45 protein-coding genes and 3 tRNA genes (2 of these 48 cut by a window edge) are annotated in these 57,241 nt (G+C 68.6%); 17 read left to right on the top strand and 31 right to left on the bottom strand.

Going from position 1 to position 57,241, the window contains the following annotated elements; translation table 11 throughout:
- The 10 genes from VPA02S_RS24555 to VPA02S_RS24510 form a co-directional block, all read right to left on the bottom strand.
- Positions 1-6,520, bottom strand: partial view of a non-ribosomal peptide synthetase gene (locus tag VPA02S_RS24555; protein WP_062366154.1) — the 5' portion only. It extends 1,352 nt beyond the left edge of the window; 6,520 of the gene's 7,872 nt are visible here — the first part of the coding sequence; the start codon lies at positions 6,518-6,520; its stop codon lies beyond the left edge, outside the window.
- Positions 6,520-9,852, bottom strand: coding sequence for a non-ribosomal peptide synthetase (locus VPA02S_RS24550; RefSeq protein ID WP_062366152.1), 3,333 nt, complete (start codon positions 9,850-9,852; stop codon positions 6,520-6,522). Before VPA02S_RS24550 ends, VPA02S_RS24555 begins: the two co-directional genes overlap by 1 nt.
- Complete coding sequence (locus VPA02S_RS24545) at positions 9,849-14,411, bottom strand: type I polyketide synthase (RefSeq protein ID WP_062366150.1); 4,563 nt, start codon at positions 14,409-14,411, stop codon at positions 9,849-9,851. The genes VPA02S_RS24550 and VPA02S_RS24545 overlap by 4 nt, the downstream gene beginning before the upstream one ends.
- A complete protein-coding gene (locus VPA02S_RS24540; protein WP_062366149.1) occupies positions 14,411-19,729 on the bottom strand; it encodes a non-ribosomal peptide synthetase in 5,319 nt (1,772 codons plus the stop codon). Before VPA02S_RS24540 ends, VPA02S_RS24545 begins: the two co-directional genes overlap by 1 nt.
- Before the next feature lie 20 nt (positions 19,730-19,749).
- Positions 19,750-20,742 (bottom strand): TauD/TfdA family dioxygenase, encoded by a 993-nt coding sequence (locus VPA02S_RS24535; RefSeq protein WP_062366147.1) that lies wholly within the window; start codon positions 20,740-20,742, stop codon positions 19,750-19,752.
- Positions 20,739-21,428 (bottom strand): 4'-phosphopantetheinyl transferase family protein, encoded by a 690-nt coding sequence (locus tag VPA02S_RS24530; protein ID WP_062366146.1) that lies wholly within the window; start codon positions 21,426-21,428, stop codon positions 20,739-20,741. The genes VPA02S_RS24535 and VPA02S_RS24530 overlap by 4 nt, the downstream gene beginning before the upstream one ends.
- On the bottom strand, positions 21,406-22,146 hold the full coding sequence (locus tag VPA02S_RS24525) for a thioesterase II family protein (RefSeq protein WP_015866527.1): 741 nt from the start codon (positions 22,144-22,146) through the stop codon (positions 21,406-21,408). The genes VPA02S_RS24530 and VPA02S_RS24525 overlap by 23 nt, the downstream gene beginning before the upstream one ends.
- Positions 22,147-22,151: 5 nt before the next feature.
- Positions 22,152-22,409 (bottom strand): MbtH family protein, encoded by a 258-nt coding sequence (locus VPA02S_RS24520; protein WP_018905475.1) that lies wholly within the window; start codon positions 22,407-22,409, stop codon positions 22,152-22,154.
- A 104-nt stretch (positions 22,410-22,513) separates the two neighbouring features.
- Positions 22,514-22,717 carry a hypothetical protein gene (locus VPA02S_RS24515; RefSeq protein WP_062366144.1) on the bottom strand — a complete coding sequence of 68 codons (204 nt, stop codon included), beginning with the start codon at positions 22,715-22,717 and terminating at the stop codon, positions 22,514-22,516.
- Between the two features lie 96 nt (positions 22,718-22,813).
- The gene (locus VPA02S_RS24510) at positions 22,814-23,359 is read right to left on the bottom strand and encodes a sigma-70 family RNA polymerase sigma factor (protein WP_062366142.1); all 546 of its coding nucleotides are present in this window, start codon (positions 23,357-23,359) and stop codon (positions 22,814-22,816) included.
- A 304-nt stretch (positions 23,360-23,663) separates the two neighbouring features.
- On the opposite strand from VPA02S_RS24510, the gene VPA02S_RS24505 reads away from it, so the two are divergent.
- Positions 23,664-24,530, top strand: coding sequence for a ParB N-terminal domain-containing protein (locus VPA02S_RS24505; RefSeq protein WP_062366141.1), 867 nt, complete (start codon positions 23,664-23,666; stop codon positions 24,528-24,530).
- On the opposite strand, the gene VPA02S_RS24500 is transcribed toward VPA02S_RS24505, so the two are convergent.
- Positions 24,511-25,095 (bottom strand): BPSL1445 family SYLF domain-containing lipoprotein, encoded by a 585-nt coding sequence (locus VPA02S_RS24500; RefSeq protein WP_015866532.1) that lies wholly within the window; start codon positions 25,093-25,095, stop codon positions 24,511-24,513. The genes VPA02S_RS24505 and VPA02S_RS24500 overlap by 20 nt on opposite strands.
- Positions 25,096-25,389: 294 nt before the next feature.
- On the opposite strand from VPA02S_RS24500, the gene VPA02S_RS24495 reads away from it, so the two are divergent.
- Together VPA02S_RS24495 and VPA02S_RS24490 are read left to right on the top strand one after the other, a co-directional pair.
- A complete protein-coding gene (locus VPA02S_RS24495; protein WP_062366139.1) occupies positions 25,390-26,685 on the top strand; it encodes an ArgE/DapE family deacylase in 1,296 nt (431 codons plus the stop codon).
- Positions 26,686-26,803: 118 nt separating this feature from the next.
- Positions 26,804-28,045 carry a phosphatase PAP2 family protein gene (locus VPA02S_RS24490; RefSeq protein WP_062366137.1) on the top strand — a complete coding sequence of 414 codons (1,242 nt, stop codon included), beginning with the start codon at positions 26,804-26,806 and terminating at the stop codon, positions 28,043-28,045.
- A 64-nt stretch (positions 28,046-28,109) separates the two neighbouring features.
- On the opposite strand, the gene VPA02S_RS24485 is transcribed toward VPA02S_RS24490, so the two are convergent.
- The 9 genes from VPA02S_RS24485 to folC form a co-directional block, all read right to left on the bottom strand.
- A tRNA-Asp gene (locus tag VPA02S_RS24485) sits at positions 28,110-28,186 on the bottom strand.
- Between the two features lie 69 nt (positions 28,187-28,255).
- Positions 28,256-28,331 (bottom strand) — tRNA-Glu (locus VPA02S_RS24480).
- A gap of 51 nt (positions 28,332-28,382) precedes the next feature.
- Positions 28,383-28,458 (bottom strand) — tRNA-Ala (locus VPA02S_RS24475).
- Between the two features lie 72 nt (positions 28,459-28,530).
- Positions 28,531-29,919: a glutamate--tRNA ligase gene (gene gltX, locus VPA02S_RS24470; RefSeq protein ID WP_062366136.1), complete on the bottom strand. Its 1,389-nt coding sequence runs from the start codon at positions 29,917-29,919 to the stop codon at positions 28,531-28,533.
- A 7-nt stretch (positions 29,920-29,926) separates the two neighbouring features.
- Positions 29,927-31,147 (bottom strand): O-succinylhomoserine sulfhydrylase, encoded by a 1,221-nt coding sequence (locus VPA02S_RS24465; RefSeq protein WP_062366415.1) that lies wholly within the window; start codon positions 31,145-31,147, stop codon positions 29,927-29,929.
- Positions 31,148-31,158: 11 nt separating this feature from the next.
- Entirely contained in the window at positions 31,159-32,661 is a 1,503-nt protein-coding gene (gene purF / locus VPA02S_RS24460; protein ID WP_015866537.1) for an amidophosphoribosyltransferase, read from the bottom strand.
- A 12-nt stretch (positions 32,662-32,673) separates the two neighbouring features.
- A complete protein-coding gene (locus VPA02S_RS24455; protein ID WP_015866538.1) occupies positions 32,674-33,159 on the bottom strand; it encodes a CvpA family protein in 486 nt (161 codons plus the stop codon).
- An 18-nt stretch (positions 33,160-33,177) separates the two neighbouring features.
- Positions 33,178-34,050, bottom strand: a complete 873-nt coding sequence (locus tag VPA02S_RS24450) for an SPOR domain-containing protein (protein ID WP_062366134.1) — start codon at positions 34,048-34,050, stop codon at positions 33,178-33,180.
- Positions 34,051-34,112: 62 nt separating this feature from the next.
- Entirely contained in the window at positions 34,113-35,420 is a 1,308-nt protein-coding gene (gene folC, locus VPA02S_RS24445; RefSeq protein ID WP_062366132.1) for a bifunctional tetrahydrofolate synthase/dihydrofolate synthase, read from the bottom strand.
- Between the two features lie 57 nt (positions 35,421-35,477).
- Between folC and VPA02S_RS24440 the strand changes: the two genes are divergently transcribed.
- The 4 genes from VPA02S_RS24440 (at position 35,478) to argG (ending at position 38,330) form a co-directional block, all read left to right on the top strand.
- Entirely contained in the window at positions 35,478-35,843 is a 366-nt protein-coding gene (locus VPA02S_RS24440) for an ArsC family reductase (protein ID WP_081247629.1), read from the top strand.
- 58 nt (positions 35,844-35,901) lie between these two features.
- Positions 35,902-36,507, top strand: a complete 606-nt coding sequence (locus VPA02S_RS24435; RefSeq protein ID WP_062366129.1) for a hypothetical protein — start codon at positions 35,902-35,904, stop codon at positions 36,505-36,507.
- A 135-nt stretch (positions 36,508-36,642) separates the two neighbouring features.
- A complete protein-coding gene (gene ppnP / locus VPA02S_RS24430) occupies positions 36,643-36,969 on the top strand; it encodes a pyrimidine/purine nucleoside phosphorylase (RefSeq protein ID WP_062366127.1) in 327 nt (108 codons plus the stop codon).
- A 20-nt stretch (positions 36,970-36,989) separates the two neighbouring features.
- Positions 36,990-38,330: an argininosuccinate synthase gene (argG, locus tag VPA02S_RS24425; RefSeq protein WP_015866544.1), complete on the top strand. Its 1,341-nt coding sequence runs from the start codon at positions 36,990-36,992 to the stop codon at positions 38,328-38,330.
- An 85-nt stretch (positions 38,331-38,415) separates the two neighbouring features.
- Here the strand turns inward: argG and VPA02S_RS24420 are convergent, their stop codons facing one another.
- Positions 38,416-39,255 (bottom strand): glycine-rich domain-containing protein, encoded by an 840-nt coding sequence (locus VPA02S_RS24420; protein ID WP_015866545.1) that lies wholly within the window; start codon positions 39,253-39,255, stop codon positions 38,416-38,418.
- A gap of 4 nt (positions 39,256-39,259) precedes the next feature.
- Positions 39,260-40,312, bottom strand: coding sequence for a UDP-N-acetylmuramate dehydrogenase (gene murB / locus VPA02S_RS24415; protein ID WP_062366125.1), 1,053 nt, complete (start codon positions 40,310-40,312; stop codon positions 39,260-39,262).
- A 44-nt stretch (positions 40,313-40,356) separates the two neighbouring features.
- Between murB and VPA02S_RS24410 the strand changes: the two genes are divergently transcribed.
- Positions 40,357-40,842, top strand: coding sequence for a YajQ family cyclic di-GMP-binding protein (locus VPA02S_RS24410; RefSeq protein WP_015866547.1), 486 nt, complete (start codon positions 40,357-40,359; stop codon positions 40,840-40,842).
- A 7-nt stretch (positions 40,843-40,849) separates the two neighbouring features.
- Positions 40,850-41,491, top strand: coding sequence for a retropepsin-like aspartic protease family protein (locus VPA02S_RS24405; RefSeq protein WP_062366123.1), 642 nt, complete (start codon positions 40,850-40,852; stop codon positions 41,489-41,491).
- A gap of 9 nt (positions 41,492-41,500) precedes the next feature.
- On the opposite strand, the gene VPA02S_RS24400 is transcribed toward VPA02S_RS24405, so the two are convergent.
- The 4 genes from VPA02S_RS24400 to VPA02S_RS24385 are packed head-to-tail and all read right to left on the bottom strand — an operon-like array spanning position 41,501 to position 44,102.
- The gene (locus VPA02S_RS24400; protein WP_015866549.1) at positions 41,501-41,854 is read right to left on the bottom strand and encodes a RidA family protein; all 354 of its coding nucleotides are present in this window, start codon (positions 41,852-41,854) and stop codon (positions 41,501-41,503) included.
- An 8-nt stretch (positions 41,855-41,862) separates the two neighbouring features.
- Positions 41,863-42,498, bottom strand: a complete 636-nt coding sequence (plsY, locus tag VPA02S_RS24395) for a glycerol-3-phosphate 1-O-acyltransferase PlsY (RefSeq protein WP_015866550.1) — start codon at positions 42,496-42,498, stop codon at positions 41,863-41,865.
- Positions 42,499-42,546: 48 nt separating this feature from the next.
- The gene (locus VPA02S_RS24390) at positions 42,547-43,044 is read right to left on the bottom strand and encodes an aminoacyl-tRNA deacylase (protein ID WP_027729835.1); all 498 of its coding nucleotides are present in this window, start codon (positions 43,042-43,044) and stop codon (positions 42,547-42,549) included.
- Positions 43,041-44,102, bottom strand: a complete 1,062-nt coding sequence (locus tag VPA02S_RS24385; RefSeq protein ID WP_018905457.1) for an aldo/keto reductase — start codon at positions 44,100-44,102, stop codon at positions 43,041-43,043. Before VPA02S_RS24385 ends, VPA02S_RS24390 begins: the two co-directional genes overlap by 4 nt.
- 115 nt (positions 44,103-44,217) lie before the next feature.
- On the opposite strand from VPA02S_RS24385, the gene VPA02S_RS24380 reads away from it, so the two are divergent.
- Positions 44,218-45,147 carry an alpha/beta fold hydrolase gene (locus VPA02S_RS24380; RefSeq protein WP_062366121.1) on the top strand — a complete coding sequence of 310 codons (930 nt, stop codon included), beginning with the start codon at positions 44,218-44,220 and terminating at the stop codon, positions 45,145-45,147.
- A gap of 13 nt (positions 45,148-45,160) precedes the next feature.
- On the opposite strand, the gene VPA02S_RS24375 is transcribed toward VPA02S_RS24380, so the two are convergent.
- A complete protein-coding gene (locus VPA02S_RS24375) occupies positions 45,161-45,853 on the bottom strand; it encodes an aspartate/glutamate racemase family protein (RefSeq protein ID WP_015866554.1) in 693 nt (230 codons plus the stop codon).
- Between the two features lie 248 nt (positions 45,854-46,101).
- On the opposite strand from VPA02S_RS24375, the gene VPA02S_RS24370 reads away from it, so the two are divergent.
- The 7 genes from VPA02S_RS24370 to VPA02S_RS24340 all read left to right on the top strand — a co-directional run bounded on the left by VPA02S_RS24370 (position 46,102) and on the right by VPA02S_RS24340 (position 54,588).
- Positions 46,102-48,492, top strand: coding sequence for a type VI secretion system Vgr family protein (locus VPA02S_RS24370; protein ID WP_062366119.1), 2,391 nt, complete (start codon positions 46,102-46,104; stop codon positions 48,490-48,492).
- A gap of 13 nt (positions 48,493-48,505) precedes the next feature.
- A complete protein-coding gene (locus VPA02S_RS24365) occupies positions 48,506-48,970 on the top strand; it encodes a hypothetical protein (RefSeq protein WP_062366118.1) in 465 nt (154 codons plus the stop codon).
- Positions 48,967-51,567 (top strand): DUF2169 family type VI secretion system accessory protein, encoded by a 2,601-nt coding sequence (locus VPA02S_RS24360; RefSeq protein ID WP_062366116.1) that lies wholly within the window; start codon positions 48,967-48,969, stop codon positions 51,565-51,567. Before VPA02S_RS24365 ends, VPA02S_RS24360 begins: the two co-directional genes overlap by 4 nt.
- Complete coding sequence (locus VPA02S_RS24355) at positions 51,564-52,613, top strand: pentapeptide repeat-containing protein (protein ID WP_062366115.1); 1,050 nt, start codon at positions 51,564-51,566, stop codon at positions 52,611-52,613. Before VPA02S_RS24360 ends, VPA02S_RS24355 begins: the two co-directional genes overlap by 4 nt.
- Before the next feature lie 61 nt (positions 52,614-52,674).
- Positions 52,675-53,313 (top strand): DUF3540 domain-containing protein, encoded by a 639-nt coding sequence (locus tag VPA02S_RS24350; protein ID WP_062366112.1) that lies wholly within the window; start codon positions 52,675-52,677, stop codon positions 53,311-53,313.
- A 28-nt stretch (positions 53,314-53,341) separates the two neighbouring features.
- The gene (locus tag VPA02S_RS24345) at positions 53,342-53,734 is read left to right on the top strand and encodes a DUF4150 domain-containing protein (protein ID WP_018905449.1); all 393 of its coding nucleotides are present in this window, start codon (positions 53,342-53,344) and stop codon (positions 53,732-53,734) included.
- Positions 53,735-53,775: 41 nt separating this feature from the next.
- Positions 53,776-54,588, top strand: coding sequence for a methyltransferase domain-containing protein (locus tag VPA02S_RS24340; RefSeq protein WP_062366111.1), 813 nt, complete (start codon positions 53,776-53,778; stop codon positions 54,586-54,588).
- Between the two features lie 41 nt (positions 54,589-54,629).
- On the opposite strand, the gene VPA02S_RS24335 is transcribed toward VPA02S_RS24340, so the two are convergent.
- The 4 genes in view from VPA02S_RS24335 to VPA02S_RS24320 are tightly spaced (at most 36 nt apart) and all read right to left on the bottom strand, a layout consistent with a single transcriptional unit that may run on beyond the window.
- Entirely contained in the window at positions 54,630-54,989 is a 360-nt protein-coding gene (locus VPA02S_RS24335; RefSeq protein ID WP_018905447.1) for a cupin domain-containing protein, read from the bottom strand.
- Between the two features lie 26 nt (positions 54,990-55,015).
- A complete protein-coding gene (locus VPA02S_RS24330; RefSeq protein WP_062366109.1) occupies positions 55,016-55,837 on the bottom strand; it encodes a MetQ/NlpA family ABC transporter substrate-binding protein in 822 nt (273 codons plus the stop codon).
- Positions 55,838-55,873: 36 nt separating this feature from the next.
- Positions 55,874-56,536 carry a methionine ABC transporter permease gene (locus tag VPA02S_RS24325; RefSeq protein ID WP_015866564.1) on the bottom strand — a complete coding sequence of 221 codons (663 nt, stop codon included), beginning with the start codon at positions 56,534-56,536 and terminating at the stop codon, positions 55,874-55,876.
- A protein-coding gene (locus VPA02S_RS24320; protein WP_062366107.1) for a methionine ABC transporter ATP-binding protein crosses the window boundary here: on the bottom strand, positions 56,529-57,241 show its 3' portion. 160 nt of this gene lie beyond the right edge of the window; 713 of the gene's 873 nt are visible here — the last part of the coding sequence; its start codon lies off the right edge, out of view — the gene reads right to left on this strand; the stop codon is at positions 56,529-56,531. The genes VPA02S_RS24325 and VPA02S_RS24320 overlap by 8 nt, the downstream gene beginning before the upstream one ends.

The raw sequence follows: 57,241 nt of genomic DNA, 5'->3' as shown, positions 1-57,241 counted from the left end.
TGCGATGCGTGAGCTGCGTGCCCTTGGGGCGGCCGGTCGAGCCCGAGGTGTAGATCACGTAGACGAGGTGGTCGGCGTGTACCGTCACCTCGGGTGCGTGCGCCGGCTCGCCGCGCAGGTCGAGCGTGTCGAGCGCCAGCACCTGCAGGGCATCGCCCAGCGGGAGCTTCGCCTTCACATGGCTTTGCGTGAGCAGCAGGCCGATCGCGCTGTCCTCGATCATCCAGGCCAGGCGGTCGGCGGGGTACTCGGGGTCCAGCGGCACATAGGCGCCGCCGGCCTTCAGGATGGCGAGCAGGCCCACCACCATCTCGATGGAGCGCTCGACCGCGATGCCGACCTTCACTTCGGGCTTCACGCCTAGCGCGACCAGCCGGTGCGCCAGGCGGTTGGCACGGGCGTCGAGCTCGCCGTAGCCGAGCGCCTCGTCGCCGAGCACGAGCGCGATGGCTTGGGGGTTCGCCCTGGCCTGGCGCTCGATCCAGCGGTGCACGGGCTCGGCGTCGTTGTACATATTGCGCATGGCCTCGCCCGGCGGCGGCAGCTTGTCCGCCAGCCCCACATCCCCCAGCCGCGCGTCCGGCGCGTGGGCCAGCAGGCCGAGCAGCCTGTCCATGTGCACGGCCAATGCATGCACCGCCGCTTCGTCGAATTGGCTGCGCGCGTGGCTGTAGCTCAGCACCAGCGTGTCGCCCTGGTGCACGGAAAGGGTCAGCGGATAGTTCGTTTCCTCGCGGTTGCGCACCTCGCCGAAGCGCAGGCCGCCGGGCGCCTGCTGCTTCAGTGCCTGGTCGAGCGGATAGTTCTCGAACACCACCAGGCTGTCGAACAGGTCCTGCCCGCCCTGCCCGGCCCAGCGCTGCACTTCGTAGAGCGGCGTGTGCTCGTGGTCCTGCGCCACGAGGTTGCGCGCCTGCAGCGCGCGCAGCCAATCGCCCACGCGCTGGTCCGGCTGCAGCGTGGCGATCACCGGCAGCGTGTTGATGAACAGGCCCAGCATCTGCTGCGCGCCGGGAAGATCCACCGGCCGGCCCGCCACGGTGGCACCGAAGCTCACGCTGCGCTGCCCCGTGTGGCGCGCCAGCAGCAGCGCCCACGCGGCCTGCACCAGCGTGTTGAGGGTCACGCGTTCGCGCCGGGCCGCTTCGAGCAGCGCGCGCGTGCGCGGCGCGTCGATCTCGTGGCGGTGCATGCCGTGCCCGCCCTGTTCGACTGCTGGCTTGGGCAAGGTGTTGGCCAGCCAGGTCGGACCGTCGAGGCGGGCGAGTTCCTGGCGCCAGTGGTGCTCGTCGGCAGCGACGTCGCGCCCTTGCAGCCACGCGATGTAGTCGGCATAGCGTCCGCCGGGGGCCGCGGGTGCCTCGCCCGCGTAGTGCCGCAGCACCTCGCCCATGAGCTGCGACGTGCTCCAGCCGTCGAGCAGCAGGTGGTGCATGGTCCAGACGAAGTGGTACCGGTCATCGCGAACGCGCACCAGCATGAGCCGCATCAGCGGCGGCTGCGCAAGGTCGAAACCCTGCGCAAGCTGCTCGCCGGCCAGTGCGTCCAGGGCCTCGGGCGCATCGGCGCACCCCCGCCAGTCGTGTTCGGCCAGCGGCACCTCGACCTGCCGCGCCACCCATTGCCACGCGGCTTCGCCCTGGACGAACCCGGTGCGCAGCACCTCGTGCCGCTGCAGCGCCGCGCGCCAGGCCGCCTTGAAGCGTTCGGCATCGAGCCCGTCGATGTCCACGCGCAACTGGTTCAGGTAAGCGCTGCCGCCGGGCGCGAGCAGGCTGTGGAACAGCATGCCGGCCTGCATCGGCGAGAGCGGGTACAGGTCCGCGAGGTTCGCCACCGGCAGTGCCAGCGCGTCGAGCTGCGGCTGGCCGATGGCGGCCAGCGGAAAATCCGCCGGCGTCACCCCTTCGGCACCGCCGGTGCAATGCCGCACCAGCGCTTCGAGTTCCTCGCGGAAGCGCTGCATCCAGCCCTCGACCGCGGCACGGTCGTGGCGTGCGCGGCTGTAGCTTGCGCGCAGCGAAAGCTCGCCGCCGTAGACCTGGCCGTTGATCGAGAACTCGTGCGTGAGCGGCGCGCCGCCATCCACCGGCGCGCCGCTGGGCTCCTGCGCAAGGCTCCATTGCGCCTGCGCATCGGCACCGCTGTTGTCGAACTGGCCGAGGTAGTTGAAGACCACCTGCGCCCTGGGCAGTGCGCGCAGCGCCTCGCGCTGCGCGGCATCGCCCAGGTGCTTGAAGACTCCATGCCCCACGCCCTTGCGCGGAACGCGGCGCAGGTCTTCTTTCACGCGCTTGAGTGCCTCGCCGTGCGCGCCGAGCGGATCGAGCGCCACCGGGAACAGCGTGGTGAACCAGCCGACGGTGCGCGACAGGTCGATGTGCGCGAACAGGTCTTCGCGGCCATGGCCTTCCAGGTCGACCAGCAGCCTGTCGTGCCCGCTCCATGCGCACAGCGCGCGGCCCAGCGCCGTCAGCAACAGGTCGTTGGCCTGTGTGCGGTAGGCCGAGGGCGCATCTTTCAGGAACGCTTCCGTGGTGGCCTTGTCGAGCCGCAACTCGACGCTCTCCTGGTCGGCCGCGGTGTTCGATCCATGCGGACGCGCGCATGGCAGCGCGGCCGGCACATCGGCCAGCGACTGCCAGTGGGCGAGCTCGTCGCCATGGGCCCGGGCATAGCCCTGCAATGCGACAGCCCAGTCCTTGCAGCTGCTGCTCGTGGCAGGCAGCGCGACGGGCTGGTCCGCGAGGCTCTGCCGGTACGCGGCCTGCAGGTCTTCGAGCAGGATGCGCCACGACACGCCATCGACCACCAGATGGTGAACGACCAGCAGCAGCCGCGAGTCGCCGTCCGGCAACTCGATGGCGAGCGCGCGGACCAGCGGGCCGTGCGCAAGATCCAGGCTGCGCTGCACCTCTTCGCACAGCGGCGCCACCTGCGCGGCATCCGCCGCGCGCCGCACCCACACCAGCTCCGCGAACTGGTCTTCGGGCACGCTCCCATAGGTTTGGCGCCACGGCCCGCCAGCGTCCTGCCGGTAGCGCAGGCGCAGGCTGTCGTGCTGCCGCACCAGTGCGCGCAGTGCCTGCCTGAAGGCCGGCAGTTGCAGCGGCTCGCGGTTCTTCAGCAGCACTGCCTGGTTCCAGTGCGCGCGCACCGGCATGTTCATCTCGAAGAATTCATGCTGGAACGGCAGCAGCGGCGCTTCACCCTGCACATCGCCCACCGCCGCAAGCAACGCATCGGCCGGTGCCATGACGGCCGCGAGTTGCGCCACCGTCTGCCGCTCGAAGATCTGCCTGGGCGCGACTTTCCAGCCGGCCAGGCGAAGGCGCGCCACGATCTGCAGGCTCAGGATCGAATCGCCGCCGAGCTCGAAGAAGTTGTCGCCCCGGCCCACGCGCGCGAGACCCAACACATCGGTCCATACCGCCGCAATGGCTTCTTCGGCCGCGCCGCGCGGCGGCTCGAAGGCCTTGCCGTGTTCGGCGGCCGGCTCCGGCAGCGCCTTGCGATCGACCTTGCCGCTCGGGGCGAGCGGCAGCGCATCGACCACCACCAGCGTGCCCGGCACCATGTAGTCGGGCAGCGCGCGGGCGAGCCGCTCCTTCAGCTCGGCGGCATCGGCGAGCTGGCCGGCTTGCGGCGACACATAGCCCACCAGCCGCGCACCGCTCGGCCCTGGCCTTGCGACCACCACCGCTTCGCGCACTTCGGGCTGGGCCAGCAGCTGCGCCTCGATCTCGCCAAGCTCGATGCGAAAGCCCCGGATCTTCACCTGGTGGTCGATGCGCCCCAGGTATTCGAGCTGCCCGTCGTCGCGCCATCGCACCCAGTCGCCGGTGCGGTAGAGACGCCCGCCTCCGGCATCGAAGGGGTCCGCCACGAAGCGCTCGGCCGTGAGCGGCGCGCGATGCAGATAGCCGCGCGCCAAGCCCTCGCCGCCGAGGTACAGCTCGCCGGCCACGTTGCGCGGCACCCGGTTCAGGTCCGCATCGAGCACGTAGGCGCTGCGGTTGCCCACGGGCCGGCCAATGGGCGCATAGCCCTCGGAGAATGCCGCGGTGTTTGCAACCTTCCACAGCATCGGCGTGACGACCGCCTCGGTCGGGCCGTAGCCGTTGATCAGCAGCGCAGGCTTCAGGTGCCGGCGCACGGCGTCGAAGCCTTCGCGCGACATCGCCTCGCCGCCGAAGGAGTACAGGTGCACCGGCGGGCAGCGGCCGGTGTCGCGCGCCCAGTTGGCCAGCTGCCGCAGGTAGGCCGGCGGGAAGCCGGCGTTGGTCACGCCGTGGCGCTGCATGGCGTCGAGCGTCTGCTCGGCGGTCCAGAGCGAGGCATCGCGCAACAGCAGCGAGGCGCCGCAGCACAGCGCGGTGAAGAGGCGCTCGTGCGCCCCGTCGAACGAGAACGACAGGAAGTGCAGCTCGCGCGACTGCCGCCCCATCTCGTAGAGCACCGCGGTCTCGACGCAGTGCGCGGCGAACGGGCCGTGCGAGACCATCACGCCCTTGGGCATGCCGGTCGAGCCCGAGGTGTAGATGATGTAGGCGAGGTTGCCCGCATGCACGGACACATGGGCCGCGTCGTCGGGCTCGCCGGCCAGGTCGGCGGTGTCCAGCTGCAGCACGCGCAGGCCGTCCCGCAGCGGCAGGCCGGCCATCACATGGCTCTGCGTGAGGAGCAGTGCGATGCCGCTGTCCTCCACCATGTAGGCCAGGCGGTCCGCGGGGTACTCCGGATCGAGCGGCACATAGGCGCCGCCGGCCTTCAGGATGCCAAGCAGGCCGACCACGATATCGAACGAGCGCTCCACCGCGATGCCGACGCGCGTCTCGGGTTTCACGCCCATCGCGATCAGCCGGTGCGCCAGGCGATTGGCGCGCCGGTCGAGTTCGCCATAGCTCAGCACCTCGTCGCCGAAGAGCAGCGCGGGCGCATCCGGGTTGGCCTTCGCGTGCCGGGCCATCAGGCGATGCACGGGCTCGGTGCTGCGACCACCGGAGTCGTTCACGCCCCATGCCGCGAGCCGCTCCTTCTCGCCCGCGGTGAGCAGGTCGATGTCTCCCACCGCCTGTTCGGGCCGTTCGGCGAGTGCGCGCAGCACGCCCAGGTAGTGCGCGGCCATGCGGGCGATGCTCTCGGGGCCGAACAGCTCCTGCGCCACATGGAAACTCGCTTGAACGTGGCCTTGCGCGTCTTCGACGGTGCTCAGCGTCAACTCGAACTGGGCCGTCTGCGTGCCGATCTCGTAGTCCTGCAGCGTGAGGCCGGGCAGCTTGGCGAGCGCGGCCTGGTCGCGGCGCTGGTGGTTGAACATCACCTGGAACAGCGGCGCCGTGCCCAGGCTGCGTTCGGGCTGCAGGGCCTCGACCAACTGCTCGAACGGAAGGTCTTGATGAGCCTGCGCGCCGAGTGCCGCCTCGCGGGTTTGCTGCAGTGCCTGACGCAGGCTGGTGCGGCTGCCCAGCACATTGCGCAGCACCTGCGTGTTGACGAAGAAGCCGATGACGCGCTCCGACTCCACCCGGTGGCGGTTGGCCACGGGCACGCCGACGCGGATGTCCTGCTGCGCGGTGTAGCGGTGCAGCAGCACCTGCAGCGCGGTGAGCAGCACCATGAAGAGCGTGCAGCCCTCGGCCTGCGCGCGCCGGTGCAGCGCATCGACGACGGACTGGGGCAGCGCCATCTCGTGGCGGGCGACGCGGTACTTGCCGTCGCCGCGCCGCGCGTGGTCCGTGGGCAGCTGCAGCACCGGGTGCTCGGCGCCCAGCTGGGCCTTCCAGTAGTCGAGCTGGCGCTCCTTCTCGCCCGCTTCGAGCCAGTGGCGCTGCCACAGCGCGTAGTCGGCGTACTGGATCGGCAGGGGCGCGAGCCGCGGCGTTTGCCCGGCGGCGCGCGCGTGGTATTGCGCGGCGAATTCGTCGACCAGGACCTGCATCGACCAGCCGTCCGACACGATGTGATGCATCACGACGACCAGCAGGTGCTCGCCTTCGGCCAGGCGGATGAGCGCCACGCGCAGCAGCGGCCCGGCCGTGAGATCGAACGGTGTTTCGGCAAGGCGAACGGCCGCCTCCCGCGCGCGGGCCTCGCGCACTTCGGCATCGATGCCCGAGAGATCGGTGAACGGAATCTCCAGCGCCATGCGCTCGCGAACCAGTTGCTCGACATGCCCTTCGGCATCGGCCTGGAACACCGTGCGCAGCGACTCATGGCGTTCGAGCAGGGCGTCGAAGCTGGCCTGCAGCGCTTGGCGGTCGAGCAGCCCCCCGAGCTTCAGCCCGCCCGAGATGTGGTAGGCCGAACTGCCGGGCTCCAGCTGCCACAGGAACCATTGGCGCAGCTGCGCATACGAGGCGGGGCACCGCGCCTGCGCCGCCGCATCGCGCGCAAGGATCGGGAACTGCCCGATGGCCAGGCCCTCCGCGCGGATCTTCTGGTAGACCGCGCGGCGCTGCGCCGGATCGAGGCCCGAGAAGCGCTTGCCGATGTGAAGGTGGGTTGCCGTGATTTCCATCAAGCGATCTCCAGACTGTCGATGAAGGAATCAATGTCCGAAAGGGATTGGGCGACGGGCTTTCTGGCCGCCGCCGCGGCAACGAGGCCCGCCATGGCGGCGAGCACCGGGTGCTGGAAGACGTCCTTCACCGAGAGCTCCGCGTGCATCGCGCCCTGCACGCGGGCCACCACCTGCACCGACATCAGCGAATGGCCGCCGAGCTCGAAGAAGTTGTCGTGGCGGCCGACGCGCGCCACGCCGAGCACTTCGGCCCAGATGGCGGCGAGCGCTTCTTCCACCTTGCCCTGCGGTGCTTCGTAGACGCGCGCGCTCGCCAGCCCGGGCGGCGGCAGCGCCTTGCGGTCCACCTTGCCGTTCGGGTTGAGCGGCAAGCTGTCCAGCGCGACGACGAGGGCCGGCACCATGTAGTCCGGCAGCACGCGGCCAAGGCGTTCGCGCAGCTGCGCGGCGTCGACGGCCCGGCCCGCCTGCGGCGAGACATACGCCACGAGCTGCGCGCCAGCCGTTCCCTCGCTGGCAACGACGACCGCCTCGCGCACTTCAGGCTGCGCGAGCAGTTGGGCCTCGATCTCGCCGAGTTCGATACGAAAACCGCGGATCTTCACCTGGTGGTCGATGCGCCCCAGGTAGTCGAGCTGCCCTTCGCTGTTCCATCGCACGAGGTCGCCCGTGCAGTAGAGGCGCGCGCCCTCGGCCATGCCGAAGGGGTCGGCCACGAAGCGCTCGGCGGTGAGCCCCGCGCGCTCCACATAGCCGCGTGCAAGCGCGATGCCGCCCAGGTAGAGCTCGCCCGCCACTCCGGGGGCCGCGAGGTTCAGGTCGGCATCGAGCACGAAGGCCTGCGTGCCGGCAATGGGCCGGCCGATCGGCACCTGACCGCGGCCGTCGCTGCGGCAGGTCCAGTGCGTGACATCGATGGCCGCCTCGGTGGGGCCGTAGAGGTTGTGCAGCGCCGCTTGCGGCAGCCGCTGGAAGACACCCAGCTGCGCCTCGGCGGGCAATGCCTCGCCGCTGCAGACGATCTGCCGCAGGCTGGTGCAGGCCTCGATGCCATCGTGCGCCAGGAAGGCCTGCAGCATCGAGGGCACGAAGTGCAGCGTGCTCACGCCGTGGCGCTGGATCAGATGTGCGAGGCGTGCGGGCTCGCGGTGATCGCCCGGTGCCGCCACGGCCAGCCGCGCACCGGCCATGAGCGGCCAGAAGAATTCCCACACCGACACGTCGAAGCTGAACGGCGTTTTCTGCAGCACGGTGTCCGCGCCATCGATGGGGTAGGCCGCCTGCATCCAGGCCAGCCGGTTGTGCAATGCGGCGTGCCGGTTGGCCGCGCCCTTGGGGCGGCCGGTCGAGCCCGAGGTGTAGATCACGTAGGCGAGGTTTTCGCCGCTGAGTGCGACTGCCGGGTCGGCCTGCGCCATGCCACCGAGGTCCAGCGTGTCGAGCGCGAGCGCCGGGACGCCGGCCGGCAGCGCAAGGCGATCGGCCAGGCTGCTGTGCGTGAGCACGAGGCCGAGCTTGCTGTCTTCGACCATGTAGGCGATGCGCTCGGCCGGATACTCGGGATCCAGCGGCACGTAGGCGCCGCCGGCCTTCAGGACCGCGAGCAGGCCGGCCACCAGTTCCAGGCTGCGCTCCAGCGCAACGCCCACCTTGACCTCGGGGCCCACGCCCTCGGCGATCAACCGGTGCGCGAGCCGGTTGGCGCGGCGGTTGAGTTCGCCGTAGCTGAGCGATGCATCGCCGAAGAGCACCGCGACCGCATCCGGATGCCGGGCCGCCTGCTGTTCGATGAGGCGGTGCACCGGCATGGCGTCGCCGTGGCTGTGCGTGTTGACGCTCCACTGGCCAAGCTGCGCTTTTTCTTCGGGGCCCAGCAGGTCGAGCTCGTTGAGCGTCGATGCGGGCCGCGCGGCCAATGCTTCGAGCACGCGGCCGTAGTGGCCTGCAAGCCGCTCGATGGTCTGCGGCTCGAACAGCTCGGCCGCATAGCGGAAGTCGGCCTGGATGCTGCCGTCCGCGCGCTCGATGGTTTCCAGCGTGAGCTCGAACGGTGCGGCGCGCTGGGCGAGGTCGATCCGGCGCACGCGCAGTCCGGGCCAGCCCTGCAACGGCCGGTCGCCCTGGCCAAGATGGTTGAACATCACCTGGAACAGCGGCGAGCCCGCATGCCCGCGCTCGGGCCGCAGGGCCTGCACCAGCCGCTCGAACGGCAGGTCCTGGTGCGCCTGTCCCTCGAGCGACACATCACGCACCTGCAGCAGCAGGTCGGCCAGGCGCATCTGCCCGTGCATGCGCGCATCGAGCACCACGGTGTTGATGAAGGCGCCGATGACGCCCGAGGTCTCCGGCCGGCCGCGCCCCGCCACCGGCACGCCGACGCGGATCGCCTGCTGCCCGGTGTGGCGGAACAGCAGGGCATGGAACGCAGTGAGCAAGGCCATGAACAGCGTGCCGCCCTGCTCGCGGGATTGGCGCTTCAGCGCCTCGACGAGCGCTGCCGGCACATCCAGCGTGTGCTGCGCCGCGCTGTAGTCCGCGTCGGCGGAGCGCGGCCGGTCGGTGGCGAGCGCGAGCACCGGGTGGCTGTCGCCGAGCCGGCCGCGCCAGTAGGCGAGCTGGCGCTCGCCTTCGCCGTCGTCCAGCCACTTGCGCTGCCAGCGGGCGAAGTCGACATAGCGGATCTCCGGCTGCGGCAGCGATGCCGGCAAGCCTTGAACGCGCATCGCATAAAGCTGCGCCAGCTCGTCGAGCATCAGCTCGACCGACCAGGCATCGGAAACGATGTGATGCATCATCAGGAGCAACTGGTGCTCGCCGTCCGCCATCTTCAACAGCGTGCCGCGCAGCAAGGGGCCTGCCCTCAGGTCGAAGGGTGTGCGGCAGGCGTCCGCCACCACCTCGGCATGGCGCGATTCACGCGCCGCTGCGTCGAGCGCGGCCAGGTCGATGAAGGGAATCCCGATCTCGACCGCCGCCTGGACGCACTGCTCGGGCAACCCACCCTCCCCCGGCCGGAAGACGGTGCGCAGCGCCTCGTGCCGCGCCACGAGCGCCTGCATGGCTTCCCGCAAGGCAGCGATGTCGAGCGGCCCCGAGAAGCCGAGCCCGCCGCCGACGTGATAGGCGGTGTTGCCCGGGTTCAACTGCCACAGGAACCACTGCCCTTGCTGCGCGAAGGACACGGGCGCGGCACCCTCGTCCTGGCCGCGCACGATCGCCGCGCGCGCCGGCGCCGGCGCCGCGTCGCGCTTCAGGCGCTGCTGCAGCAGGCTCAGTTGCGCGGGCGTCAGCCTGGCGCGTCGTTCGGAAAGGTTCGGTATCTCGCTCATGGTGCGCTGTCTTCGGTGGTTTCTGCGGTTTCGGCTTCGCGTTCGATGTCCTCGATCAGGCGCAGCTCGACCAGGGTCGCCAGCTCGGCGATGGTCGGCGCCTTGAAGAATGCGGCGGGATGCAGTTCCACCCCGTAGGCCTTGCGCACGCGGGCCAGCAGGCGGATGGCGAGCAGCGAATCGCCGCCCAGCTCGAACAGGTTGTCGTGCACGCCCACGGGCACGATGCCCAGCGCATCGCTCCAGAAGCCGGCAAGCGCTTCTTCCAGCTCGCCTTCAGGGGCGGCATACGGCGTCTGCAGCACGGGGCGCGAATGGCCGGTGCGCACCTCGGCCGCAGGCGCGTCGTCGAGTGAATCGAACAGGTCGTCGAGCGGCTTGAGGCGCGGCGCCAGCGGCGAGACGGACACGATGGTCTGCGGCAGGTCGGGGCCGTTGGCGATGCGCTCGAAAGCGAGCACGCCGGTGCGTTCGTCCAGGCCCACGCCCTCGGGCAGGTCCATGTCGAGCGCCACGCCAACGTCGCGCCACGCATCCCAGTTGACCGAGAACAGCGGCAGCGGCGAGCTGCGGCGGCTGGCCGTGGCCAGTGCGTCCAGGTAGGCATTGGCGGCGGCGTAGTCGCTGCGGCCGAGGCCGCCGATGAGCACCGAGATCGACGAGCAGAACAGCACGAAGTCCAGCGGCTCGGCACGCAGCGCATCGAGCAGCGCGAGCGTGCCCGCGATCTTGGGCGCGAAGGCCGCTTCGACCAGCGCCGGCGTGCGCTGGGCGATCATGCCGCGGTCGGGGTGCACGACGGCATGCACCACGCCGTGGACCGCACCGAAGCGCGCATGCACGGCGGCGAGGGCCGCGCGCAGTTGCGCGGCATCGTTGACGTCGGCCGCCACCGGCAGCACCTGGGCGCCGTCCGCTTCGAGATCGATCAGCTGCTGCAGCTTGCGCCGCAGCACCACGGGCTGGCCGGCGTCCGCAACGAGGCGCTCCCAATCGCCGCGCCCAGGCAGGAGCGTGCGGCCAAGCAGCACGAGCTTCGCTTTCCAGGTGCGGCTCAGGTAGCGCGCCATCGCCAAGCCGACGCCGCCCATGCCACCGGTGATGAGGTAGACGCCGCCTTCGCGCAGGCGCTGCCTTGCGGCGGGCGCGGGCACATCGGACAGCGGCGCATAGCGCTTCCGCCAGCGATGCGGCCCGCGGTAGGCCACCAGGAATTCGTCCGGTGGCGCTGCCGCCTCGTCGGCCACGCGGCGCGCAAGCTCGGCCTCGGCTGCACTCTCGGGCGCGGGCAGCACCACGTCCACGACGCGGCAGGCGATCGACGGGTACTCCTGGCCCAGGATCTTCGCGAGGCCGAGCAGCGTGGCCTTCTCGGGTGCGAGCGGCTCGGTGCCGGCAACGTCTTCGACGCGATCGGTGACGACGGTGAGTGCGATGGTCTCGCGGCCCGCTGCGCCCGCCGCATCGAGCGCTTGCGCGAGCGCGAGCAGGCTGAAGTAGCCGGCCTCGAAGACCTGCGCGTGCGATGCCGCGGGCCGGTCGCCGTCCAGGCTCCACAGGTGATGCAGGCGCAGCACCGGCCCGGCTTCGGCTTCGACCTCGCGCAGCAGCGCTTCGTGGTCGGAGCGCTCGCCCGCGCGCAGGGCGTACTGGCCCGGCGCGATGCGGGCAAAGCGCGGTCCGCGCAAGGCCAGCACCACCTTTTCGCCGCGCTCGCGCAGGGTGCGCGCGAGCCGGTCGGTGAAGCTGTTCGCATCGCCGAGCACCAGCGTGCAACCTGCGCGCTCGCCCTGCTTTTCAGCGGGCGAAAGTGGCGCGCTGCGTTCCCAGAGGGGCGCGTAGAAGAGGTTCGGCGCCGTGCTTTTCGCAGGCTGCGCGGCCTGGCCCGCCTCGATCCAGAAGCGCTTGCGCTGGAAGGCATAGGTCGGCAGCGGCACGCGGCGCTGGCTTGCGCCTTTCGCGCGGCAGGCCGCCCAGTCGATGTCGACGCCCGCGGTCCACAGTCCCGCCACCGCAACGGCCAGCTGCTGGGCGTTGCGCGCCGTTTGCTGCGGGTGCGCCTGGCTCGCCCAGATGCCCGCGGCCTCGCGGCTTTGCGCATGCTGGCGCGCCAGGCCCGCGAGCGTTTCGCCGGGGCCGACTTCGAGCAGCACGCGGCCCGGCGCGGCGAAGATCTCGCGCAGGCCGTCGGCAAAGCGCACGGTGCCGCGCAGGTGGCGGCCCCAGTACGCAGGGCTGGTTGCCTCTGCTTCGGTGATCGGCTGGCCGGTCGCATTCGACAGGAAGGGAATGCGCGGCGCATGGCGCGGCAGCGAGGCGATCAGCTGCTCCAGCTCGGCCACGATGGGGTCGACCAGGCTCGAATGCGAGGCGATGGCCACATGCAGGCGGCGCGGCAGCTGCTGGCGCGCGCGCAGCGCTTCCTCGGCGCGCTCGATAGCGTCCAACGGGCCGGCCAGCACGCAGAGCTGCTCGCCGTTCACCGCCGCCAGGTCGCAGCCGTCGCCAAGGAATTCGGCCAGCGCCGATTCGGGCAGCGACACCGCCGTCATGGCGCCCGCCGCGAGTGTCTGCATAAGGCGGCCGCGCGCGGCGACGATGCGCAGCGCGTCTTCGAGCGAGAACACGCCCGACAGGCAGGCCGCCACGTATTCGCCGAGGCTGTGGCCAAGCATCAGCGCGGGCCGCACGCCGCAGCTCATCCACCAGCGCGCCATCGCGTACTCGACGGCGAACAGCGCGGGCTGCGCGTATTCCATGCGGAACAGCCGTTCGTTCGCCGCGGCTTCATCGCCGCCGGCCGGGAACACCAGCGCGAGCAGGTCGATGCCGCTGCCGGCCTCCAGCAGTTCGGCGCAGCGGTCGAGCTCTTCGCGGAACACGGCGCTGCCTTGATAGAGCGCCTCGCCCATGCGCGCATGCTGCGTGCCGCCGCCGGGAAACAGGAACACCACCTCGGGCGCGGCGGCGGGTGCGCGCGACGACGGGGTCATCGGCGAAGCCAGCATCTCCGAGGCCATCGCCGGCTGGTTGGCCACCACGGCACTGCGCCAGGCAAAGGAGCGGCGTCCGCTTTGCAGCGTGTGAGCCACGTCACCCAGCGCCAGCTCCGGATGGTCCTGCAGATGCGCTGCGAGTTGCGAGCGGCCCTGCGCCAGCGCGGCTTCGTCCTTTGCCGACACGGGCAGCACCTGCCAGCCGGAAGCAGGCTGTGCCGCGGCAACGGCCGGCGCCTCTTCGAGCACCACGTGCACGTTGGTGCCGCCGATGCCGAACGAGCTCACGCCTGCGCGGCGCGGCGCCTTGCCTTCAGGCCATGCACGCAATTGCGCATTGACGTAGAACGGGCTGGACGCGAAATCGATCTGCGGGTTCGGATTCTCGTAGTGCAGGCTGGGCGGCAGCATGCGGTGCTTGAGCGCCATCGCCGTCTTGATCAGCCCGGCCACGCCGGCCGCGGCATCCAGGTGGCCGATGTTGGTCTTCACCGAGCCCACGGCGCAGAAGCCGCGGCGCGCGGTCTCGGCGCGAAAGGCCTGCGTGAGCGCGGCGAGTTCGATGGGGTCGCCCAGCGTGGTCGCGGTGCCGTGCGCCTCGATGTAGCCGATGGTGTCCGCCGGCACGCCCGCGATGAGCTGGGCCGCGCGGATCACCTCGGCCTGGCCGTCCACGCTGGGCGCCGTGAAGCCGACCTTGGCGGCGCCGTCGTTGTTGGCCGCGCTGCCCTTGATGACCGCATGGATGGTGTCGCCGTCGCGCAGCGCGTCGTCCAGCCGCTTGAGCACCACGATGCCCGCGCCGCTGCCGATGACGGTGCCGGCCGCCTTCGCGTCGAAGGCGCGGCAGTGCCCGTCGGGCGAGAGGATGGCGCCGGCCTGGTAGCGGTAGCCGCCCTCCTGCAGCAGGTTGAGCCACACGCCGCCGGCCAGCGCCATGTCGCAGTCGTGGCTCAACAGCGCCTGGCAGGCCGTGTGGACCGCGGTGAGCGACGTGGAGCAGGCGGTCTGCACCGTCACCGCGGGACCGCGCAGATCGAGCTTGTACGACACGCGGGTGCACAGCGAGCCGCCCGAGTTGCCGCTCATGAGGCCCAGCAGGTCGGCAATGCCGCTCCCCGCGCCAAGGCCGAACGAGGGCAGCAGATTGCGGATGAGGTACACGTTGGCGCCCTCGCCCGCATACACGCCGACCTTGCCCGGCCAACGGGTGGCGTCGCAGCCCGCGTGCTCCAGCGAGGCCCAGGCGCATTCCAGGAAGATGCGCTGCTGCGGGTCGAGGGTTTCGGCCTCGCGCGGCGAGTAGCCGAAGAAGCCGGCATCGAACTTGTCGAAGCCCTCGAACATCACGCCGGCCTTCACGTAGTCGGGATCGTCCAGCAGCGACTGCGGCACGCCTTGCGCGCGCAGCTGCTCGTCGCTGAAGCGGGAGACCGAGGCCACGCCGTCCCGGATGTTGCGCCAGAAGGCGTCCACGTCGCCCGCGCCGGGAAAGCGCCCGGCCATGCCGACGATGGCGATCTCGATGCCGCTCGGCTCGGAGGATTCGAAGGGGTGGGACATCAGTTGACTCTCTCTGCCGCTTTGCGGCGTTGAAGCATGGCGGCGCGCTGGCGCAGCGCCCGGTCGTCGCTCGCCGTGGCCGCGCTGGCCGATGCGGCGGCACGCGCGGGCGCCTGCTCCAGCCACTGGACCAGCGATTGGACGGTGGGGTACTTGAAGAGATTGACCACGGGGATGGTGGTGTGCAGCCGGCCTTCCAGCAGCCGGTGCGCGCGGATCAGCAGCAGCGAGTGGCCGCCAAGGTCGAAGAAGTTGTCGTGCAGGCCGACCTGCGCGACCTGAAGCACCTCGGACCACACCGCGGCCACCGTCTGCGCAACATGGCCCTGCGGCGCCTCGTAGGCCTGGCCGCCGGCAAGGGCCGGCTCGGGCAGTGCCTTGCGGTCCACCTTGCCGTTGGCGTTCAGCGGCAGTGCATCGAGCAGCTCGAAGGCGCGCGGGACCATGTAGTCGGGCAGCACCTGCGCAAGCCGCTCTTTCAGCGCCGCGGTGTCGATGGTCTCGCCCGCATGCGGCGCGAGGTAGCCGACGAGCCGCGCGCCGGCCGGGCCTTCCCTGGCCACCACGACGGCTTCGCGCACGGCGGGCTGCGCAAGCAGTTCCGCCTCGATCTCGCCGAGCTCGATGCGAAAGCCCCGGATCTTCACCTGGTGGTCGATGCGGCCCAGGTACTCCAGTTGTCCTTCGCCGTTCCAGCGCACGAGATCGCCGGTGCGGTAGAGCCGCCCGCCGCCAGCGCTGTCGAACGGGTCGGCCACGAAGCGCTCGGCGCTCAGGCCGGCGCGCTTCAGGTAGCCGCGCGCGAGGCTGATGCCGCCCAGGTATAGCTCGCCCGCCACGCCCTGCGGCACGAGGTTGAGCTCGGCATCCAGCACGTGGGTGCTGGTGTGGCTGATCGGCTTGCCGATGGGCACCTGGCTCCGGCCATCGTTGCGGCAGGCCCAGTGCGTGACGTGGATGGTGGTCTCGGTGGGGCCGTAGAGGTTCTGCAGGCCCGCGCCGTGCAGGCGCTCGAGCGTTTCCTTCTGCGTCTCGGCCGGCATTGCCTCGCCGCCGCAGATGATGTGGCGCAGGCGCGTGCTGGCCTCGATGCCCTTGTGCGCGAGAAAGGCCTGCAGCATCGAGGGCACGAAATTGAGCGTGGTGACCTGGTGGCGCTGGATCAGCTCGACCAGGCGCGCCGGGTCGCGGTGATCGCCGGGGTTGGCCACCACCAGCCGCGCGCCCGAGCTCATCGGCCAGAACAGCTCCCACACCGACACGTCGAAGCCGAACGGCGCCTTGTGCAGCACGGTGTCGGCGTGCGTGAGCTTGTAGATGCCCTGCATCCACGCCATGCAGCTGTGCAGCGCGCTGTGGCGGATGGCCGCGCCCTTGGGCTTGCCGGTCGAGCCCGATGTGTAGATCACGTAGGCGAGGTTCTCGATGTGCAGGCCGACCTGCGGATCGCTCTCGGGCTCGGCGCTGAAATCGGCGGCATCGACTTCGAGCACCATGAGCGCGCGGCGGTCGGGCACGCAATCGGCCAGGCTGCGCTGCGTGAGCAGCAGGCCGATGCCGCTGTCCTGCACCATGTAGGCCAGGCGCTCGGCGGGGTATTCGGGGTCCAGCGGCACATAGGCGCCGCCCGCCTTCAGCACGCCCAGGATGGCGACCACCATCTCGACGGAGCGCTCCATCGCGATGCCCACGAGCACCTCGGGCTTCACGCCCAGCGCCATGAGCCGGTGCGCCACGCGGTTGGCGCGGCGGTTCAGTTCCGCGAAGCCGAGCGACTCGTCGGCAAAGAGCAGCGCGATGGCGTCGGGCTGCATGCGGGCCTGCCGCTCGATCATGCGGTGCACCGGCTCGGGCTGCGGCTCGCGGTGCCTATTCACGCCCCACTGCGCGAGTTGGGCCTGCTCCGGCGCGCCGAGCAACTCGATGTCGCCGATGGGTTGATGAGGACGATCGACCAGCGCCTGCAGGATCGCGACATAGTGGCCGGCCATGCGCGCCATGGTGTCGGGCTCGAACAGCTCGGCCGCGTAAATCAGGGCGAGCGATAGCTGGCCGCCCGGCCGCTCGCGCGCTTCGAGCGTGAGCTCGAACTGCGCCGCGAGATCGGGCAGCACGTGGTCTTGCGCGGCGATGCCGGGCAACTGGCCGAGCGAGCGGTAGTCCTCGAACAGGTGGTTGAACATCACCTGGAACAGCGGCGTGCGGCTCAGGCTGCGCTCGGGCTGCAGCATCTGCACGAGTTGCTCGAAGGGCACATCCTGGTGCGCCTGTGCGCCCAGCACCGCGTCCCGCGCCTGCGCCAGCACGCGCGATGCACCGAGGCGGCCATCGATCGGATTGCGCAGCACCAGCGTGTTGACGAACAGGCCGACCACGCCTTCGGCTTCCACGCGATTGCGGTTGGCAAACGGTGCGCCGATGCGGATGTCTTCCTGGCCCGTGTAGCGGTGCAGCAGCGCCTGGAAGCCGGCCAACAGCACCATGAAGAGCGTGGCGCCACCGCCGTCCGCGGCCTTGCGCAACTGCGCGAGCAGGCTTGCCGGAAGCTCGAAGGCGTGACGCGCAGCGCCGTAGCCGGCTTGCGGCTTGCGCGGGTGGTCGGTGCGCAGGTCGAGCACGGTGTGCATGTCGCCGAGCTGCGTGCGCCACCAGGCCAGCTGCCGCTCGCCCTCGCCCGCCGCCAGCCACTCGCGCTGCCAGAGCGCATGGTCGGCGTACTGGATGCGCGGCGCGGGCAGGCGCACGGTGTCGCCCTTCAGCTGCGCGGCGTAGCCTGCGGCCAGTTCGTCGATCAGCAACTGCATCGAGGCACCGTCGGACACGATGTGATGCATCACCACGGCGAGCACATGCACCTCGTTGGCGGTGCGGATCAGCGCGGCGCGCAGCAGCGGGCCCTGCGTGAGGTCGAAGGGCTCGGCCTTAAGACGCCGCGTGGCTTCGTCCAATCGGGCATCGGCTTCGGCTTCGGCGCCGCGCAGGTCGACCAGCGCCAGCGGCACGGAGCCGCCCGGCCTGATCCATTGCTCCACGCTGCCATCGGCACCGGCGCTGAAGACCGTGCGCAGCGACTCGTGGCGCGCCACCAGATCGTCGAGCGCTGCTTGCAGGGCATCGACCCGCAACGCGCCGGCCAGGCGCAGCGCGCCGCTCACGTGGTAGGCCGCGCTCTCGGGATCGATCTGCCAGAGGAACCACTGGCGCTCCTGCGCGTGCGAGAGCGGCAATGGCAACAGCCGCCGCTCCGCGGAGAGCACGGCGATTGGCGCGGGCTGCGGGCGCACGCCCTGCCGCTGCAGTTCGCGGATGACCGACGCGCAGTCGCGAAGGCGCGGTTGCTCGAAGAGCCTGCGCGCGGGAAAGTCGATCTGCCAGCGCGCGCCGATGCGCGCGGCCGCGTGCGTGGCGGTGAGGGAGCTGCCGCCGCGGTTGAAGAAGTGGGCATCGCGACCGAGCGGGCGGTCGTCGCCGTGTTTGCAGACCTCGCGCCAGATGGCGGCGACGGCCTGTTCGACTTCGTCGAGCGGCGCCTCGGCAACAGCCTCGACCGGGCCTCCGCGCACGAAGGCACCGTGCTGGTAGACGGCATACGCGTCGGCACTGCCGTCGAGCCATCCCGCGCGGCAGGCACTGCGCTGCAGCTTGCCGCTGGTGGTCTTGGGCATGCCGCCGGGGTTGAGCAGCAGCACGGCCGACAAGGTCTCGCCGAACACTTCGCTCACAGCGGCGCCCAGCGCATCGACCAGCACCGCGGCCGGCACCAGCTTCTGCATGCTGCGCGACACCTCGGCGGCCACGCCGATGCCTTCGCCGCCCGGCCCCTGCGTGGCGAAGACCGCGACGCGGCCCTTGCGCACCGCATCGACCTCGGCCTCGATGAGCCGCTCGATGTCCTGCGGGTAGATGTTGTGGCCGCGAACGATGATCAGGTCCTTGATGCGGCCGGTGACGTAGAGCTGGCCTTCGTGCATGAAGCCGAGGTCGCCGGTGCGCAGCCAGCGCTGGCCGTCCCGCTCGACGAAGGTCTCACGGGTTTCGCGCTCCTTGCCCCAGTAGCCGTGGCCGATGCTCGGGCCGCAGGCCCAGATCTCGCCGATCTTTCCGGGGGCCGCGGCCGATAGCGATTCGGCATCGACGATCTCGACGCGATGGCCGGGCGCGACGTCGCCGCAGCCGACCAGCGCCGTGCCCTCGTCCGCAGGCGTTCCCGTGCCGCTGGCGAGGCCGGCGGCGGAAAACGTGGGCGCGACCAGGCCGCCACCCCGGCGGCCGCCGGTGACGAAGAGCGTCGCCTCGGCGAGGCCGTAGCAGGGATAGACGGCTGCCGCATCGAAACCCGCCGATGCGAAGCGCGAGATGAATTCGATTTCGGTGTCGGCGCGCACGGGTTCGGCGCCGGTGTAGGCCACGCGCCAGCTCGACAGGTCGAGCGGGGCCAGCTGCGCATCCTTCACCCGTTCCAGGCACAGGCGGTAGGCAAAGTCGGGGCCGCCGCTGAGCGTCGCGCGATGGCGCGAGATCAGTTCGAGCCAGCGCACCGGGCGCTCCAGGAAGTAGCCCGGAGAGGTGAGCACCAGCGGAATGCCGCTGTAGAGCGGCTGCAGCAATCCGCCGATCAGGCCCATGTCGTGATAGAGCGGCGCCCACGAAACGAAGCTGTCGCCCGGGCCGACACCCATGCTGCGCTGGATCGCCTCCTCGTTGGCCATCAGGTTGCCGTGCGTCACGATCACGCCCTTGGGCGCCGAGGTGGAGCCCGAGGTGTATTGCAGGAAGGCGACGTCGCCGCCAGCCGGCTCGAAGGGCGTCCATGCATCGGCGAGCGAGATGTCCACGCTGTCGACGGCAACGATGTCCGCTTCGCCGAACTGGCGCAGGCCGGCGCTCGTTTCATTCATCGCGCGCGCCATGGCCTCGGAAGTCAGCACGCAACGCGCCTGCGAATCGGCGGCAATGCCGGTCAGCCGTGCAAGGTGCTGCGGGCGCGCCGATTCCGGCGGGAACACCGGCACCGCGATCACGCCCGCGTAGAAGCAGGCCAGCATGCTCACCGCATAGTGGTCGCCGTTGTCCAGCATGACGAGCGCGCGCTCGCCTTTTTTGGCGAACTGCTGCTGCAGCCGGGCCGCGAGCGCGCGCACGCGGCGCTCGAAGGTGCCGTAGCTGATCGGCTCTGCGCGGTCCGTGCCATCCACCGCGCTCACGACGGTGAGCCAGATGTCGTCGCGCCGCGCGTCGGCCAGCGCGCGAAGGTGCGCCACGAAATTCGTTGGGCGCGGCGAGATCGGCGCCTGCTGCGCCTGTGTGTTCTTTTCCATCCTGCGGACTCCCTGCGGTTCTAGAAGCGGCCCAGATTGCCGTGCGGCTCGGCCATGGCCACGATCACCTTGCGCGGCCCCTTGAATGGCGAGCGCGCATGCGCCACCAGCATGTTGTCAAGCATCAGCACGTCGCCCTCCTCCCACGGGAAGGCCACCGTCTCCGCATCGAGAACTGCGCGCACCTCGGCGAAGATTTCGTCGCTGATGGTCGAGCCGTCGGCAAAGAAGGTGTTGCGCGGCACGTTCTCGATGCCGTAGATTTCTTCGAGCACTTCGCGCTCCTCGGCCTCGCGCGCAGAGATGTGGAACAGGTGGGCCTGGTTGAACCACAACTGCTCGCCGGTCGCGGGATGCGTCTCCACGGCCTGGCAAAGCTGTTTGGTGCGCAGGCCGTCGTCGTCCTTCCATTCCCACGCAATGCCCGAGCGCTCGCAGAAGGCCTGGACTTCGGCGCGGCTTTCGGTGTTGAACACCTTCTGCCATGGCACGTCCATCTCGCCGAAGTTGCGCACGTACAGGATGCCGGGCTCGAAGCGCTTGCGGATGTGCCCGGGCATGCGGCGGTAGACCGCGCGGCTGTCGGCAATGGGCGTCTCGCCGCCTTCGAGCGAGGCGGTCACGCAGTGGAACCAGATCTTCATGGGCCACTCGCGCGTGTAGGCCTGCTCGTTGTGCAGCGGAATGCTCTGGTGCGCCGGGTATTCGGTCGAGGTGTAGACACCTGCGCCGGTGGAGGCCGACACCGCGGAGCGCGGCGTGGAGGCGAACTCGTACTTCAGCAGCGGATGGCCGAACGACGAGGCGAACTGCTGGAAGGTCTCCACTGCCGGCACCGAGAAGCCGCGCAGCAGCACGCCGCCCGCAAGCAGCAGCGCCTCCTCGATCTGCGGACGCAGGCGCTGCACGGCCGAGAGCAGGTCTTCGCCGGCATGCGCGGGCGTCATGAGGACGGGCAAGTCGGAGCCGGCGGGCGCCTTGCTGCGCACGAAGCGGGTGAGCGTTTCATTCATGTCGATTCCTTGGCACGCCACGCGAGCGCGGCGGCATAGCCCGTGGGCGCATCGAGCGCCACGGCGTGAAGGCCGGACCATTCGGGAACGGCGCATTCAAGGACGTATCGCCCCTGCGCACCGGGATGGATGCCGATGGATTGAAGGTGCTCGGCCACGCCGACGCCGACGGCTTTCAGCACCGCCTCCTTGCCCACCCAGCGGCTGTAGAGGGCCTGCAGCGGGTCGCCGGCTTCCTGCAGCGCGCGGCGTTCGCTGCCGGTGAAGGCGAGCGAAGCGACGGCCTCGATATCGACGTCGCTCCTGCAGGCCTCGATGTCGATGCCCACGGCGCTCACCACGCGGGGATCGGCGAGCGCGATGAGCGCATGGGCGCCCGAGTGCGAGACGTTGAAGAGCGGCGCATCACCACCGGCCACGTCGAGGAAGGGCTTGCGGTGCGGGCCCATTGCGAACCGCACATCGGCCGGCTGGCAGCCCACGCGTCGGGCAAGCAGGCCGCGAAGGGCCGCGCGCGTGGCGGTGAAGCGCACGCGGTCGGCGCTGCGCGCATACCTGTCGGCCTGCGCGCGCTCGTCGAGTGCCAGCAGCTGGCGCTCGGCCGAGACATCGGCGTCCAGGTCGAGGTCGAGGCGGTGGACCTCGATGCCTGCGGGGAGCGGGTCAGGCCAGGACACGAGGCGCATGGCGCTCTCCTGCAACGGCCTGGCCAAGCCGCTCGATGAGTGCGGCCAGGAATGCTGTTTCGTGCTGCCGGATGAAGAAGTGGCCGCCGTCGAACCAGTCGAGCGTGAAGACACCGCCCGCCTCGGCCGACCATGCATGGACGGATGCCGCGTCGATGTCGTCCTCGCGCCCGGCAAAGACATGCACGGGCATGGGCAGCGGCGCTTCTTCTTCGCGGTATCGGAAGCTCTCGCACACGCGGTAGTCGGCACCGAGCATGTCGAGCGTGATGCGCATGAGTTCCGCGCTTGCGAAGGCTTCTTCGGGCGTTCCGCCCTGCTTGCGCAACTCGGCCGCGAGCGATGCGTCATCGGTCTTGCCGGCGAAGCGCGCGGGATCGCGCCGCGAAGGTGCGCAGCTGCCGGAGGCCAGCAGCGCAAGCGGCAACGGGCGCCCCATCGACCGCAGCCGGCGGGTGATGCCGTAGGCCAGCAACGATCCCATGCTGTGGCCGAAGATCGCGAACTCGCCGCGCAGCGCCTCGACCTGCTCCGCGCAGACCTGCGCGACGAGCTCATCGAAGTTCCGGACCAGCCGCTCGGACAGCCGGCCACCGCGGCCGGGCAGCTCCACGGGCACGATGTGGACCCAGCGCGGCAGCAGCCGCCGCCAGCGCAGGTACATCGTTGCGCTGGCGCCCGCACAAGGCAGGCACAGCAGCGAGACGCTCGCGTCCATGCGCGTCAGCCAGCCGTGGTTCGGGCTGCAGTTCCGGTCGCCGGGTTCTGCTGCGCCATCCATTCGCGCAGCGAGCGGGGACGCATGTCGGTCCAGTTCTGCTCGACGTGGGCCAGCACGGTCTTCTTGTCGCCCTTGACGCCCTCGACCGCTGTCCAGCCCTTCGGCACGGCCTTCCAGTGGGGCCAGATGGAGTACTGGTCTTCGTGGTTGACCAGAACGATGAAGGTCTCGTCTTCGCGATCGAAGCAGCTCGTCGACATGGGTGCGTCCTTGTGCGGTTGAACAGGGTGAAAGGCGATCAGGTGGCCAGGCGGCCATCTCATCGCTCCTGATCAACAAGACGTTTCAGGACGCGATCTGTTCACTACTCCTTGGCGGCCGGTGGCACCAGTCCGGCCAGCAGCCACAGCCGGGCGGCTCTGTCGTAGGCCTTGCGGTGCAGCGGATCGGCAAGAAGCCAGGCCGTCATCTCGGCGCGCGCCGGGGCATCGAAGCGCTCGTGGTCGTGCTCGCGCTGCACCCACTGCCATGCGGTGCTCCAGATGGGATCGTCCTGTTCTTGTGTCATGCGTGAAGGGTGTGATGCATCACGCGACAGTACATCGGCACGCCGCGCGGGAGTTAAGGCTTTTACCCTACACCAATCCCGCAGGCGTGCGAAGGCTCAGTCGTCCTCGAGCAGGCGGCCGCATTCCTTGATCGCCAGCGCCGCCTCGGCAATCAGGCCGTTCACCAGTCCGAGCGCGCATCCCAGGCGCTGCGCAATCTCGCGCTGGGTGAGGCCCTCGAGCCGGTAGAGCTCGAACACCAGGCGCGTGCGCGCAGGCAGCCCCGCGAGCACCTTGTCGATGGCCTGGATCGCCTGGCGTTCGCGCATCAGGCGATCGGGCGAAGGCGGGCCGGCCACGTCGAGCGCTTCGACATCGACATCGAAGCTGCGGTAGTTGGCCTCGACGGTGTGGCGCCGGCAGCAGTCGAGCGCGACATTGCGCACCACCTGGCAGCAATAGCCGATCGGCCGGTCGGCCTTGCGCACGCAAGGGCCGTCGGTGATCTTGAGGTAGGCGTCCTGCACCACATCGTCGGCCAGCTCCGCGGTGCGAACGATCCTTCGCGCCACGCGCAGGAGCTGGGCACGGTTCGCGATGAAGACCTCCGCGAGCGTGGGCTCCGAAAGATGCAGCGCGCTGTCGACCGGCTCTCGCATCATGCGAGGCGGGGCGCGGACCGCCCGGGAGAAGGTCGGGGAGGATGCAGACACATCAACATGAAGGCGGTGCTCCTGAAGTTTTCAATACAAATGAGAATTATTACTACTTGTGGCTACAAAAAAACCCGATGTCCCGACCTCTTCTTGCTCCATATCCATTAGACGTTCGAGCACGCAAAAGCGAGACAGGCGGGCGCCGGAAATCGGCCGGTCCGCTCATCGATGGTGGAGCGCTTGCATGACGGCAGGATGATCGGGCCCACCCTGCATCTAGAATTCCGCCCCTCTCTCCGATCCCGTCCCCATGAACATCGTCGTCAACGAAGAACTCAAAGCCTATATCGATCCATTGACTCCGGAGGAGCACGAAGCGCTGGAACGCAGCATCCTCACCGAAGGCTGCCGCGACGCGCTGGTGCTGTGGGGCGATGTGCTGGTGGACGGCCACAACCGCTACGGCATCTGCCAGAAGCACGGGCTGCCGTTCCAGACGGTGCAGAACACGCGCTTCAAGACCATCGAGGACGTGCACCTGTGGATGATCGACCAGCACCTCGGCCGGCGCAGCATCTCGGACTTCCTGCGCGGCGTGCTGGCGCTCAGAAAGAAGGACATCGTCGACGAGCGCCGTGCGCGTGCGCTGGCCGAGACGGCGCAGCCCGACGACGGCGCGCCCTTCGACGCCGACACGCCCGCTGCCGAATCGCCCGCCGAATCGCCCGCCGAGAGCGCCGCGGCCCTGCCCTCGCCCGCTCCCTTGAGCAGCCGCGAAGCCATCGCGAGGGCCGCGCGCCTGAGCAGCAACCAGGTCGTGATGATCGAGAAGATCCAGAAGCAGGCCGCACCCGAACTGGTGGCGGCCGTGAAGTCTGGCGTGATCTCCATCAACACGGCGGCGGCCGTGGCCAGCCTGCCTGCCGAAGAGCAGGTCTCGGCGGCGAACGCGGGCAAGGACGAACTCAGGCAGGCCGCCAAGCGGGTGCGCGAGGCCAGGCGCAAGCCGCGCGAGGCATCGGCCGAATCGGACACGGCCGACCAGCTCGCAGGGCAGCAGCTCGACGCCGTTCAAATGCTGGAACGGCGCGTGGCCGAACTGACGGCCGAGAACGACGGCTTGCGCAGGCAAGTCGCCGAACTGCGGGCGCAGTTGGCTACAGCCGGATCTCCGTGATCTTCGCGCCCGACAGCGAAACGCCCGCCTCGAGCCCCACGTTGGTCAAGACGAAGCCGACCACCGGCTGGCGCAGCGTGTTGGTGTCGATGCTGCCGTTCGCGCCGATGGTTGCGGCGGCCACGGTGGCATCGGCGCCCGCCGTCCATCCCTTGCTGTTGCGGAACTTGTCGAGCGCGGCCTGCGTGGTGAACACATAGATCACGGCCTTCGACTGCGCGCCGGCCTGGAAGCCGATCGAGCCCGCGGTGGTGCTGTAGTAGGCCTGGGTGCGCCCGTTCACGCGCAGCGCGCCCCGGCCGTATTCGGCACCGATGCCCATGCTGGCGCCGACCACGGCAGGAAACACCAGCACGCCGCTGGACGAGGAGACGACCTCGCGCGAGCCCTTGACCGAGTCGTACAACTTGGACAGTGCGGCGTCGACCTGGGCATCGATCGATGCACGCGATGAAGCGGTGCTGGCATGGTCCTGGGGCCGCGTGGTGGTGCAGCCCACCACTGCGGCGCCGCCCACTGCAACGGCACACGCGAGCGCAAGGTTTCTGAACTGGATGGATCGCATGACGCTCTCCTTTACTGGCTGGAACGATGGAAAGGCCGAGGCGCTTTCTTCTTTCGCGGCCCTCGGCAGCCTGTTCGAACAGCCATGCTAAGACGGCAAAATACCGCTGGAGCCGACTTGGGAAAACGGCCTACGCGAAGTCGAGCCATTGGCGAACGAGGGCCCGACGTGGGGAAACTACCTTGTCGGCATGGCACCTGCAGCCCGGCCACCCGCGGCTGCGGCGGCGCCTGCGCGGCGTGGAAGAATGAAGCTCCTTCTTCCAGCGCCGCCAACGCAGGCGGCCCCGACCCCATGCCCCAGCCCACTGAAGACCGGATCACCGAAGCCGCCATCGTGGAGGCCGCCCACGCGCTGCGCGCGCCGGCCGTTCGAATGCTCGAGCAGCTCGTTGCGCATCCTTCGCTGCTGGGACACGAGCAAGGCGCGCAAGCCTTCATGGCCGAGACCTTCACGAAGCTGGGCCTGCGCGTGCACCAGTTCGAGATCGACGAGCAGAAGATCCGCCAGCATCCGGGCTACTCGCCCTCCATCGTGCCGTACGAAGGGCGCACCAACGTCGTGGGCATTCACCGACCCCGCGGGCGGCAGAAGGGCCGATCGCTGATCTTCAATGGCCACATCGACGTGGTGCCGACCGGCGCCGAGCTGCTCTGGAAGCACCCGCCCTTCCAACCCGTGATCGAGGGAGACCGGCTCTACGGCCGCGGCGCGGCCGACATGAAGGCCGGCGTCGCGGCCTACACGATGGCGTATGCGGCGCTGCAGTCGCTCGGGCTCGAACCGGCATCGCCGGTGTTTTTTCAGTCGGTGGTGGAAGAGGAGTGCACGGGCAACGGCGCACTGGCCTGCCTGGTCGAGGGCTATCGCGCCGACGCGGCCATCATCCCCGAGCCGCTCGGCGGCGTGATGACCTGCCAGATGGGCGTGCTGTGGTTCGCGCTCGAGGTGCTGGGCAAGCCGGTGCATGCTTCGGTGGCCCAGACCGGCGTCGGCGCGATCGACTTCTCGCTGTATCTTTTCTCTGAACTCAAGAAGCTCGAGCAGCGCTGGAACGAGCCCGCCAACCGCTATCGCAGCTACGCGCACCATGCGCATCCGATCAACTTCAACCTCGGAAAGATCCAGGGCGGCGAGTGGGCTTCGTCGGTGCCCTCGGCCTGCCGCAGCGACATTCGCATCGGCTTCTATCCCGACATGAACGTGGCCCGCGCCAAGGCCGAGGTCGAGGCCGTGCTGGCCGCCGCCTACGCTGCGCATCCGGCCCGCGAGAGCCTGCGCTACCGGCTGATCTACGAAGGCTTCCAGGCCGACGGCTTCGACCTCGGCCTGGATTCGCCGATCGTCACCGAGCTCTCGAAGTGCCACCAGGACATCGTCGGGCAGCCGCTCGAACCCACGGCCTTCACGGGCACGACGGACGCGAAGTTCTTCAACATCTATGGGCAGACGCCCGCGGTCTGCTACGGCCCCACGGGCTCCAGCATCCACGGCATCGACGAGTGGGTTTCCATCGACAGCCTGGTGCAGGTGAGCGCCGTGCTGGCGGTGTTCATGGCGCGCTGGTGCGGCGTCGAGCGCGTCGATTGATCGATCGAGACCGAAGAAGAAGCGTCGTGTCACACCCGCGCGGCGAAGCTCGTTTTACGATGCAGCCACGCCGTTCGCGTGGACGGCCCGAACCCGCAAGGAAAGTGAATCAAAAAGGATGCATCCGCTGAATCTCGCGCTCTTCGATGCACTTGCGGCGGGCTTTTCTCCCTCGCCCGCGGTGCTCCAGCTGGCATCGGCCATCGCGCTGGGTTCGTCGTGGGCGTGTGCAGCAGTTCTGGCCTGGGCCGCGTGGCGGCGAGTTGCGCAGCGGCCTTGCGTGCTGGCGGTGCTGGCCGCCGGAGGAGCGGCTTCCCTGGTCTCGCAGGAGATCGCTGCCTCCGTGGGCATGCCCCGTCCCTTCATGATGGGGCTGAGCCCTGCGCACGTTCCCCACGGCCTGCGCGCGGGACTGCCCAGCACGCATGCTTCTGTGATGTTCACCATGGCCTTCGTGCTGCTGCTGCGGCGCCCGATGCGCGACGTCGGGCTCGTCATTCTTGCCGCCGCCCTGGCCACGGGCTGGGCTCGCATCCATGTCGGCATTCATTTTCCGTTCGATGTCGCGGCTGGCGCGCTGCTGGGTGCGGCCATTGCCGCAGCGCTGTTTGCGATGCAGGCGATTGCGCCGAGGCTCGCGCCCCAGGCTGCGGCAACCCTGGCGCGGCCGTTGCGCGCCCTGGCCGACGGCAGGGCCGGGCCATGCCTGGTGATGGTGTTCGTGCTCGTTGCCGCGTGGGTCGGCTCGAATACACCCGGCATGGTCGGGCCGGGCATGCTGGAAGAAGACGGGCCGGTCGAGAAAGGCACGGTGCTCTTGTACCTGGCCGCGGTGCTTTGCCTGCCGATGGTTCGTATGGCCTCTCTCTCGCGCCTGGACCGCACGGCCATCGGCGTCCTGCTTCTTGCCTTTGCAGCGCGCGAGGCCGATTGGCACCTGGCGCATTTCGGCGCCGCCGGACTGCTCGACGCACCCCTTCCGCGGGTGCTTGCTGGTGCGGCCATCCTCACGCTCATTGCCACCGCAGCCGGATGGCTGGCCAGGCGCGCATGGTCGGCCAGCCGCGCGATGCGCTCCTGGCGCCAATGGCGCCCGGAAGCCGCCACCTCGCTGACCTTCGTTGCGGTGATCGGGGCCGCGGTCATCCTCGACCAGTTGCCCGCTTCGCTCGCCGGACAGCAGCCGGACCTGCTCGCCGTGGGTTCTTCTTCCGCGGCCTTTCGCAGCTACCTGATGCACAGCTTCGAGGAAATCCTGGAGCTGGCCCTGCCGGTGCTGGCGCTGCTGGCCATCCTGCAGGCGAGACTGGGCGGAAGCCAGGATCCGGCTCCCGGCGGCATCGAGCGCTCGTACGCATAGCGCGCGTGCGTACAGCCCAAAGAAAAACGGGTTGCACCATTTCTGATGCAACCCGTTCTTTGACTGGCGGAGTGGACGGGACTCGAACCCGCGACCCCCGGCGTGACAGGCCGGTATTCTAACCAACTGAACTACCACTCCTGGTAGACAACGTTCACTCCTTGCGGAGCCAAGTGCTGACGACTTGTGCCTGCTTCACTTGCGCGAAACTGGCGACCCTACGGGGATTCGAACCCCGGTAGCCACCGTGAAAGGGTGGTGTCCTAGGCCTCTAGACGATAGGGTCAAAACCTTAGGAACCGTGCTGCGATCAGCACTTATCTTCTCGACACTTTGATGGTGGAGGTAAACGGGATCGAACCGATGACCTCTTGCATGCCATGCAAGCGCTCTCCCAGCTGAGCTATACCCCCATTTGACTTTCAGGCTTTTCTTTTCAGAATTACCCTGCGTCGCTGTCGAGCCTCAAATTATAGACCGAAAAATCAGGCCCTTTTCAAACGCTCGATAACTTTTTCACGAGAAAAGATGGCGAGCACCGAATCGAGGGATGGCGTCTGCGGTGTTCCCATCAGGAGGACGCGAACCGGCATCGCCAACACAGGCATTTTCACCGAATGCGCGGCCAGGACTTCCTTGATGGCCGCGGCGATCGAAACTTTTTCCCATGCCACGCCCGCGAGCTTCTCGGCGAGCGTTGCGATGACGGGCTTCACTGCATCGGTCACGTGCTGCGCGAGGTCGGCTTCGCTCGGCGCCACGTCCGCGTAGAACGCGGCGGCCCAGTCGGCCAGCGCGACCGTGGTTTCGCAGCGGTCCTTGAAGAGCGCGCAAATGGCGGGCAGCCGATCGTCGGCCTCGATGCCGCGCTTTTTCAGCTGCGCGGCCACGAGCGGTGCAAGCTCCGCGTCGGCCTTGGCCTTGATGTACTGCGCGTTGACCCACGCGAGCTTCGCGGCATCCCATTGCGCGGGGCTCTTCGAAAGGTGCGAGCCGTCGAACCAGCTCACCATCTGCTCGCGCGTGAAGAGCTCGTCGTCGCCATGGCTCCAGCCCAGGCGCGCCAGGTAGTTGAGCATGGCTTCGGGCAGGTAGCCGTTCTCTTCATAGGCGGTGACGCTCACCGCGCCGCGGCGCTTCGAGAGCTTCTGCCCGTCGTCGCCCAGGATCACCGGCACATGGCCGAACGCAGGCAGCGGCGCACCGAGCGCGTGGAAGATGTTGATCTGCCACGGCGTGTTGTTGATGTGCTCGTCGCCGCGGAACACGTGCGTGATGGCCATGTCCCAGTCGTCGACCACCACCGCGAAGTTGTAGGTGGGCACACCGTCGGGACGCAGGATGATGAGGTCGTCGATCTCGCGGTTGTTGATGGTGATCTCGCCCTTGACGAGGTCGTTCCAGCTCACGTCGCCTTCGGGCGGATTGCAAAAGCGCACCACCGGCGGCACGCCTTCGGGCACGGGCGGCAGCGTCTTGCCGGGCTCGGGGCGCCAGCGGCGGTCGTACAGCGTCTTCTCGCCGCGCGCGCGCTGCGCCTCGCGCATTTCATCGAGCTCGGCCGGCGTGCAGTAGCAGTGGTAGGCCGTGCCGGCCGCAAGCATCTGTGCGATGACTTCGCGGTAGCGCTCCAGGCGCTGCATCTGATAAATGGGGCCCTCGTCGTAGTCCAGGCCGAGCCAGTGCATCGAAGCCAGGATCTGGTCGGTCGAGTCCTGCGTGGAGCGGGCCACGTCGGTGTCCTCGATGCGCAGCACGAACTCGCCGCCGTGATGGCGTGCATAGGCCCACGAGTAGAGCGCGGTGCGGGCCGTGCCCAGGTGAAGGAAGCCGGTGGGAGACGGAGCGATGCGGGTGCGAACTTTGCCGGTCATGGATCAATCAGGATTTCAGGGTGCCCAGGCCACGCAGCAGGTCGGCCTTGATGTCGTCGATGTGCTCCAGGCCGACCGCGAGGCGGATGAGCCCCTGGCTGATGCCGGCGGCCTGGCGCTGTGCTTCGGTCAGGCGGCCATGCGAGGTGGTGCCGGGGTGCGTGATGATGGTCTTGGTGTCGCCCAGGTTGGTGGCGATGCTCACCACGCGCGTGCTGTTGATCACGTGGAAGGCATTGGCGCGCGCCACCTCGGGCGTGTCGCCGACCACGTCGAACGACAGCACCGCCCCGCCCTTCCCCGACTGCTGGCGCATGGCCAGTTCGTGCTGGGCATGCGAGGCCAGGCCGGGGTAGTAGACGCGTGCGATGCCGGGCTGCGTTTCGAGCCACTGCGCGACGGCCAATGCATTGGCGCACTGCGCCTGCATGCGGATGCCGAGCGTTTCCAGGCCCTTGAGCACCACCCACGCATTGAACGGCGAGAGCGCCATGCCGGCGGTGCGCACCACCGGGCCGAACACGTCGACGATGAGCTTGGAGGGGCCGCAGATCGCACCAGCCATCACGCGGCCCTGGCCGTCGAGGTACTTGGTGCCCGAATGGATGATGAGGTCGGCCCCCAGTTCGGCCGGGCGCTGCAGCGCGGGCGTGCAGAAGCAGTTGTCGACCGCGAGCAGCGCACCGGCGCCGTGCGCCAGGTCGGCCAGCGCCCGGATGTCGCAGACCTCGGTCAGCGGATTGGTCGGCGTTTCGGCGAACAGCAGCCTGGTGTTGGGCTTCAGGGCCGCGCGCCATTCGGCCACGTCGGTCTGCGAGACGAAGGTGGTCTCGACGCCGAACTTGGCAAACTCCTTGCCGAACAGGTTGAGCGTGGAGCCGAACACCGAGCGCGAGCAGACCACGTGGTCGCCGGCCTTGAGCAGGCCCATGCACATCATGAGGATCGCGCCCATGCCGGTGGAGGCGCCGATGGCGGCTTCCGTGCCTTCGAGCGCGGCCAGGCGCTGCTCGAAGCTGGTGACGGTGGGGTTGGAAGTGCGCGAGTAGGTAAAGCCCTGCTCGGTGCCGGCAAAGCGGCGCGCCGAGGTCTCGGCATCGGGCTGCACGAAGCCGCTGGTCAGGAACAGCGCTTCGGAGTGCTCGCCGTGCTGGCTCGGCGCCAGGCCGGTGCGCAGCGCGAGCGTGTCGCGGTGCAGCCCGGGCGGCAGGGTTCGTTCGTCGGTCACTTCTTCGGCTCTCACTCGCTGTGGTTGGGAAGCGCCAGGCGCGAAGAATCTTCTTCGGTCTCCTCGACGCGCGGACGGTTGCCGTTCATGCGCGAGATGGCTTCGGTGTCGATGTCGCCGGTCACGTACACGCCGTCGAAGCAGGAGGCATCGAAGCCGTCGAGCTTGGGGTTGAGCGAGCCGATGGCGCGCTTCATGGCGTCGACGTCCTGGTAGATCAGCGCGTCGCAGCCGATCAGCTCGCGGATCTGCTCGACGGTGCGGTCGTGCGCGACCAGCTCGTCCTTGGTGGGCATGTCGATGCCGTAGACGTTGGGGTAGCGCACGGGCGGCGCCGCGCTGGCCAGGTAGACCTTGCGCGCACCGGCGTCGCGCGCCATCTGGACGATCTCGCGGCTGGTGGTGCCGCGCACGATGGAGTCGTCGACCAGCAGCACGTTGCGGCCCTTGAACTCGCTGGCAATCACGTTGAGCTTCTGGCGCACCGACTTCTTGCGCACGCCCTGCCCCGGCATGATGAAGGTGCGGCCCACGTAGCGGTTCTTCACGAAGCCTTCGCGGTACGGCACGCCGAGCAGGTGCGCGAGCTGCGTGGCGCTCGGCCGGCTCGATTCGGGGATGGGAATGATCACGTCGATCTGGTTCGGCGGCACCGTGGACACCACGCGCTTGGCCAGCGTTTCGCCCAGGTTGAGCCGCGCCTGGTAGACCGAAATGCCGTCGAGCACCGAGTCGGGCCTTGCCAGGTAGACGAATTCGAAGATGCACGGGTTGAGCGTCGCCCCTTCGGCGCACTGCATCGAGTGCACGTTGCCTTCGAGGTCGATGAACACCGCTTCGCCCGGCTCGATGTTGCGCTCGAACACGTGGCCCGAGCCTTCGAGCGCCACCGATTCGCTCGCCACCATCACGGTGCCGTCGGCACTGCGGCCCATGCACAGCGGACGGATGCCGTAGGGGTCACGGAAGGCCAGCAGGCCGTGGCCGGCGATCAGCGAGACCACGGCGTACGAGCCGCGCAGGCGCTTGTAGACGTTCTTGACAGCGGCAAACACCTCGGCCGGATGCAACGGCACGCCGCGCGAGGAACGCTCGATCTCGTGAGCCAGCACGTTGAGCAGCACTTCGGAGTCGCTCTCGGTGTTGGTGTGGCGATGGTCGGTGGAGAACAGCTCCGAGCGCAGCGCATGCGCGTTGGTCAGGTTGCCGTTGTGCACCAGCACGATGCCGAAGGGCGCGTTCACGTAGAAGGGCTGCGCCTCTTCCTCGCTGTAGGCGTTGCCCGCGGTCGGGTAGCGCACCTGGCCCAGGCCCACGCTGCCCGGCAGCGCCCGCATGTTGCGCGTGCGGAACACGTCGCGCACCATGCCCTTGGCCTTGTGCATGAAGAACTTGCGCTCCAGCAGGGTGACGATGCCGGCCGCATCCTGGCCGCGGTGCTGCAGCAGCAGCAAGGCGTCATAGAGCAGCTGATTGACGGGTGCGTTGCTGACAACGCCGACGATTCCACACATGAACGATTCCTCTCAGGGCAGGTAGCTTGCCAACTTTTCAGGCAGCGCGGGTTTCAGGCCCTGCAATGCCGCATCGAGAACATTGGCGCTGTGCGATTCGTGCCACCAGGCACTGTCGCTCAACGCCAGCAAATGAACAATGACCGCCAGCACGAGCAGGGCAACCACACCCCGCGCCGCCCCGAAGGCCCCACCCAATATCCGGTCCACCGGCCTGAGGCCGACAGCAGCAATCAGCTTTCGCGTCAGCGCCGCCACCAGGCCCACGCCGAACGCCACCCCGACGAACACCAGCACGAAGGCCAGCGGATAGCGCCAGGTGGCCTGCGGGTCGCCGAAGGGCAGCCAGGCCGCCACATCCGACGCCAGCCACTGGGCGGCAATGAATGCAGCCACCCAGCCCACCAGCGAAATCACCTCGAACACCAGGCCGCGCACCAGGCCGAACAGCATCGACACGACGACGAGCGTGACGGCGATCCAGTCGAGCAGGGCCACGGCGGCGGGCGATGGCTACTACAACGTGAGGATGGCAGCCGACAAAGACAAGCCCTTGACCTTCTCGGCGGCCTTGTCCGCCTCGGCACGCGAGCCGAACGGGCCGACACGCACACGCGTGCGCTCGCCATCGGCCGTCTTGGCCACGTGCACATAGGTCTTGAGGCCGGCCTTCTCGAGTTTCTGCCGCACCTCGCGGGCCTTGTCGGCATCGGCAAAGGCGCCGACCTGCACCACGAAGCGGCCGCCGTCTTCGGACGCAGCGGGCTTGGTGCTGGTGTTGGACGGCTTGCCTTCGAGCAAGGCGCGCGCGCGGTTGCCGTCGTCGGCCGAGGCCGGCTTGGGGGCGGCGGGCTTGGGTTCGGGTTTGGCTTCCGGCTTGGCTTCGGGCTTGGGCTTCGGCTCGGGTTTGTGTTCCGGCTTGGGCTCGGGCTTGGGTTCTGGCTTGCGCTCCGGCTTGGCCTCGGCCGCGGGCCGGGTCTCGGCCGCAGGCGTGCTGGCCGCCGGCTTGCCGGGATCGGTTATCTCGGTGCCGTCGGCGCTCTCGGTGATCATGCCGCCGCTGCCCGACGGTGCAGCGGCCACGCGGGCGCCGGGATCGGCCGCGCCGGTCGCCGGTGCGGCGGGTGCCGGCGTGGCGGGCACGGGCAGCGGCTTGACCTTGTTGCGGTCGGGAATCTCGATCGGAATGTCGACCGCGACCGGGCGCGGCTGGGTGTCGAACAGCAGCGGGAATCCGATCACGCCAAGCAGTACCAGGACCGCCGCGCCCACCAGCCGGTGGCGCGCACGGCGCCGCATGGTTTCGACACTTTCCGCGGGGACGGCGGCCGGTGCGCTGCGTCCTTCGTTGCCTTGCTGGCCGCGCGTGCGGAACTTGAAAAACGCCATGAAGTTCGATCCCTGAAGGAGTGCAGCGAGGTGTGTGCCAGATGGTGCGGACGGGCCGGCGATCAGCCGCCGGGCAGCAGGTGTTTGGCTTGCAGCCGCGGAGTGCCATGCTCCAGCACGCCACCCACGGTGAAGAACGATCCGAAGACCACGATTCTATCAGCGGGGTCCGCGCGCTCGATGGCTGCGCGCAGCGCCTCCATCGGGTTCGCATGCACGCTGCCGGACACGTCGGTGCGCGTGTTCTGCGCCTGCCAGCTCGCGAGCAGATCTGCGGCCTTGGCGGCGCGCTGGGTCGGCAGGTCGGTGAAGTACCAGCGGTCGATCATCGGGCCGATGCGCGCGAGGATCGGGGCCAGGTCCTTGTCGGCCATGACGCCGAACACGCCATGCGTGGTGGGGTAGAAACCCATCGCGTCGAGGTTCTCCGCCAGCGCCGCGACCGCGTGGGCGTTGTGCGCCACGTCGAGCACCAGCGTGGGCTCGCCCGGCACGATCTGGAAGCGGCCGGGCAGCTCGACCATCGCGAGCCCCGTGCGCACCGCCTGCGCAGTGATCGGCAGCCGGGGCCGCAGCGCCTCGAGCGCCGCGAGCACGCCGGCGGCATTGAGCAGCTGGTTGGCGCCGCGCAGCGCGGGATAGGCCAGCCCGCTGTAGCGCCGCCCGCGGCCCGACCAGCCCCACTGCTGCTTGTCGCCCGACACATTGAAGTCGTGCCCGAAGCGCCAGAGGTCGGCGCCGATGGCCGCCGCATGGTCGATCACGCTTTGCGGCGGCATCGGATCGCTCACGATGGCCGGCTTGCCCGCGCGCATGATGCCGGCCTTCTCGAAGCCGATGCTTTCGCGGTCGGGCCCGAGATAGTCCATGTGGTCGAGGTCGATGCTGGTGATGACCGCGCAATCGGTGTCGATGATGTTGACCGCATCGAGCCGGCCGCCGAGGCCGACTTCCAGGATGGCCACATCCGGCTTTTCCTCGATCATGCAGCGCAGGATGCCCAGCGTGGTGAATTCGAAGTACGTCAGGGGCATGTCGCCCCGGGCCGTTTCCACCGCCTCGAAGTTTGCTATCAGTTTGGAAGCATCGACCGCTTCGCCCGCCAGCCGCAGCCGCTCCTCGAAGCGCACCAGGTGCGGCGACGTGAACACCGCCGTGCGGTAGCCGGCGTGCGTGAGGATCGATTCGAGCATGGCGCAGGTCGAACCCTTGCCGTTGGTGCCGGCCACGGTGATCACCGGGCAGTCGAAGCGCAGGCCCATCCGGGAGGCCATTTCCTTGGCGCGGTCGAGGCCGAGCTCGATGTTCTTGGGATGGAGTTGCTCGGCGCGCGCGAGCCAGTCGTTAAGGGTTTCCATGGAGCCCGGCATTGTCGCCGACCCGCAAAGCGCCCGGCGCGGCGCGTTTTATCGGCATCATTGGCGTCCATGACAACCCTCTACGGCATTCCGAACTGCGACACCGTCAAGCGCGCCCGCACCTGGCTCGACGACCACGGCGTGGCCTACACCTTCCATGACTTCAAGAAACAGGCCGTGCCCGAGGCCGAGCTCGACCAGTGGCTCAGGAAGCCCGGCTGGGAGGCGCTGGTCAACCGCCGCGGCACCACCTGGCGCAAGCTCGACGAAACCACCCGCAATGCGGTGGTCGACGCCGCTTCGGCGCGCGCCGTGCTGCTGGCCAACCCCAGCCTGATCAAGCGGCCGGTGGTCAACTGGGGCCCGAAAACCGGCGTTACGACGGGGTTCGACGCTGAAGCCTGGGCCACCGTGAACGCCGTGAATGCCGTGTAAATGCCGGAACCCCGCCTCGCCGGCCGGCCTCCAACCTCGATCTGCAGGAGAGAACACCATGAACAAGCACGTTTTTCGCACCCTTGCGGGTCTTTCCGTGGCCGGCCTGCTGGCGACCGGCGCCAGCGTGGTGCAGGCCCAGCAAGTGGTCCAGGCCCGGGTGATTTCGGCCACCCCGATCCGCGAGACGACCGGCAGCGACGTGAGCTACAACGTCACCTACGAATACAACGGCCGCCAGTACACCACCCGCACCAACAGCCGGCCGGGCGCGACCATCCCGGTCGAGGTCGGCGCCTATGGCGTGACGACCTCGCCTGTGGCGCCGCAGCCGCAGTTGCAGCCCTACCCCGTCGAGGCCAACAACACCGGCCAGCAACAGCAGTACCAACAGCAGTACCAGCAGCAGCCGCAATACGCGCAGCCGGGCGGCTCGCCCTGGGACAACGTCGTGCCCGAACCGGGCGTGGTGGTCTCCAATGCGCCGGCGCCGGTCTACGTGCAGCCGGCACCCGTGTATGCGCCGCCCGTCTACGTGCAGCCCGCCTACACCTATCCCTACGCCTATCCCTATGCCTATCCGCCGGTGGGCATTTCGCTCAACCTGGGGTACTCGAGAGGCTGGGGCGGCTACCGCGGGTACGGCTACCGCCACTGGCGCTGAGCCGCCCGATGCGGCGGGCCGGGCTGCCGGTGCCGGCCAAGCCCTAAAATCGAGGACTTTTCCAACCCCAAAGGGGTGCGCCGCCGCGGTGGCGCGTCCTCGACAAGCCGACCGCGCATGCGCCGGCGCCCTCCAATGACGACGACTACCGACACTCTCAACAGCGCCGCAGTGGCGACCAAGGCCAATGTGTATTTCGACGGCAAGTGCGTGAGCCACAGCCTCACGCTGGCCGACGGCACCAGGAAATCGGTCGGCGTGATCCTTCCGTCCACCCTGACCTTCAACACCGGCGCGCCCGAGATCATGGAAGGCACCGCCGGCAGCTGCGAGTACCAGCTGGCGGGAACCACCGAATGGATCGCCTCGGGCCCCGGCCAGAAGTTCAGCGTGCCGGGCAATTCGAGCTTCCAGATCCGGGTCACTGGCGAGCCCTACAGCTACATCTGCCATTTCGGCTGAACCGCGAACCGGACACCCACATGTCGACCATTCTCCAAAACGTTCCCGCCGGCCAGAAGGTCGGCATTGCCTTTTCGGGCGGCCTGGACACCAGCGCGGCACTGCACTGGATGAAGCTGAAGGGCGCGATTCCCTACGCCTACACCGCCAACCTCGGCCAGCCCGACGAGCCCGACTACGACGAGATCCCGCGCAAGGCGATGCTCTACGGCGCCGAGAACGCCCGCCTGATCGACTGCCGCGCGCAGCTCGCCAACGAAGGCATTGCCGCGCTGCAGGCCGGCGCCTTCCACGTCACCACCGCCGGCGTCACCTACTTCAACACCACGCCGCTCGGCCGCGCGGTGACCGGCACCATGCTGGTGTCGGCCATGAAGGAAGACGACGTCCACATCTGGGGCGACGGCAGCACCTACAAGGGCAACGACATCGAGCGCTTCTACCGCTACGGCCTGCTCACCAACCCGAACCTCAAGATCTACAAGCCCTGGCTCGACCAGCTGTTCATCGACGAGCTCGGCGGCCGGGCCGAGATGTCGGCCTTCATGACCAAGGCCGGCTTCGGCTACAAGATGTCGGCCGAGAAGGCCTACAGCACCGACTCCAACATGCTCGGCGCCACGCACGAGGCCAAGGACCTGGAGAACCTCGACAGCGGCATGCAGATCGTGCAGCCGATCATGGGCGTGGCGTTCTGGAAGGACGAGGTCGAGGTCAAGCGCGAGACGGTCAGCGTGCGCTTCGAGGAAGGCCGCCCGGTCGCCCTGAACGGCGTCGAACATGCGAACCTCGTCGAGCTGATCCTGGAAGCCAACCGCATCGGCGGCCGGCACGGCCTGGGCATGAGCGACCAGATCGAGAACCGCATCATCGAGGCCAAGAGCCGCGGCATCTACGAGGCTCCGGGTCTCGCGCTGCTGTTCATCGCCTACGAGCGCCTGGTGACCGGCATCCACAACGAAGACACCATCGAGCAGTACCGCGACCACGGCCGCAAGCTCGGCCGCCTGCTCTACCAGGGCCGCTGGTTCGATCCTCAGGCCATCATGCTGCGCGAGACCGCACAGCGCTGGGTGGCGCGCGCCGTCACCGGCGAAGTGACGATCGAACTGCGCCGCGGCAACGACTATTCGATTCTCAACACCGTCTCGCCCAACCTCACCTACAAGCCCGAGCGGCTGAGCATGGAGAAGGTTGCGGGCGCGTTCACGCCGCTGGACCGCATCGGCCAGCTCACGATGCGCAACCTCGACATCGTCGACACGCGCGAGAAGCTCGCGATCTACACCCGCACCGGGCTGCTGTCGCCGGGCCAGGGCACCGCGGTGCCGCGGCTCTCGAACGACGACGAGACCAAGTAAGCGCCACGCGCTTCCTCCAATGACGAACGGGCCCTCGCGGGCCCGTTTGCTTTGGTGCGTACGCCTGGTGCGCCGCTCCGGCCGGTCAATCGCCGCCGCCGCCCCCGCAGCCGCCGCCACACCCGCCGCCGTCGCCGCCGGACGAATCCCCTCCCCCGCCGCCATCGCCGCCGCCGCTGCTTGATTCGCTGCCGCCGAAGCCGCCGGCATCGCCCGAGCCGCCGCCATCGGACGACGAGTCGCCGAAGCTGGTGCCGCAATGGGCATCGGAGCCGGCATGCCGGTCGACCGCCCTGCAGTCGGGCACGTAGTCGAAGCCGCCCGGGATGCCGAACTTCACGTCCAGCGCGAACAGGAGCGGCAGGCGCGCCGGCGTGCGCGGATCGATGCTTTCCTCCTTGCAGGCCCAGTACCAGCTGCGGCGCAGGCCGTCGTTGCGCTTGGGGTCCTTGCCCAGCACCTCGGCCGGGCTGTGGTGCAGCATGCCGCCGAAGGCCGCCTTGCACCAGTTCTGGTAGCCCTGCGTGTGCAGGATGAACTCGTGCCAGGCCGTGTCGACCACCTTGGACGGCATGGCGACGAACTTGCGGCCGCTGCGCAAATGCGCCATGAAGAACTGGCGCAGCCCGCGCAGCACCAGTTCGGCGTCGCGCTGGCTCAGGCCGGGATGGGCCGCGCGCAGCTTGCCGGCCAGGAAGGGCGGCAGCCGGGCCTCGCGGATGAACTGGCGGCGCAGGCTGGTTTCCATGAAGCCGAGCGCGGCCGCCAGCGCCCAGGCGGCCAGGATCAACGGCACCAGCGCCAGCCGGCCGTGGCGCAAGGCGAAGAACACGGTAACGAAGGCGCCCGCCACCACCGCCCGCCGGGTCCAGATCAAGGCGGCAATGCGCCGCCGGTAGTTCAGGTGCAGGAAGTCGAGGTCCATGCCGTCAGACGACCACCGGCTCCGGCTCCAGCCGGATGCCGAAGCGCTCGTACACGCTGGTCTGGATGGCCTTGGCCAGGGTCATGACCTCGCCGCCCGTGACCGGGTTCTCGAGGCCGCCGCGGTTCACCAGCACCAGCGCCTGCCTTTCGTAGACGCCGGCATTGCCGACCGACTTGCCCTTCCAGCCGCAGGCATCGATGAGCCAGCCGGCCGCGAGCTTGATGCTGCCGTCGTCCATCGGGTAGTGCACGATCTTGGGGTCGCGCGCAATGATGTCGGCGCACTGCTCGGGCGTGACCGTGGGGTTCTTGAAGAAGCTGCCGGCGTTGCCGAGCACGCGCCAGTCGGGCAGCTTGGCGCGGCGGATGGCGCAGACCCAGTCGAACACGTCGGTGGCGCTGGGCGTGAAGTTGCCGGTTTCTTCCATCTTGCGCTCGAGGTCGAGGTAGCCCACCACGGCTTTCCAGGGCTTGGGCAGGCGAAAGCGCACGCGGGTGATCAGCGCCCGGCCCGACAGGCCGAAGTCGTTGGGGCCGCTGCGCACATGCTTGAACACCGAGTCGCGGTAGCCGAAGGCGCACTGCGCGGCGTCGAGCGTGAAACCGCGCCCGGTGTCCAGGTCGATGGCATCGAGCGAATCGAAGCGGTCCTGCAGCTCGACGCCGTAGGCGCCGATGTTCTGCACCGGCGCGCCGCCCACGGTGCCCGGAATGAGCGCCAGGTTCTCCAGCCCCGGATAGCCGTGCTCGAGCATCCATTGCACCGCGTCATGCCAGATTTCGCCCGCGCCGGCCTCCACGATCCAGGCGCGCGGGGTTTCCTCGACCAGCCGCAGCCCCTTGATCTCGACCTTCAGCACCAGCGGCTTGACGTCGCCGGTGAGCACGATGTTGCTGCCGCCGCCCAGCACGAAGCGCGGCGCATCGCGCCAGCGGGGGTCGGCCCGCAGCTCGGCCACATCCGCCTCGCTGGCGATGCGCACGAGGTTCTGCGCGCGCGCGACGATGCCAAAGCTGTTGTACGGCTGCAGCGGGACGTTGTTCTCCACGATCATGGGAGAATTGTCGCATCCAGCACCCCGTGAATTCAGGAGAGCCCATGCCGTCTTTCGATACCGTCTGCGAGCCCAATCTGCCCGAAGTGAAGAATGCGGTCGAAAACACCGCCAAGGAAATCGCAACGCGCTTCGATTTCAAGGGCACGGCCGCCGCCGTCGAGCTCAAGGACAAGGAAATCACCATGATCGGCGACGCCGAGTTCCAGCTCGTGCAGGTCGAGGACATCCTGCGCGCCAAGCTCACCAAGCGCAGCGTCGACGTGCGCTTCCTCGACAAGGGCGACGTTCAGAAGATCGGCGGCGACAAGGTCAAGCAGGTCATCAAGGTGAAGAGCGGCATCGAATCCGAGCAGGCCAAGAAGATCACCCGCATCATCAAGGACAGCAAGCTCAAGGTGCAGGCGGCCATCCAGGGCGACGCGGTGCGCATCACCGGCGCCAAGCGCGACGACCTGCAGGCGGCCATGGCACTCATCAAGAAAGACGTGCCCGACATGCCGCTGTCTTTCAACAACTTCCGCGACTGAGCCGCAAATGAAGGCCCTCGTCGTCGCAGCGCAGCTGCTGGCTGCCGCTGCCGGGGCGCATGCGGCCGGCTCCGTGATGCTGACCGGCACCATCGGCAGCCGCGCGATCCTGATCGTGAACGGCGCGCCGCCCAAGACGGTGGCGGTCGGCGAGACCTTCCAGGGCGTGAAGCTGGTGTCGCTGCAGGCCGAGCAGGCGGTGGTCGAACTCGATGGCAAGCGCGTCAATCTGCGCATGGACACGCCGGTCAGCATCGGCGGCGGGGGAGGCACCGGTGGCGGCAGCCGCATCGTGCTGCCAGCCGACAGCCGCGGCCATTTCATGACGCAGGGCGCCATCAACGGCCGCCCCGTCACCTTCATGCTCGACACGGGCGCCACGTCGATCGCGCTGTCGGCCGACGATGCCCAGCGGATCGGCCTGGACTACAGCAAGGGGCAGCGCATCCAGATGAGCACCGCCAACGGCGTGTCCAGCGGCTACAAGCTGCGGCTGCAATCGGTGCGCGTGGGCGACGTGGAGGTGTACGACATCGACGCCATCGTCTCGCCGCAGCCCATGCCCTTCGTGCTGCTGGGCAACAGCTTCATCAACCGTTTCTCGATGCGCCGCGACGCGGACCAGATGGTCCTCGAAAAACGCTATTGACCGCCCGCGTCAGGCCTGGGCGGCCGTGACGACGATCTCGATCTTGTAGGCTGCATTGGCCATCTTGGCCTGCACCGTTGCGCGCGGCGGGGTGTTGCCGGCGGGAATCCAGGCATCCCACACCTCGTTCATGGCCGCGATGTCGGTGATGTCGGCCAGGAAGATCTGCGTCATGAGGATGCGCGACTTGTCGCTGCCGGCCTCGGCGAGCAGGCGGTCGACCATGGCCAGCACCTGGGTGGTCTGGCCGCGGATGTCCTGCGTGGTGTCGTCGGGCACCTGGCCCGCGAGGTAGATGGTGCCGTTGTGCACGGCTGTTTCGGACAGGCGCGGGCCGACGTGGAAGCGTGTGATGGATGCCATGGTGTTTATCAAGCCTTTTTCTTCGAGCCGAGTTTCGACTCCGTGCCGGCCGCGAGCCGGCGGATGTTCTCGCGGTGCCGCCAGACCAGCAGCAGACTCATGATGATGATCGCAATCAGCACCGTGCGGTCGAGCGGCCACGCAATATTGCCGCCCAGCAGGTAATAGGCCGGCGCAAAGAAGGCCGCCACCAGCGACGACAGCGACGAATAGCGGAAGAACACCGCGATGATCAGCCAGGTGGCGCCGGTCGCGAGCCCCAGCCAGGGCGCGATGCCCACCAGCACGCCGGCCGCCGTGGCCACGCCCTTGCCGCCCTGGAAGCCGAAGAACACGGGGTAGAGGTGGCCCAGGAAGGCCGCCAGGCCGGCCAGCGCGGCCACGCCTTCGCCCAGGCCCCACTGGGCGCCGAAATGGCGGATCAGGAACACCGGCAGCCAGCCCTTGAGCGCATCGAGCAGCAGCGTGGCCAGCGCCGCGCCCTTGTTGCCCGAGCGCAGCACGTTGGTGGCACCGGGGTTGCCGCTGCCGTAGCTGCGCGGATCGGCCATGCCGAGCGCCTTGCTCACGATGACCGCAAAGGACAGCGAGCCGATCAGGTACGAAGCCACGATGGCGATGAAAGACGGCAGATGAAAGCTCAAGGCGGCGCTCCGCGGGGAGGAATGGTTGTTCTTGTTCGGCGACGCCGGCTATTCTGCCAGCGCGCACTGCACCGGCGTGGCGCCGAGCAGGGCGACGCACACCTGCGGGTCGATGCCCACGAGGTAGCCGCGCCGCCCGCCGTTGATCGCGATCCTCGGCAGTTCGAGGATGGTCGATTCGATGTACACCGGCATTGCGCGCCGCGTGCCGAAGGGCGAGGTGCCGCCCACCATGTAGCCGCTGTGGCGCTGCGCGACCTCGGGCTTGCAGGGCTCGACCGACTTGGCGCCGATCTGCCGCGCGAGGTTCTTGGTCGACACCGTGCGGTTGCCGTGCATCAGCACGATCAGCGGCCTGGCGTCCTGGTCCTGCATCACCAGCGTCTTCACCACCGTGAAGGGATCGAAGCCCAGCACGGCCGCGCTGTGCTGCGCGCCGCCGTGCTCCAGGTATTCGTACGGATGCTCGGTGAAGGCGACCTTGTTCGCTCGCAGCAGCTGCGTCGCGGGGGTTTCGGAAACGTGGGCGCTTTTATTTTTGCTCACGCCGCCGGGTCCCGGATCTCCCACCGGATCCTGTCGATCTCGGCCAGCACCTCGGGCGAGAGCGCGGTGCCGTAGGCATCGATGTCTTCGTCCAGCTGCGCCACCGTCGTCACGCCGATGATGGTGCTTGCCACCTGCCACTTGGTGTAGCAGAAGGCCAGCGCAAGCTGCGTGGGCGTGAGGCCGTTGTCGCGCGCGAGCTGGTTGTACAGGCGCGCGGCCTTCAGCGCCTCGGGGCGGCCCCAGCGCAGCTTGCGCACCGATTCGTAGCGTGTGATGCGCGCGTCCTGGGGCGCATCCGGCCCGGTGATGCCGCTCTGGTCGTACTTGCCGGTGAGCAGGCCGTAGGCCAGCGGCGAATAGGCCAGCAGCGACACGCCCAGCCGGTGCATCGTCTCGTCCAGCCCGTTCTCGACGCCGCGGCTCGCCAGGTTGTAGACGTTCTGCACCGTGGCCACGCGCGGCAGCCCGTGCTGCTCGGCCAGCCGCACGAACTCGTGCACGCCGTAGGGCGTTTCGTTCGACAGGCCAATCGCGCGCACCTTGCCGGCCTTCACCAGTCCGCCGAGGGCTTCGAGCTGCTCCAGGATCGGGGTCTGCGAGACCTCCTTGGCCGGGTCGTAGTAGATGTTGCCGAAGGCCGGCACATGGCGCTCGGGCCAGTGGATCTGGTACAGGTCGATGACGTCGGTCTTCAGGCGCTTCAGGCTCGCGTTGCACGAGGCCACGATGTCGGCCGCCGTCATGCCCACGCCTTCGCGCACCCACGGCGTGTTGCGCAGCGGGCCGGCCACCTTGGTGGCGAGCACGAGCTTCTGCCGTGCACCGGGGTTGGCCGCAAACCAGTTGCCGATGATGGTTTCGGTGACGCTGTAGGTTTCCTGGCGCGTGGGCACCGAGTACATCTCGGCCGTGTCGATGAAGTCGACACCGCGCTCGAGCGAGCGGCTCAGGATGGCGTGGGAGGTGGGCTCGTCCACCTGTTCGCCGAAGGTCATGGTGCCCAGGCAGATGGGGGTGACGTGCAGGTCGCTCTGGCCGAGTTGGATTTTTTTCATGCGCGGGATGCTACCGCCCTCCTCCGCGGCGCGCTCGCGGCGCAGCCAAAACCCGGACGCGTGCTGTCCTGTGCCGGACTGCGGCCCGCCGCCCGGCTCCGTATCATCGGCGCCCATGTACCAAGCCCTCCGCCCCTCGCGCAGCGAATTCGTGCCCGTGCGCAATCTCCGCTACCACGTGCGCCTCTGGGGCGAGGCCTCGCCCCACAAGCCGCCATTGGTGCTGCTGCACGGCTGGATGGACGTGGCGGCCTCCTGGCAGTTCGTGGTCGATGCGCTGGCCGAAGAACGCTTCATCGTCGCGCCCGACTGGCGCGGCTTCGGCCTCACCGACGGCGGCGGTGTCGACAACTACTGGCTGCCCGACTACCTCGCCGATCTCGAATGGCTGCTCGACCACTACGCGGGCGAAGGCGATGCGGCGCGGCCGGTCGACCTGGTCGGCCACAGCATGGGCGGCAATGTCGCCATGCACTACGCGGGCACCCGGCCCGCGCGCATCCGCCGCCTCGTCAACCTCGAAGGCTTTGGCATGCCGGCGCGCAAGCCCGAGGAAGCGCCCGCGCGCTACGGCCAATGGATCGACGAGCTCAAGCGCCTGCACCGCGGCGAGATGGCGCTGGCGGGCTACTCGGGTGTGGACGGCGTGGCGCGGCGGCTCATGAAGACCAACCCGCGCCTCACGCCCGACAAGGCCGGCTGGCTCGCGAGCCATTGGTCCGCGCTCCAGCTGCAGCCCGACGGCAGCGAGCGCTGGCAGATCCTTGGCGACGCCGCGCACAAGATCATCAACGCGAACATCTTCCGGGTCGACGAAACGCTGGCGCTCTATGCGCGGATCTCGGCGCCCGCGCTGATGATCGAGGCCGCCGACGACAGCCTGCACGGCTGGTGGAAGAACCGCTACACGCTCGAAGAATTCCACGAGCGGCTGAAGTCCGTGCCGTCGGTGCGCATCGAGCAGCTGGCCGACGCGGGCCACATGCTGCACCACGACCAGCCGCAGCGCGTGGCGGGATTGATCGAGCAGTTCCTGGCCGGCTGAGGCGGCCGGCGCTTCAGGCCGCGGCGCGCCGCAGCGCCGCGCGCGCCAAGAGCCGCGTGGAGTCGAGCGTGGGCAGCGGCGAATTCACGTCGTTCATGATGAGCGGAATCTCGGTGCAGCCGAGCACCACCGCATCGCAGCCGTCTTCGTCCTTCATGCGCTGGATCACGCGCCGGAACGCCAGCACCGCGTCGGGCGTGAACACACCGCGCACCAGCTCGTCCATGATGATGCGGTTGATCTCCTCGCGCTCCAGGGCCGTGGGCCGGACGTATTCGAGCCCCCGGGCAGAGAGCTTCTCGGGATAGACCTCGCTGTCGACCAGCCAGCGCGTGCCGGTGATGGCCAGGCGCCGGAAGCCGCGCTGCGCGGCCTCGTCGGCCACGCACTCGGCAATGTGCAGCCACGGCAGCGGCGAACGCGCCTCGATGAAGGGCAGCGCCTGGTGGATCGTGTTGTCGGGGCAGACCAGGAAGTCGGCACCGATCTTCGCGAGCTTGCTCGCCGAGGCCAGCATCACCTCGCCCACGCCGTGCCAGTCGCCGCGGTAGATGTGCGCCATGTAGTCCGAAAGCGAGGGCGTGTGCATGGCCACTTCAGGATGCGCATGCGGGCCGAGCAAATTGGCCCCTTCCACGCAGATGGTCTGGTAGCAGAGCGCCGCGCCTTCGGCGGAGCACCCGACGATTCCGATGTGCTGGGTCATTCGCACATCCTACAGGCGGCGGCGCCGAAGCCGCAACGCGGCATGAGGCCCGGCCCGCGCTGGCCTGCTACTTGCAAAGAAGCGCACATGCCAGACGCAAAAGGCACAACGATGAAGCACCCCTGGCCCCATGCGGGTTCACCGGTGAACGAGCGCTTCAAACATAAGTTCGCAATCACTGCTTCGGCCGCCACGCAGTGGGCGATGCTGGTGCAGGAGGTGCTGTCTTGAGCAAGGGAGTTTTTCGCATGCCCCGAGTCGTACGCGCACACACGCCGCTGGGCGAAGACCAGCTCATGTTCCGTTCGATGCACGGAACCGAGGGGCTGTCGCAGCTGTTCGAGTTCGAGGTCGAACTGCTGAGTCCCAGCATGTCGATCGACATGAAGGCCGTGCTGGGCAAGCCGCTGGCGCTGGAGATACAGACTGCGGGCGCGCCGCGCTTCCTGAACGGGCAGATCGTCCGCTTCACGATGATCGGCAAGGAGGACGGCGCCTCGCGCTACGTGGTCTACCGCGCCACGGTGCGGCCATGGCTCTGGTATCTCACGCGCACCAGCGACTGCAAGATATTCCAGAACAAGTCGGTGGTCGACATCCTCGAAGAGGTGTTTGCGGACTACGGCTTTGCCTTCGAGAAGAAGCTCAGCGCGAGCTACAGGCAGTGGGAGTACTGCGTCCAGTACCAGGAAACGGACTTCGCCTTCGTGAGCCGCCTCATGGAGCACGAAGGCATCTACTACTACTTCACGCACGAGAAGGGCCAGCACACGCTGGTGCTGGCCGACGACATCGGCGCGCACGAGACCCTGCCCGGCTACGCGAAGATCGGCTACCTGGCCGCCGACCGCGGCGCCGACCCGCGGCAGGAAGTGATCGACCAGTGGCAGGTCACCGAGGAGATCCGCCCCGGCAGCTACGTGGTGGACGACTTCGACTTCAAGAAGCCCCGCGCCGACCTGATGAACATGCGCAGCCAGCCGCGCGGCAACGAGCACGGCCAGTACGAGATGTACGAATGGCTCGGCGGCTTCAGCGAGGCGGAACAGGGCGAGCACTACTCGCGCATCCGCCTGGAGGAAGCGCAGGCGCAGGCCGAGCGCGACATCGGCCACACCAACGTGCGCGGCATGGCGCCCGGCTACCGCTTCACCATGCAGAACTGCCCGCGGCAGGAAGACAACCGCGAATACCTCGTGGTGTCGGTGTCGTATGCGCTGCGCGAGGGCGGCTACGCCAGCGGCGGCGCCGAAGGCCACTACAGCTTCGACTTTGCCGTGCAGCCCAGCGCCTATGTCTTTCGCGCGCCGCGCGTCACGCCGCTGCCGCGCACCAACGGGCCGCAGACGGCCACCGTGGTCGGCAAGGCGGGCCAGGAATTCTGGGTCGACCAGTACGGCCGCGTGAAGGTGCAGTTCCGCTGGGACCGCTACGGCAAGAGCGACGAGAACAGCTCCTGCTGGGTGCGTGTCTCCAGCGCATGGGCCGGCTCCAACTACGGCGCCGTCAACCATCCGCGCAAGGGACAGGAGGTGGTGGTCGACTTCATCGGCGGCCATCCCGACCGGCCCATCATCATCGGCCGGGTCTACAACGCCGACCAGATGCCCCCGCTCGAACTGCCGGCGCAGGTGACCGTGAGCGGTTTCGTGAGCCGCAGCCAAGACGGCTCGCCGGCCAACGCGAACGAATTCATCCTGGACGACGCGCCGGGCTGCGAGCTGGTGCGCATCCACGCCGAGAAGGACTTCGAGATCGATGTCGAGAACGACCTGCGGATCCACGTCGAGAACGACGAGACAGAAACCGTCGACGGCCACCGCATCACCCACATCCTGAAGACCGACACGCTCACCGTCGACCAGACCCGCGACACCCTCGTCAAGCAGAAGGACACTGCCGAATACCGCAACGGCTCGAAGCTCACCGTCTCGGGCGCGCTCACCGAGCACTTCTTCGACAACCGCATCGAGACCACCACCAAGCTCGGCTCCAAGGAGACGGTGCTCAGCGGCCTGTCGGAGGTCACGGTCAACGGCGGCCTGCGCCACGAGACCTTCGACAAGGGGCTGCTGGTCGACGTGAAGCTCGGCATGGACGAGGAGATCCACACCGGCAACTCCATACTGAAGACGCTCGACGGCAACCGGCAGGAAAGCTACCAGACCGGTTGGCAGCGAACCATCGTGAGCGGCGGCGGCAAGGACAACATCAAGGACGGCCTCACCGAAACCATCGAGACAGGCGACCACCACTCGACCGTCTCGGCCGGCAACTACAACGGCAAGGCCCAGAAGGTGACCATCGAGGCCACGGCGGGCGACGTCGAGATCAAGGCCAGCGGCGACTTCACCTTCGAGGGCAACCACGTCAAGCGCGTGAACCGCGTGCTGCTGTGGGACTGGTCGCCGACGGCGGTGACGGCCACCGGCCTGTCGAGCGCGACCTACGGCGTGAACAACAGCAACGCCGGCTTCACGTTCACGACCAACATCAAGAAGATGGATGCCACCGCGCAGATCATGAACATGTACGCACACCAGGCCAACTTCGGCGCGGTGAGCTTCTCGAACGTGGTGGCCTCGGAGCACACCGGCGGCTTCTGGGGCGCGCTCAAGGGCTTCGTGCTCTTCGGCTGAACGCCTTGGCCGGATGCCGAATGTCCCCTTCTCGATCTGGTGGGTGCTGGCACCGCTGCTTGCGTGGCTGGGGTTCACTCTTTGCGTCACGCTCGTGCGCGAGCGCCGCAAGCACGCCGAGAGCCTGTCGCGCACGCGAAGGGCGCTTCGCATCCTCGCGCGCGGCACGCCTGCCATGGCGCAGGTGATTGCCTTTTCCGACACCGGCCAGCGCCGCTCGGGCGAAGGCACGACTTGGGCGATCGCGCAGCTGCGCCTTCGCGTGCAGGCCGCCGAGACCGGCGAGACCTTCGAGGTCGACCAGACCACCGCCATTCCCCTCGCCGAACTGCCCGGCCACGCGGCCGGCCGGACCATCGCGGTGCGCTTCGATCCGGCGAGCCGCGAGGTCGCCGTCGAGCGCAGCGGTACCTCGGCCGCCCACTACGGCGCCGACAGCTCCCGGCTTCGTGCACCTTCGGAGGTTCCCGGCCGATGAAAACCGTCAAGCCGCTGCGCCTGGGCATCCTCACCCGGCCATACCGCTGGCAGGGCGTCGACCAGCTCGGCGTGGCCGTCACGGCCTTCGCCAGCCTCGAGGCGGAACCGAAGCTCATGGCCGACCAGGAGCTGTGGCAGGTCGTCGGCGAAGAGATCGGCGGCCTGGGCGTGTTCGATGCGGGCGTGCCCAAGTGCATGCCGGAGGTGCTCGCGAGCGGCCATGGCTACACCCACCACCAACAAGACAAGACCGCCTGCGCCGTGCGCCTGCGCGTCGCCGATCTCGAGAAGTCCCTGCACGTGTCGGGCGAGCGCTACTGGCTCGACGGCCGCCTGACCGCACCGCAGCCCTTCGAGGCCATGCCGCTGGACTGGGCGCACGCCTACGGCGGGCCGGGCGTGCCGGAGAACCCGGCAGGCATCGGCGCGTTCGACGAGTTCATCAACGGCGTCCGCACGCGACGCGCACCCAACGTGGAGGCCGTTCATGCTCGCGTGCGCTCGCGCGGGCAGGCGGTGGCGCCCGCGAGCTTCGGCGCCGTGCCCATCGACAGCCCGCAGCGCATGGCCCTGATGGGCAGCAAGTTCGGGCAGCACTGGCTGGAGCACCACTTCCCGGGGTTCGCGCAAGACATGGACTGGCGCTTCTTCAACGCCGCGCCCGAAGACCAGCGCTGGCCCGCGCGCCAGGAGCTCCCGCCCGGCGCGCCCTACGAAATTCTCAACATGCACCCGGAAAAGCCGGTGCTGAGCGGCCGCCTGCCCGACTGGCGCGCGCGCTGCTTCGCAAGCTTCGACAAGGAAGGCCGCGGCCTGCACGAGATCGGCCTGCGCCTGACCACGGCCTGGTTCTTCCCGCACCGCGAGCGCGTGGCGCTGATCTGGCACGGCGTGCTGCCGGTGCGCGAGGACGACGCGGCAGACGTGCGGCACATCATGCCGGCACTCGAGCTGCCGCAGGAGCCGCGCGAGCTCGCGCATTACCAATCCGTGCTGCTGCAGCGCCTGGACACCGCGCGCGGCGGCCTGCTCGCCTTTCGCGACAGCGACCTCGCACCCAAGGCGGTCCTCGGGCGCTGGGGCATCCTCGACGCGCCCGACCCGATGGCGCGGCCGCTGCTGCGCAACCTGCGTGCCGGCCAGCAGCGCGACCACGAAAGCCGCCGCGCCGAACTCATCGCGCTGGGCGTCGATCCCGACAAGTACCTGCCCGCGCCCCAGCCCCCGGCCGCGCCGCTGGAATTCGACGACGTGCCCGAGTACTTCGAGCGCTTGCAAGGGGAAATGATGGAAGCCCGAAAAAACCTGCAAGCCCAGGGCGAACAGATGCGCCGCAGGCAGGAGGAAGAAATCGACCCCGCGCTGCTGCAGAAAAGCCGCGAGCAGCCGCAGCGCTTCGATCCCGACGCGCTGATACGGCAGCTCGAACAGCTTGCCGCCGCGCCACCCGCCGGGAACCCCGAAAGCCCCCCGCCCACGCTCATCTCCCTGGGCACCAAGGATCGGATGACCGCGCAGATCAGGCAGGGCTACCTCCACGGCGCCCACCTGTCCGACGCCGCGCCGCCCATGCCCTCGTTCCGCGCCGCGAAGATCCGGCGGCGGCTGGCCGAGGCCGCGCCCGGGGCGCGCAATTTCTCGGGCATGCGGCTCGTCGGGGCCGATCTCTCGGGCATGGACCTGCGCGGGGCCGACTTCTCCGGCGCCGCGCTCGAAGACGCCAACCTCGACAACGCGCAACTGTCGGACGCCAACTTCAGCGGCGCGGTGCTGGCACGGGCCCGGCTCTCGCGCACCTCGCTGGCCAGTGCGACCTTCCGCAACGCCAACCTCGGCGGCGCGCACTGCGAGTTCGCCGATTTCTCCGGCGCCGACCTGAGCAGCGCCAACTGCGAGAAGACGCGCTTCGCGTCCTGCAGCATGGCCAACACCGTGCTCGACCAGACGCGCTTCACCGAAAGCGAGATGAGCCATTGCGACTTTCGCGGCTCCGACTGGCACCAGGTCTTCCTGACGAAGCTGCGCATGAGCGGCATGGCCTTCGACGGCGCCTCCTTCCAGCAGGTGGTATGGCTCGAATGCGCGCTGGAGGATGTGCGCTTCACCAATGCGTCCCTGGTGCGCTGCAGCTTCGTCACGAGCGACTGCAGCCGGTCGGTCGACTTCTCCGACGCCCGGCTCGATGCCTGCAGCTTCGCGCACGGCAGCACGCTGGCCGGCGCGGTATTGCGCCGCGCCGCGCTCAAGCAATGCGGCCTGCGCACGACGTCGCTGCAACAGGCGGACCTGCGCGAAGCGCGCCTGGACAACTGCGATTTTTCGGAATGCGCGCTGCAGGGCGCCAAGCTCGAGCGGCTCGTCGCGGGCGAGAGCCTCTTCGTGCGCGCCGACCTCACCGGCGCCAGCTTGCGCGGCGCCAACCTCATCGACGCCAACTTCTCGAAGGCCGTCTTCGCGCAGGCCGACCTGAGCGGCGCCAACCTGTTTCGCACCGACGTGTCGCAAAGCCTGATCGACGGCAGCACCCACCTGCTCGGCGCCTACACACGGCATGCCAAGACCTGGCCCGCACGGCGCGCCGCAGCGCCCGAATGACCCGCGATGAACTCGTCGACAGGATCCGCCATGGCACCCAGGTCGGCAACGCCGATTGCAGGGGATGGGACTTGAGCGGCCTCGACCTCTCGGGCGCGATGATGGACGACGTCGATTTCAGCGGCGCGAACCTCGCCCGGGCCAACCTCGAAGGCAGCTCGCTGTCGCACTGCCAGCTCTCGGGATGCGACTTTTCCTTCGCCCGGTTGAAGGAGGCGCAGTTCTTTCGCAGCCGCTTGGAGACGGCACGGTTCGATGCCGCCACGCTGGAAGGCGCCTCCTTCGTCGAGTGCCACGCGGCGCGGGCGAGCTTCGCGCAGGCCAGGCTCGATCTCACCAAGTTCTTTCGCTGCGAGCTCACGGAAAGCCGCCTGCAGTCGCGGCAGTTCGAGCGCGCGAGCTTCATGGAATCGCAGCTCGACCGGGCCGATTTCACCGGCGCGGCGCTGGGCCATGTGACCTTCTACCGCCTCGACCTGAAGACGGCGATTTTCCAGGGTGCATCCGGCCTCAACGCAATGTTCCTGGAGTGCGACCTGAGCGGCCAGCGCTTCGCGGACCTCTCGCTGTGCATGTGCCAGTTCACGGACAGCCGCCTGGACGATGCCGACTTCAGCGGCGCCACGCTCACCCAAGCCAACTTCAAGGGCACCACGCTGAAGCGCGCGAGCTTCTCGAACGCGGACGCATGCCAGGCGCTGTTCCCTGAAGCCGACCTCAGCGATGCGAACTGCAGCGGCGGGCGCTTCGACCAGTCGATCTGGGCCCGGGCCCTGCTGGAACGCGCCGACTTCTCGCAAGCCCGCTTGCCGCTCGGCGTGTTTCACCACGCGCGCTGCGCCGGCGCGAACTTCCGCAACGCCGACATGCAGGACGCCGATCTTTCATATGCCGACCTGACCGGTGCCGACCTGGGCGGTGCGCACTTCCTTCGCACGCGCCTGCACCGCGCCCAGCAGCAGGGCGCGCGGTTTTCCAGCCGCAACGGGATCATCGACAACGAGCCCGAACTCTTCAAGGCACAGGCCTGGTCCGACTCGCACTGAGCCCCGCAACCGCCCGCCCGCTTTCCAGACGTCCACACCCACATCAAGAAGGGAATCCGCCATGAATGTCATTCCACTGCGCCCCGCCCTTGCGGCAGCCACCGCGCCGGTTCATCTCGTGGGCCGGCTGGCGGCCGCACTGCCCGATGCCCACTTCGATGTCGAAGACGAGGGCGGCGGGACCTGGCGCTGCCGCCGAGCCGCCAGTTGCCTGCTGCGGCCCGAGGTGGGCGACACCGTGCTGCTGTCCGGACCGGACGGAGCCCGGGTGTACCTGATCGCCGTGCTCGAACAGGCCGACGACGCGGTCAGCCGCATCGACACATCAGGCGCCCTCTCGATCGAAAGCCCCGGCGACGTACGGCTGCGCAGCGGCGGCGAGCTCCAGATGCACGCCGCGCAATGGAAGCTCCAGGCCGCGAGCGGACAGTGCCGCGTCGACGACCTGCACTTCACCGGCCAGGCCCTCGACGCCACGGTGGGGCGGCTGCGGCTGGTCGGGCGCGTCCTCGAATCGGTGGCCGATCGCATCGTGCAGATGGCGCGCAATGCGCTGCGCGTGGTGGACGAGACCGAGCAGGTCCGCGTGGGCCATCTCGACTGCGAAGCCGGCGGCACGGCGCGCCTGCATGCCCGGCACACGGTGGTCACGGCCAGCGAGCTCGTGAAGGTCGATGCCGCGCAGATCCACATGGGCTGACCCGGCCCGCAGCAAAAGGAGCACCGCAATGTTTGCCAACTGCCAGCTGATGGGAATGGACCTCGCCTTTCCCGACGTCTGCAAGACCCCACCCGCCGCGATGGCGCCCATTCCCTACCCCAACATGGCGTTCGGCCCCACGGCCGTGCCCAACGCGTGGAACATCCTCTTCATGTGCATGCCCGCGCACAACATGGCAACCACCACGCCGATCACGCTGGGCGATACCACCGGGGCGGGCGGCGGCATCGTCTCGCAGACCTTCATGAGCCAGTCGCGGCACGTGACGGGCGCGTTCACCGTGCTCATCAAGGGGACGCCGGCCACGCGCATGACCAGCCTGAGCACGCAGAACCGCAGCAACATGGTGGGCATGCGCATCGTGCCGAGCCAGTGCAAGGTGATGATTCTTTCGCCCTGAGAGCCATTGCGCTGCGCACGAACTGCGAGACAAAATGAACCATGCATGACACCGCCTACGAACATGGCCGCCGCTTCTTCGCGTTGTACTGGCAGCCGCATTTCAGGGATGTGGTCGAGCTCGGCAGCCAGGACGTCAACGGCTCACTGAGGGACCATGCCCCCGCCACGGCGAGCTATCTCGGTCTCGACGCCGCGCCTGGCCGGGGCGTGGACAAGGTGGTCACGCCGGGCGACCCCCTGCCGCTGCCCGACGCCTGCGCCGACGTGGTCGTCACGAGTTCGGCCCTCGAGCATGACCCCTGCTTCTGGGAAACTTTTCTGGAGCTCGTGCGTCTGCTGCGGCCCGGCGGTCTGCTCTATGTCAATGCGCCAAGCAACCATGCGTTTCACCGGTATCCGGTCGATTGCTGGCGCTTCTATCCCGATGCCGGTGTGGCGCTGGTCGAATGGGGCCGGCGCCGGGGCGTCGAAGTCGAACTGGTCGAGTCCTTCGTCGCCCGCCCCGCGGCGTCCGGCTGGGCCGATTTCGTCGCGGTCTTTCGCAGGCCCGGACCGCCCCTCGTGCGCCTGGGACGGCTGGCGGACTTCGGCGAAACCCAGAACGGATACGACGCCGAGTCCACGGAGCTCCTGCGCCACCACGCGGAAACCTTCGACATGCTCGCGCTGGCGCAGGCACGGCAGCAGCTGCAGAACTGCGAACGGGAGCGCGACGAACTCCGGGCCCAGGCCGCCAGCGCGCCAGGCGAGCTCGGCAAGGCCTACGAGGCCATCCTTGCCCTCAAGCAGGAGTCCGAGGCGCTGCGCCGCGAACTGCACACACTGCGCGGCCATCCGTCTTCCGGCGCGTAGGCACGCGCTCCGGCTCTCCGCCGCTCAGGGGACGCTTTCGTTCACGCTTCGTCGTCGGCGTCGTTGCCCGTGAGGGACAGCACTTGTTCGACGAAAGCCTCGAACAGCGGCAGTGCGGCGGGCAGTCCATCGAAGGAATGCGCCTCGCCGGCGTCGAAGACATGCGGCTTGCCGGCCGGCAGGGCCACCCATTCACCGGCCTCGAACAGCAGGCCCAGGTAGCCGTCCTGCGTGGGCAGGTAGAAAAGCCCCACGCGGTCGAGAACCCGCTGGCCTTCCGGTGCGTCGTCTTCGCGGCCCCAGGCCACACCTTGCCGCGCCAGGTGTTCGGTGATCCAGCCGTCGCACACATGCGTGTCGCGCCAGCTTCCTTCGGCATCGAAAACGGCGAGCACGGGCATGGGCGTCCTTGGCTTGAGAAGAAGAACTACTGCAGGAAGCTGGGCTTGGCGTAGCCCTGGAACTTGCTGTCGACCACGGCCTTGAATTCCTTCGAGCGGTAGGCCTCGGCAATGTCCCTGGCCCAGGGCGCGTTCCTGTCCGCGCTCTTCACGGCCACCACGTTCAGATAGTAGTCGGGCGTCTTCTCGAGCACCACGGCTTCGCTCAGCTTCAGGCCCGACGAGATCGCGAAGTTGCCATTGACGATGGCGTACTCGGTGTCGCCCAGCGAGCGCGGCAGCTGCGCGGCCTCGAGCGGAATGAATTTGAGCTTCTTCGGGTTCTCGGCCACGTCCTTCTCGGACGCGCGCAGCGGATCGACGCCGGGCTTGATGGTGATGAGCTTGTTCTGCTCCAGCAGCACCAGCGCGCGGGCCAGGTTGCTCGGGTCGTTGGGCAGCGTGAAGCGGTCGCCCTCCTTCACCTCGGCCAGCGTCTTGCGCTTGGTGGAGTACACGCCCAGCGGTGCAATGGGGCCCTGCACCAGTTCGGCAAGGTCCAGCTTCTGGTCGGCCGAGAACTTCTTCAGGTAGACCTGGTGCTGGAAGAAGTTGGCATCGAGCGAACCCTGCGCGAGCGCGAGGTTGGGCTGCACGTAGTCGTTGAACTCGACCAGCTTCACCCTGTAGCCCTTCTTCTCGAGGATGGGCACGATGCCGGCCTTGAGCTGGTCGATGTTGGAGCCGGCGGTGCCGCCGATCACGAGGTTCTTCTTGGCTTCCTGGGCCTGCGCCAACGAAAGGCCACCGAAGGACACGGCGACCAGGGACAGGGCAAGGACGGAGCGGCGCAGCAGAGCGGTTTTCATGAAATCAAAAAAAGAAGGAACGAGAGAAAAAGAGATTCAACGCTTGTCCAGCCTGCGCGCCGTGGTGTTGCCCACGAACTGCAGGATCTGCACCAGCACCACGAGCAGCGCCACGGTGAGCACCATCACGTCGGTCTGGAAGCGGTAGTAGCCGTAGCGGATGGCCAGGTCGCCAATGCCGCCGCCGCCCACCACGCCGGCGATCGCCGAGTAGGAAAGAAAGCTCACCGCCAGCACCGTGAGCGCCAGCACCAATCCGGAGCGCGCCTCGACCACCAGCACGCGCCAGACGATCTGCAGCTCCGAGGCGCCCATGGCATGCGCGGCCTCGATCACGCCGCGCGGCACTTCGCGCAGGCACTGGTCGACCAGCCGCGCAAAGTACGGAATGGCCGCGAACGACAGCGGCACCGCGGCCGCCAGCGGGCCGATGGACGTGCCCGCGATCACCCGCGTGAACGGCACCAGCGCCACCAGCAAGATGATGAAAGGAAACGAGCGCACGGTGTTCACGATCCAGTTGAGCACCAGGAACGCCGGCTTGTTCTCGAGCGACTGGCCCGGCCCCAGCAGGAACAGCAGGATGCCCAGCGGGCCGCCGATCAGCACCGCGGCCGAGAGGCCGATGGCCAGCATCATGAAGGTCTGGCCCGTGGCCACCCACAGCTCGGGGAGGATGGGGGCGATGTTCTCAAACATAGGCCACCTCCTGCGGGCTGCGCTGCAATGACGGCGGGCGCGGCGCGATGGGTTCGCGCGCCTCGCGTTCGCGGCGGCGCACCAGCTCGTCGATCTCGCGGCCCAGCGCGGTCTTGCGCTCTTCGCTCGGCGCATCGACCACCGCGAACTGCTCTACCAGCCGGCCCTTCTCCAGGATGGCCACGTTGCGGCACAGCACCTCGACCACCGAGAGCTCATGCGTGACGATCACGATGGTCACGCCGATCTTCTGGTTGATGTCGCGCAGCGTCTCGAGCAGCGCGCGCGTGGTTTCGGTGTCGAGCGCCGAGGTGGGCTCGTCGCACAGCAGCACCTGCGGCCGCGGGGCCAGCGCGCGCGCAATGGCCACGCGCTGCTTCTGGCCGCCCGAGAGCTGGGCCGGGTAGGTGTCGATCTTCTCGGCCAGGCCCACCAGGGCCAGGCATTCGCGCACGCGGGCGTCGATCTCGGCCCTGGAATGGCGGCCGTGGATCTTCAGCGGGAAGGCCACGTTGTCGAACACCGTGGCGTTCTGCAGCAGGTTGAACTGCTGGAAGATCATGCCGATGTTCTGGCGCGTGTCGCGCAGCTCGCGGCGCGAGAGCGTGGTGAGGTCGCGCCCGCCCACGAAGACCTGGCCCGCATCGGGCCGCTCCAGCAGGTTGATGAGGCGCAGCAGCGTCGACTTGCCCGCGCCGCTCTTGC

The organism is Variovorax paradoxus NBRC 15149, assembly GCF_001591365.1.
Taxonomy (GTDB): Bacteria; Pseudomonadota; Gammaproteobacteria; order Burkholderiales; family Burkholderiaceae_C; genus Variovorax; species Variovorax paradoxus.
Note: the sequence above shows the minus strand (reverse complement) of the source record. Positions and strands in the feature narration are given on the sequence as shown.

Excerpts from the sequence above, each read along its gene's own strand:
- VPA02S_RS24550 (WP_062366152.1), bottom strand. The coding sequence starts at position 9,852 with ATGAGCGAGATACCGAACCTTTCCGAACGACGCGCCAGGCTGACGCCC.
- VPA02S_RS24545 (WP_062366150.1), bottom strand. The coding sequence starts at position 14,411 with ATGTCCCACCCCTTCGAATCCTCCGAGCCGAGCGGCATCGAGATCGCC.
- VPA02S_RS24540 (WP_062366149.1), bottom strand. The coding sequence starts at position 19,729 with ATGGAAAAGAACACACAGGCGCAGCAGGCGCCGATCTCGCCGCGCCCA.
- VPA02S_RS24535 (WP_062366147.1), bottom strand. The coding sequence starts at position 20,742 with ATGAATGAAACGCTCACCCGCTTCGTGCGCAGCAAGGCGCCCGCCGGC.
- VPA02S_RS24530 (WP_062366146.1), bottom strand. The coding sequence starts at position 21,428 with ATGCGCCTCGTGTCCTGGCCTGACCCGCTCCCCGCAGGCATCGAGGTC.
- VPA02S_RS24525 (WP_015866527.1), bottom strand. The coding sequence starts at position 22,146 with ATGGACGCGAGCGTCTCGCTGCTGTGCCTGCCTTGTGCGGGCGCCAGC.
- VPA02S_RS24520 (WP_018905475.1), bottom strand. The coding sequence starts at position 22,409 with ATGTCGACGAGCTGCTTCGATCGCGAAGACGAGACCTTCATCGTTCTG.
- VPA02S_RS24515 (WP_062366144.1), bottom strand. The coding sequence starts at position 22,717 with ATGACACAAGAACAGGACGATCCCATCTGGAGCACCGCATGGCAGTGG.
- VPA02S_RS24510 (WP_062366142.1), bottom strand. The coding sequence starts at position 23,359 with ATGATGCGAGAGCCGGTCGACAGCGCGCTGCATCTTTCGGAGCCCACG.
- VPA02S_RS24505 (WP_062366141.1), top strand. The coding sequence starts at position 23,664 with ATGAACATCGTCGTCAACGAAGAACTCAAAGCCTATATCGATCCATTG.
- VPA02S_RS24500 (WP_015866532.1), bottom strand. The coding sequence starts at position 25,095 with ATGCGATCCATCCAGTTCAGAAACCTTGCGCTCGCGTGTGCCGTTGCA.
- VPA02S_RS24495 (WP_062366139.1), top strand. The coding sequence starts at position 25,390 with ATGCCCCAGCCCACTGAAGACCGGATCACCGAAGCCGCCATCGTGGAG.
- VPA02S_RS24490 (WP_062366137.1), top strand. The coding sequence starts at position 26,804 with ATGCATCCGCTGAATCTCGCGCTCTTCGATGCACTTGCGGCGGGCTTT.
- gltX (WP_062366136.1), bottom strand. The coding sequence starts at position 29,919 with ATGACCGGCAAAGTTCGCACCCGCATCGCTCCGTCTCCCACCGGCTTC.
- purF (WP_015866537.1), bottom strand. The coding sequence starts at position 32,661 with ATGTGTGGAATCGTCGGCGTTGTCAGCAACGCACCCGTCAATCAGCTG.
- VPA02S_RS24450 (WP_062366134.1), bottom strand. The coding sequence starts at position 34,050 with ATGGCGTTTTTCAAGTTCCGCACGCGCGGCCAGCAAGGCAACGAAGGA.
- folC (WP_062366132.1), bottom strand. The coding sequence starts at position 35,420 with ATGCCGGGCTCCATGGAAACCCTTAACGACTGGCTCGCGCGCGCCGAG.
- VPA02S_RS24440 (WP_081247629.1), top strand. The coding sequence starts at position 35,478 with ATGACAACCCTCTACGGCATTCCGAACTGCGACACCGTCAAGCGCGCC.
- VPA02S_RS24435 (WP_062366129.1), top strand. The coding sequence starts at position 35,902 with ATGAACAAGCACGTTTTTCGCACCCTTGCGGGTCTTTCCGTGGCCGGC.
- ppnP (WP_062366127.1), top strand. The coding sequence starts at position 36,643 with ATGACGACGACTACCGACACTCTCAACAGCGCCGCAGTGGCGACCAAG.
- argG (WP_015866544.1), top strand. The coding sequence starts at position 36,990 with ATGTCGACCATTCTCCAAAACGTTCCCGCCGGCCAGAAGGTCGGCATT.
- VPA02S_RS24420 (WP_015866545.1), bottom strand. The coding sequence starts at position 39,255 with ATGGACCTCGACTTCCTGCACCTGAACTACCGGCGGCGCATTGCCGCC.
- murB (WP_062366125.1), bottom strand. The coding sequence starts at position 40,312 with ATGATCGTGGAGAACAACGTCCCGCTGCAGCCGTACAACAGCTTTGGC.
- VPA02S_RS24410 (WP_015866547.1), top strand. The coding sequence starts at position 40,357 with ATGCCGTCTTTCGATACCGTCTGCGAGCCCAATCTGCCCGAAGTGAAG.
- VPA02S_RS24405 (WP_062366123.1), top strand. The coding sequence starts at position 40,850 with ATGAAGGCCCTCGTCGTCGCAGCGCAGCTGCTGGCTGCCGCTGCCGGG.
- VPA02S_RS24400 (WP_015866549.1), bottom strand. The coding sequence starts at position 41,854 with ATGGCATCCATCACACGCTTCCACGTCGGCCCGCGCCTGTCCGAAACA.
- VPA02S_RS24385 (WP_018905457.1), bottom strand. The coding sequence starts at position 44,102 with ATGAAAAAAATCCAACTCGGCCAGAGCGACCTGCACGTCACCCCCATC.
- VPA02S_RS24380 (WP_062366121.1), top strand. The coding sequence starts at position 44,218 with ATGTACCAAGCCCTCCGCCCCTCGCGCAGCGAATTCGTGCCCGTGCGC.
- VPA02S_RS24375 (WP_015866554.1), bottom strand. The coding sequence starts at position 45,853 with ATGACCCAGCACATCGGAATCGTCGGGTGCTCCGCCGAAGGCGCGGCG.
- VPA02S_RS24370 (WP_062366119.1), top strand. The coding sequence starts at position 46,102 with ATGCCCCGAGTCGTACGCGCACACACGCCGCTGGGCGAAGACCAGCTC.
- VPA02S_RS24365 (WP_062366118.1), top strand. The coding sequence starts at position 48,506 with ATGCCGAATGTCCCCTTCTCGATCTGGTGGGTGCTGGCACCGCTGCTT.
- VPA02S_RS24360 (WP_062366116.1), top strand. The coding sequence starts at position 48,967 with ATGAAAACCGTCAAGCCGCTGCGCCTGGGCATCCTCACCCGGCCATAC.
- VPA02S_RS24355 (WP_062366115.1), top strand. The coding sequence starts at position 51,564 with ATGACCCGCGATGAACTCGTCGACAGGATCCGCCATGGCACCCAGGTC.
- VPA02S_RS24350 (WP_062366112.1), top strand. The coding sequence starts at position 52,675 with ATGAATGTCATTCCACTGCGCCCCGCCCTTGCGGCAGCCACCGCGCCG.
- VPA02S_RS24345 (WP_018905449.1), top strand. The coding sequence starts at position 53,342 with ATGTTTGCCAACTGCCAGCTGATGGGAATGGACCTCGCCTTTCCCGAC.
- VPA02S_RS24340 (WP_062366111.1), top strand. The coding sequence starts at position 53,776 with ATGCATGACACCGCCTACGAACATGGCCGCCGCTTCTTCGCGTTGTAC.
- VPA02S_RS24335 (WP_018905447.1), bottom strand. The coding sequence starts at position 54,989 with ATGCCCGTGCTCGCCGTTTTCGATGCCGAAGGAAGCTGGCGCGACACG.
- VPA02S_RS24330 (WP_062366109.1), bottom strand. The coding sequence starts at position 55,837 with ATGAAAACCGCTCTGCTGCGCCGCTCCGTCCTTGCCCTGTCCCTGGTC.
- VPA02S_RS24325 (WP_015866564.1), bottom strand. The coding sequence starts at position 56,536 with ATGTTTGAGAACATCGCCCCCATCCTCCCCGAGCTGTGGGTGGCCACG.